Raw genomic sequence first — 41,289 nt, forward strand, 5'->3', positions numbered from 1 at the left:
TCCCGTCGCCGAGGCGGACCGCCCACTGGGCGGCGTGGTCGCGGTGGTAGGTCAGTTCGCTGACGCCCTTGCGGGCGACGGCGGCCAGCACCGGGTCGGGGTGTTCGGCGAGCCGGGTCAGCTGGGCGAGGCGCCAGCTGGAGAGCAGCAGCAGCTTGACCATGCTGTGCGCGAAGTCGCCGTTCGGCAGCTCCGCGAGCACGACGTTGCGGAACTGCGCCGGGTCGCGGAAGTACGCGAGCGCGTCCTCGTCGCGGCCGGCGCCCTCCGCCTGGCCGGCGCGGGCGTAGAGCAGACGGGCCTGGCCGAGCAGGTCGAGGCCGATGTTGGCGAGTGCGACCTCCTCCTCCAACTCCGGCGCCAGCGTGATCCACTGGGCCAGCCGCTGGGCCGCGACCAGCGCGTCGTCGGCCAGCGCCAGGCAGAGCGCGGTCAGCGCCCCGGCGTCCACACCGGCCGGCAGGGTCGTGTCGACGCCGTGCAGCGGGTCCTCGAAGCCGGTGCCGAACGCCCAGCGCGCGTCGTCGGCGTGCCCCTCGGCGAGCGAGAGGTAGACGTGGTCGTCGTCGCTGCTCGTGGAACTCATGGAAGTACCGGCTCCTACTAGATGTGCGGGACGTCGTCGGGGATGGCGTAGAACGTCGGGTGGCGGTAGACCTTGTCGCCACTCGGGGAGAAGAACGGATCCTTCTCGTCCGGCGTCGACGCGGTGATCGCGTCGGAGCGGACCACCCAGATGCTGACGCCCTCGTTGCGACGGGTGTACAGGTCACGGGCGTTGGTCAGCGCCATCCGCTCGTCCGCGGCGTGCAGCGAACCCACGTGCACGTGGTTGAGGCCGCGCTTGCCGCGCACGAACACCTCGTAGAGGGGCCAACTGCTGCTCATGCCGCCGTTCCTTCCTTGGTCTGCTCCCGCAGCGCCTGCTGCTTGGCCGCGTGCGCCGCGGCGGCCTCGCGGACCCAGGCGCCGTCCTGGTGCGCCTTGGTGCGGCGCGCCGTCCGCTCCGCGTTGCACGGACCGTCGCCCTTGATGACGCGCATCAGCTCGCTGAAGTCCGGGGTGCCGAAGTCGTGCCGACCACGCTCCTCGTTCCAGCGCAGCTCCGGGTCGGGCAGGGTGACGCCCAGGCGCTCGGCCTGCGGCACCGTCATGTCGACGAAGCGCTGCCGCAGTTCGTCGTTGCTGTGACGCTTGATCTTCCAGGCCATGGACTGCGCGCTGTTGGGCGAGTCGTCGTCCGGCGGACCGAACATCATCAGCGAGGGCCACCACCAGCGGTCCACCGCGTCCTGCACCTGGGCCTGCTGGGCCTCGGTGCCGCGCATCATGGTCAGCAGCAGCTCGTAGCCCTGGCGCTGGTGGAAGGACTCCTCCTTGCAGATCCGCACCATGGCGCGGGCGTAGGGCCCGTAGCTGGAGCGGCAGAGCGGCACCTGGTTGCAGATGGCCGCGCCGTCGACGAACCACCCGATGACGCCGACGTCGGCGAAGCTGAGGGTGGGGTAGTTGAAGATCGAGGAGTACTTCTGCCGCCCGGAGAGAAGCCGCTCGGTGAGCTCGTCCCGGTCGATGCCGAGTGTCTCGGCGGCGGAGTAGAGGTAGAGCCCGTGGCCGGCCTCGTCCTGCACCTTGGCGAAGAGGATCGCCTTGCGGCGCAGGGACGGGGCCTTGGTGATCCACTCCCCCTCCGGCTGCATGCCGATGATCTCGCTGTGCGCGTGCTGGGCGATCTGGCGCACCAGCGTGGCGCGGTAGCCGTCCGGCATCCAGTCGCGCGGCTCGATGCGCTGGTCGTGCGCGATGGTCGCGTCGAAGTGCGCGGAGAGGCGCGGAGCGCCTTCGGCACTGTCGGTACCGCTCATGGCAGCAACACCCTCCGGGTCCGTGGTGCTTTCACACTACCGAACGGTCGGTCGGGCAACAAGGGCCTGCTGTCGCTCCCACCTGTGGTTGCACCACCCAGGGGCGCGGGGCTAAACGCCGCGGGCGGCACCCGCGCGGCGGCGGAGGACGGTGGCGATGTCGGCGGCGAGGGGCTCGCAGTCCGGGAGGTCCAGGGTGGAGACGGTCAGGCGCAGGCCCGGGCTGGTATGGAGGCGGTAGCGCCCGCCCGGAGAGACGGCCCAGCCGCGCTGGAGGAGGCCGGCCACCGCCGAGGTCTCGTCGGCGACCGGGATCCACACGTACAAGCCGCTGCGGCCGTGCGCGGGGACTCCGTGACGGGCCAGGGCGGTGATGAGGGCGTCGCGGCGGGCACGGTACGACGCCGCCGTCGGGGCGGGCTCGTAGGCCTCCCACAGCGTCGCCACCGTGCGCTGCAGCAGGTGGCTGACCCAGCCCGCACCGAGGCGCTGCCGGCCGCGGACCCGGTCGACCGTGTCGCGGTCCCCCGCCACGACGGCGACCCGCAGATCGGGGCCGAGCGACTTCGCGACCGAGCGGACCACCGCCCAGCGGCGGACCGTCGCCGCGCCGTCCGGAGCCACGGACAACGTGCGGTAGGGCTGGTCGACGATGCCGTGACCGTGGTCGTCCTCGACGAGCAGCACCTCGGGATGCCCGGCCAGCAGCGCGCGCAGCTCCTCGGCGCGCTCCGCACCGAGGCACGCGCCGGTGGGGTTCTGGGCGCGGACCGTCACCACCACCGCGCGGACACCTGCGGCCAGCGCCGCGCGCAGGCCCTCGACGGTCATGCCGTCGTCGTCGACCGGCACCGGCTGCGGCTTCAGGCCGAGGGCGGGCAGCAGGTCGAACAGACTCCCCCAACCCGGGTCCTCCACGGCGACGGCGTCGCCGGGACGCAGCCACGACTGGAAGATCCGCTCCTGCGCGTCGAGCGCGCCGGAGGCGACGCCGATCGCGTCGGCGGGCAGGCCGTCACCGGCGAAGGAGTGCCGGGCGACGGCCAGCAGGCCCGGATCGACCTCCGGCCCCCCGTACCGACCGGCGCCGGGCGCCGTGCCACGCCCCGCCGCCGCGAGCGCGGCGGCGGGGTCGGGCAGCAGGCGGACGTCGGGGTTGCCGTCGGCGAGGTCGCGGACACCGACGGGGATCTCCAGCGCGGCGTAGTCGCGCGGGGTGAGGGCGGGGCGCGGCAGCACGCGACTGCCCCGGCGGCCGGCCGTCTCGATCACACCGCGTTCGCGCAGCAGCCGGTAGGCGGCCGCGACGGTGTTCGGGTTGACGCCGAGCTCGACCGCGAGGTCGCGCAGCGGCGGCAGCGCGGCTCCGGGCGCGAGCGCGCCGGAGGCGACAAGGCCCTCGACCTCGGCGGCGATCTCAGTGGCACGACGGGCCGTGATCCGATAATCTCCTAGCACAAAGCAGATTATGCACTAGTTCAAACGCGACCGCCAGCACCGTCAACACGAGGACCTCCATGCTGATTCATCCGTGGGACCAGGCCGACGAGGACACCTGGCGTCCGTGGCTCGCCGCCCGGGACTTCGGCACGCTGGCCGTCAACGGCACCGACGGCGCGTCGCCGGTTCTCGTCCCCACACACTTCCTGTACGAGGGCGGCGACGAGGTCGTGCTCCACCTCGCCCGCCCGAACCCGTTCTGGAAGGCTCTCGCGGCGAACCCGCGGCTGACCCTCGCCGTCACCGACGACTACGCGTTCATCCCGGGCACCTGGCGCGCCACGCCCGACATGGACCCGGACCACGGGGTGCCCACCAGCTACTACAGCTCGGTGCAGCTGATCGGCGCCGGCACGGTCGTCGACGACCCGGCGGAGAAGGGCGCGCTGCTCGCCCGCCAGTTCGCGCGCTTCCAGCCGGAGTCGAAGGCGGAGCCCATCATCCCGGGCGAAGGACCGTTCGGCCGTATGCTCTCCTCGATCCGACTGCTGCGCCTGCGGATCGAAGAGGTCCGGGCGAAGGCGAAGTACGACTTCCAGAAGGACGACGAGCTCGCCGCCCGCGTCCGCACGGGCCTCACCGAGCGCGCCCTCCCCGGCGACGCCGCCGTCGCCACCCGCCTCGCACGCTGAGGCCACCTCAGGGGCACCTCCCGCCGAAGGCAGCGTCAGTCGACGTCCTCCTTCCGGTCGCACCGCCGCTTCCACCGCCGCACCCCCGTCAGGGCCGACGCCATGACGGCCGCGGCCGTCGGGATGTCGAAGAGGTTGCGCGGCAGCGCGGCGGCCTCGCCCTGGGCGAGGGCGGCAGCCACCGTTCCGAGGGCCATCGCGGCCACCAGCAGCAACCAGATGACCGGAAGCTCCTGCCACCAGGGGTACGCGTTGATCCACAGCTCGAGGGCGGCCCGGCGGGTGGGGCGCGCGGCCGCACCGGGGGTCGAGCGTCCGGACATCCTGCGACTCCTGTTTCCTGGCCTCACGCGGCGGGGCCGACGGGAGTGTAACCCTCCGTCACGGCACGCGTCCCCACGGGGCTGACCGGGTGTTTGTCGTACCGGATTCGGTCGTGCCTCGCCGGAACCGCCGCGCGCGCTGCCTACGCTGCCCGGACGGACCATCCGCGCCGCGCACCCCGGGAGCAGCCCTGTCCAACACGAGAGCCTCCTCGACAGCCTCCGCTGAGGGCAACCTCGGGCACGTCGTCTTCATCGCGGCCGCCGCCGCGATGGGCGGCTTCCTGTTCGGCTACGACAGCGCCGTCATCAACGGTGCGGTGACCGGCATCCAGCACCACTTCCAGGTCGGCAACGGCGAGACCTCGCTCGTGGTCTCCGCCGCCCTCCTCGGCTCGGCCGTCGGCGCCGTCGGCGCCGGCTGGCTGGCCGACCACTTCGGGCGCATCAAGGTGATGCAGCTGGCCGCGATCCTCTTCTTCGCCAGCGGCCTGGGCACCATGTTCCCGCCCAACATCGTGATGCTCGGCGTGTGGCGCGTGATCGGCGGCATCGCCATCGGCATCGCGTCCGTCGTCGCACCCGCCTACATCGCGGAGGTCGCCCCACCCGCGGTCCGCGGACGGCTGGCGTCGTTCCAGCAGGCCGCGATCGTCCTCGGCATCTTCATCTCCCAGCTCATCAACTACGCCCTGAACCAGGCCGCCGGCGGCAACCCGAACGACCACCTGGCCGGCATCCAGGCGTGGCAGTGGATGCTGGGCGCGGAGACCGTCCCGGCGCTGCTCTACGGCCTGCTCTCGCTCGCCATCCCGGAGTCGCCGCGCTACCTGATCTCCTCCGGCGACCTGACGCGGGCCAAGAAGGTCCTCGCCGACGTGGAGGCGCCCGGCACCGACGTCGACGCGCGGATCGGCGAGATCCAGCACGTCATGGCCACCGAGCACAAGCCGAAGATGCGGGACCTGCTGGGCGGCCGCTTCGGCCTTCAGACGATCGTCTGGATCGGCATCGGCGCCTCGGTGTTCCAGCAGTTCGTCGGCATCAACGTGATCTTCTACTACTCGTCGCTGCTGTGGCAGTCCGTCGGCATCAACGCGAGCAACTCGCTGCTGATCTCCGTCTCCACCTCGCTGGTCAACATCGTCGGCACGGTGATCGCCGTCGTCCTGGTCGACCGCATCGGGCGCAGACCGCTCGCGCTGGTCGGCTCGGCCGGCATGGCGGTCACCCTCGGCATGGCGGCCTGGGCCTTCTCCTACCGGGTCGGCAAGGGCACCAACGCGCACCTGGCCGACACCCAGGCGACGGTCGCGCTCGTCGCGGCCCACGTCTACGTGCTCTGCTTCGCGTTCTCCTGGGGCGTGGTGGTCTGGGTGCTGCTGGGCGAGATGTTCCCGAACAAGATCCGGGCACTCGCGCTGTCCGTGGCCGCCTCGGCTCAGTGGATCGCCAACTGGCTGATCACGGTGAGCTTTCCGACCATGTCGGACTGGAACCTGTCGGCCACGTACGTGATCTACGCCTGCTTCGCCGTGCTGTCGATCCCGTTCGTCTACTTCTGCATCCGCGAGACCAAGGGCAAGTCCCTGGAGGAGATGGGCTGACACCCCCGCCCGGCCGTGGTGGCCCGGCTCAGGTGACCGTCTCGCCGAAACGGAGTGAGACGGCCTTGAGCCGGGCCACCTCCATGTCGTGGCACTCGTGCTCACAACCGTGCAGCTTGCCGCCGATCACCCGAACCCCGACGGTACAGGTGTGCGACTCGCCCGGATCCACTCCCTTGCAGCCGGGCGCGAGGTACTTCTCGGGCGGCGTCCACAGGCCGCCGTACGGTTTCCCCGGGTCCGGAGTCGTCTGCGCCATGAACCAAGTGTGCGTCAAATCGCGTGTGCGGAAAGGGTGAACGCCGAAGATCACCAGTCCGGTCGCGGGAGGTCCTAGGGTTGCGGCCATGACAGACGACGCCCCCGCGCACCGCAGCGACCACATCGAGCACCACGACACTCCCGAGGACGAGGCGCCGCTGCGCCGGCGCGTGCACCTCACCAACCTGGTCGCGGGCTCCAACTGGCTGCTGCTCAACACGAACCGGGAGACCATGGCCGCGAACGGGCCCGCCCTGCGGGCGATGAGCGGCGTCATCGAGGCGCTGCACGAGATCGGCTGGCACCTCAACGAGCCCGACCCGGCCCGCCTGGCCACCGCGCAGCGCAGTCTGGACGCGGCGCAACGGGAGCTCCGCGCCGCCCTGGAGGCCGGGAGCTAGATCGAAATGCGATTCAACTACCCTACAGATTAACGTATTTGCTGGTTTGCCATGATCGCGCGGATCGGTTCAACTGGAGGCGAGGACGCCTTCTCGATCCACACCCCAGGAGCAGACGCCGATGGCATACCAGTGGCCGATGGCCGCCTACGAGCTGTTCGACGAGCGGTACCCGCAGATGGTCAATCTCGGCCTGCCGGCGGCGGACGTCACCGCCGTGCGCGGCGCGGTCAAGGACATGTGGGCAGACGAGCCCGGCGGCTGGGTCCACGAGTGGACCCGTCTCGCCTCCGGGTACGCCGGCGCGGGCCGTCACGACCTGGCCTACCTCGCCTACGGGTGGGCCAAGTTCCCGGTCCTCGCGGACGAGGCCAAGCGCACCGCCCTGTCGCGGCAGATCGAGCAGTACCAGCGCGCCGCCGCCGGTTTCCCGGTGCCCTTCGAGCGCCGCGTGCTCGACCTCCCCTACGGGGGATCGACCACGCCCGTCCCCGTCCACCTGCTCGGCCCCTCGGGCCGCCCGGTCCTGGTCGCCAGCGGTGGGCTGGACTCGTGGAAGATGGACCTGCACCCGCTCTTCGTGCAGCTCGTGCTGCACGGCGGGGTCCAGGTCATGGCGTTCGACCTCCCCGGCACCGGCGAGTCGCGGGTCCCGCTGACCGCTTCCGGCGGGTTCGAGATCGTCCAGGGGCTGATCCGGCACGCCCGTGCGCTCGGCAACGGCAGGGTCGGCCACTTCGGCTTCTCCATGGGCGGCTACTTCGCCGCGCGCTCCGGCCTTTCCGGCGCCGTCGACGCGGCCGTCGACCAAGGCGGCCCGGTGCGCGACTCGTTCACCGAGAGCAACCTCCAGCGGCTGATGTTCGGCATGGCCGACATCTTCGAGAACACCCTCGGCTTCGAGCGCCGCCCCGAGCTGGAGGAGGTCCTGGCCCTGATGGTCGACTTCCCGCTCGACGCGCTGCTGGCCCAGGACCTCAACTGCCCGATGCTGGCCGTCAACGGCGCCGACGACGTGCACGTGACGCAGACCGACACCCTGCTCTTCGAGGGCCGCCGGGCCACCGACGTCCGGCTCGTCCCGGGCACCGGGCACGTGGCGGCCTCCAAGCTCCACGAGGTCATCCCGATGATCGCCGCCTGGCTGACCGACCACCTGACCTGACCCCGGCCGGTCGCGCCCCCGCCGCGCGGGTCAGGCCCCGGCCAGCTCTGCCGCCGCGGCGGCCAGGAGGAGGTCGAGGGCGGCCGGATACGCGCTCGCGTTCATGCGCTGCGCGAGCAGGCCCGCGGTGGCCGCGATGTTGGGGTGGGTGTCGGCGGGCAGGCGCGCGTAGGTCGCGCGCCAGACGGCCTCGTCCGTCTCGCGGGCCTCCGCCGGGAGCGCGAGCGAGGCCGCGTCCAGCGCCGCGAAGGCCAGGCTCTGGTCGATGAAGACGTGGTAGATCCGGACCGCCGCCGGATCGGGGAAGCCCGCGCCGCGCAGCACGCCCAGGACGGCCTCGTCGGCGGCGATCTCGTGCGCCCTGCCGCTGACGCGGCTCGCCGCCAGGACCGCCGCCTGGGGGTGGGCGAGGTAGGACGCGTGGATGCGCAGGCCGAGGTCGCGCAGGTCGGCGCGCCAGGCGCCGCCGGGGAGCCAGCCGCGGATCGCGCGGTGCATCAGCTCGTCCCCGATGGCGCGGGTGAGTTCGTCGAGCCCGGCGAAGTACCGGTAGACCGTGCTCGCGTCCGCGCCGAGCGCGAGGCCGAGGCGGCGTGCGGTGAATCCCTGCGCGCCGTGCTCGCGCAGCATCCGCAGGGCGGTGTCCACGATGAGCTCGTGGGTCAGCACCGTCCCCTGCTTGGTGGGACGGCGTCTGCGCCGCTGCTCCTCGGGGACCGCCGTCTTCGCCATGCGGCCAGCGTAGCCGCCACGCCCGGCCTTATGCCAACGCGGTTGACGTTCGTGTGCGCGGAGGCGTTTCATCAGGTCAGCGGCCGCTCAACCGCCCTGTTCCACCGCTCCCCGAACCCCAGGAGACCCTCATGCGCGTGCTGCTCGTCGGCGCCGGAGGCGTCGGCACCGCGATCACGCGGATCGCCGCCCGCCGTCCCTTCCTCACCCACATGGTCGTCGCGGACTACGACCTGGCCCGTGCCGAGGCGGCCGTCGCCGCCCTGGGCGAGGCACAGGCCGAGCGCTTCAGCGCGGCCCGCGTCGACGCGAGCGACCAGGAGGCCGTCGCCACCCTGCTGCGCGCCGAGCGCTGCGACGTGCTCGTGAACGCGACGGACCCGCGCTTCGTGATGCCGCTGTTCGAGGCCGCACTCGCCGCCGGAACCCACTACCTGGACATGGCGATGTCCCTGTCCCGGCCGCACCCGGAGCAGCCGCACGCGCTGACCGGCGTCAAGCTCGGCGACGAGCAGTTCGCCCGCGCCGGGGAGTGGGAGAAGTCCGGACGCCTCGCACTGGTCGGCATGGGCGTCGAGCCCGGCCTGTCCGACGTCTTCGCCCGCTACGCGGCGGACGAGCTCTTCGACGAGATCGAGGAGATCGGCATCCGCGACGGCGCCAACCTGACCGTCGACGGGTACGAGTTCGCGCCCTCGTTCAACATCTGGACCACGATCGAGGAGTGCCTGAACCCGCCGGTCGTCTACGAGGCCGACCGCGGCTGGTTCACCACGCCGCCGTTCAGCGAGCCCGAGGTCTTCGACTTCCCCGACGGCATCGGCCCGGTGGAGTGCGTCAACGTCGAGCACGAGGAGGTCCTGCTGGTCCCGCGCTGGGTGGACGCCAAGCGGGTCACCTTCAAGTACGGCCTCGGCGAGGACTTCATCTCGAAGCTGAAGACCCTGCACGCCCTCGGCCTGGACCGCACCGAGCCGCTGACCGTCCGCTCCGCCGACGGCCCCGTCCAGGTCTCCCCGCGCGACGTGGTCGCCGCGGCCCTGCCGGACCCGGCGACGCTGGGCGAGCTGATGCACGGCAAGACCTGCGCGGGCACCTGGGTCAAGGGCACCAAGGACGGCGCCGCGCGCGAGGTCTACCTCTACCACGTGGTGGACAACCAGTGGTCGATGCAGGAGTACGGCTCCCAGGCCGTGGTGTGGCAGACGGCGATCAACCCCGTCGTCGCGCTGGAACTGCTGGCCGGCGGCGCCTGGTCGGGCCAGGGCGTGCTGGGCCCGGAGGCCTTCGCACCCCGTCCGTTCCTGGACCTGCTGAACGAGTACGGCTCCCCCTGGGGTCTGCGCGAGCAGTGAGCCGCCGGCTGACGGCGTGCGGCGGTGGGGCGCGCGGGCCCTCGGTTCCGGTTCGGCCGGCGATTTCGCCGGCCGATCCCGGACGGGTCAGAACCGGGGCTCGCCCGCCCACCAGTTCCCCGGCGCGGCCGGGTCGGTGCTGGTCCAGAACTCCACGATGGCGGAGGCGAACTCGCCCGCGCGTCCGGCTGGTCGGCGAGCGAGCCGGTCGATCCGACGAACTGCTCCCGTGTGATCGCGTCCAACCGCGTCTCCGGCGGTGGCGGCTCTGCCGTGACGACGTCCACTGTGACGAAAGTTATTTGACGGAGCATCAACACGTTGGTGTGGGAACAGGACACTCGCGCGTAGTTCTCCGTCTGTTCGCCTCCTGCCGCTTCTCGGGGTTGACCGCCACACGTCAGACTGCGGGCGCCAGCACCCCTCCGGCGGAGAGGAAGCCATGTCCACGCAGCCACGGTCCACCCCATCCAGCGGCCCGCGCCGTCGCCTCAGCCCCACCGCGCTCGTGCTCGCCCTGCTCGCCGCCCTGCTCGGTCTCGCCGGCGCCGCGCCCGCCGCCCACGCCGCGACCGGCACCAATCTGGTCCTCGACGGCAGCGGCCAGAACGCGAGTTGCTCCGGCTCCGGCTACGACGAGACCACCGACCCCGGCTGGACCGTCACCGCGGGCGACCCCAACGTCGTCTGCTACACCAACAACGGCGGCTTCCCCGGCGCCTCGACGCCGGGCGCGCAGGCCGGCACCGGCTACTTCACCGGTGGCACCCGCGGGAACGGCACGCTGACCCAGACCGCCGACGTCTCGGCCGCGGCAACCACGATCGACGCCGGCACCGCCACCTACGACCTCTCCGGCTGGCTCGGCGGCTTCGGCAAGCAGAACGACACGGCCGCGCTCGTCGCCACCTTCCAGTCGGCGACCGGCGCCTCCCTCGGCACCAGCCAGATCGGCCCCGTCACCGCCACAGACCGCAAGAGCCGCACGGAGTTCCTCCAGCGCACCGCGACCGGCACCCTCCCGGCCGGCACCCGCTCCATCCGCCTCGACCTCCAGTTCACCTGGACCAGCGGCGGCACCACGGACGGCTACGCACAGGGCCTCTCACTGACCGTCAGCCCGTCGCTCCCCGCCCCGGTCCTGGCCGCGCCCGCCTCGACCGTGCCCGGGTTCGACCACGTGTTCGTCGTCTACATGGAGAACGAGAACTACTCCGCGACCAGCAACACCGTCGACGGCGGCGCGGGCATCATCGGCAACGCCGCCGCACCCTACCTGAACGGGCTCGCCTCGAGCGCCGCGCTGCTGACGAACTACCACGCCGTGGTGCACAACTCCGACCCCAACTACCTCGCGCTGGCGGGCGGCAGCACCTTCGGCCAGAGCGCGGGCAACGGCGGCACCAGCAACTGCATCGCCACCTGCACCTACACCACCCCGAGTCTGGCCGACCGGGTCGACCAGGCCGGCAGGACGTGGAAGCAGTACACGGACGGCGCCACCGGCAACTGCGACCAGACGACGCACGGGTACTACTACCCGGACGACGCGCCCTTCGGCTACTTCTCCGACGTCAAGAACAACGCGGCCTACTGCCAGGCCCACTGGCGGCCGCTCACGCAGCTGTCGAAAGACCTCGCGTCCACGGCCACCACGCCGAACTTCGCCTGGCTCGCCGCCGACGACTGCAACGACATGGAGTCCTGCGGCGTCTCCGCCGGTGACACCTGGCTGAAGAACACCCTGCCGGCCATCCTGAGCTCCCCGGCCTGGACCAGCCAGCGCTCACTGCTGGTGATCACCTGGGACGAGGACGGCAACAACCTCCCCGGCGGCTTCGGCCCCGGCCAGACCAACCAGGTCGCCACCTTCGTGCTCGGCTCCCCCGGCACGGTCAAGGCCGGCGCCCGGATCGCCACCCGCTACGACCACTACAGCACCGCCCGCACCGTCGAGGCGGCGCTCGGGCTCGCGTCGATGACCCAGAACGACGCCTACGCCACGCCGATGAACGACGTCTTCAACTGATCCCCCGGGTGATCCCCCCGGTGATCCCCCGAGCCCGGCGGGGCCGTTACTCGCCGGGCCACTCCCCCGGGCGGTCGGTCCAGGTCACCAGCTCGCTGTCGTAGGGATCCTCGCCCGGGTAGTCCTCACCCATCCGCTCCTCGAACTGCGGCCGGGACATTGGCACGTGGTGCGCTCCACAGAAGGAGATCAGCCGGTACTGATGGTCGTCCGCATACGGTCCGACCTGCACCGGAGGCTCGGTTTCGCTCATGCGCCCAGCGTGCGTCCGGCCTGTGTGCCCCGCCACCCGAGTGGCGGGGCACGACCGTGCGGCGCAAGGTGGGAGGACCGCTATCCGGGAGGAGCGTTTCCGACATGAGCGTTCTCGACAAGGTCAAAGGCATGCTCAAGGGCCACGAGAGCCAGGCTTCGCAGGCCGTGGACAAGGCCGGAGACATGATCGACGAGAAGACCGGCGGCAAGTACGCGAGCCAGGTCGACAAGGCCCAGAGCCAGGCCAAGCAGCAGCTCGGCGTCGACGACCAGGCACCCCCGCCCGTCGACGGCGGCCAGTCGGCATAACTATCTGTTCGCGCGACACAGCCAGTCGCAGAACCTCAGGGGCGCGGGGAACTGCGCGACAACCCACCGATGAGCGGATGGTCCCGATCGAACAGGGCCATCCGCCTCGGTGGGTTGCTCGCGCCCACGCAGGGGGCACCTCTGGTGCACCTCCCGGCCGAAGGCTGGGGAGGAGCCGCACATCGGCAGAGCCCCGCGCCCCTGAGTGGTGCACCTACGTGCAGGAGAGGTGGTGCACCTACCTGCGGGAGCGATGGTGCGGCTACGCCGCCCGGCAGCGCTGGACCACCGCCGCCGGGTCGATGCCCGCGCCGCGGAGGATCTCCGACGCCCGCGAGTCCGAGACCGTCGCCAGCTCGCGCAGCAGATCGAGGACCGTCCCGCCTCCCCCACGCCCCGCGCGGGCCAGCGCGCCCGCCGCGGTCGTGCTCCAGGCCAGACCCGCCGAGCGTTCCCGCTCGCGATCAGTGACGCCCTCGCCGAACCGCCACAGCCTCCCGAAGCCGATACTGCGCTGGACCAGGTAGCCCATCAGTCGCGTGGCCTGCACTGGCAGCGGCGCGGCGACACCGAGCGCGGAGTCGTCGCTCTCCAGCAGCGCGTGCAGCAGGTGGCCGGTGTCGACTTCGGCGTCACCGGCGCGCAGGGCGCGCCGTCGGGCGCGGGCGGCCACGACCGCCAGCGTTCCGGCGGTGACGGGTTCGTCCCGGCGCGCGGCGGTCCGGAGGGGCTCAGGGGGCAACGGGTCTCCACCGTGAGGGTCGTGCGAGAGGGCGACACAGGCCGAGGGCCTCGAACGGTACGGACGACGACACGCCGTCCGGCCGTTGCTGCAGTTGGTCAGTGTGCTCGAACGGGGTCAAGCGCTGCTTGAGGGTCGGTCGAGAGGCAACCGGTCGTCCGCTCTGGGCGCACGAGGGCTGCCCGGGCAGTCTGCTGCGCAGGGTGACCATTCGTCAACCCACAGATACGATCTTCCCATGGTCCGGCGCCGGTATCGCGCCGGCATCGCGCCGCCCTCGGCCACCCGTGCGCGGCTGACCTGCGCCGACGCTCGGGGCGCGCGAGGCGTGTGCCACGGGCGCGCAGGGGTGTCCACAGGCGCGCGCCGCGCGCCGGCACCCCCATTCGGCTGCAACCACACCGGCCGCTCGGCCGTCGAACACCACGTGGAACTCACCCGTTCCGCGTAGTGTCCCGCCTCTCCGCCCCTTCCGCCCTCTCCGCCTTCCCCGTCCGGCACAGGAGCACCCAGCTGACCACCCTGGTCCCACCACCCGCGAAGCCGCTGCTCTACCTCGACGTGGACGGGGTCCTCAACCCCGTGTGCCCGCGGCCGGGGAGCGGCTACACCCGGCACCTGCTGCTGCGCAGCGAGGTGCTGCTCAGCGCGGCGCACGGGGAGTGGCTGCGGGAGCTGGCCGAGGTCTACGAGCTCGCCTGGGCGAGCACCTGGGAGGCGTGGGCCAACCACTGCATCGCGCCGCTGCTGGGCCTGCCGGCCCTGCCGTGGGTCGCCTGCGGAGGCCCCAACTCCGGGGCACCGGACGGGGATTTCGCACCGATCGTGCGGCACGCGGCGGGACGGCCGTTCGCCTGGGTGGACGACCTGATCCCGCCGCGCCTGCTGCGCCGCTACGCGGAGCGCAGCGATGTGCTGTTGCTGCCGGTCGAGCCGGGGCAGGGGCTGCGCCGCCGCCACGTGGACCGGCTGCTGTCACGGCCACCACGGGCCGCGCACCTCAGCCCCGGTCCTCCGGGGTGGCGTCCGCCGGAGCCGGCTCCGCGTCCGCGTCGGCCAGGATGAGGTAGAGCCGCTTGCGCGTGTCCGCGAGCACGGCGAGCGCCTTGGCCCGCTGCTCGGGGGTGCCGGTCATCACGACCTGGCGCAGCGCGTCCTTGACGGCGCCACCGGCCCGGCCGAACTCCCGGACGACCTCCCAGTGCTCGCCCTGCTCGGCCTCCTCCCACGGCGCGTCCGGACCCTGCTCGGCCTCGGCGCGGCCCGCCTCGGTGAGCGAGAACAGCTTCTTGCCGCTGTCCTCGGCGCTGGTGATGAGGCCTTCCTCGTCCAGCATCTGCAGAGTCGGGTAGACCGAGCCGGGGCTGGGGCGCCAGCTGCCGCCGGAGCGCTCCGCGATCTCGCGGATCATCTCGTAGCCGTGCATCGGGCGCTCCTTGAGCAGTGCGAGCAGCGACGCCCGCACGTCCCCACGCCGCGCCCGCCCACCGGGACGGCCCCGGCCGCCACGGCCCTTGTGGCCCCACGGCCCGAACCCGGGCCCGCCGGGCCCGAACGGCCCCGGCCCCCCGAACCCGGGCGGCCCGAACTCCCCGAACGCGGGCCGACCAGGGCCCCTTCCATTGCTGTTCCTCGGATCGAAGTGGTGTCGGGTTCGCATGATCGAACTCCTTCTCTTGCTTGGGACATGAATGATTGATCTCGACGACAGTCCAGCGACTGTCTCGATGCATCAACGATATATCGGTAACTGTCGTTCGACAACCCCTATCGACAACTCCCCGAGAGAGAGGCCCGGCGGAGCACCCTGTGTTGCCGTGCTGTGACAGCAGGCACACGGCGCCAGGACCTTCGGCCGCCAGACTTCTCTCATCGCGGGGATCGACGACCAGTCGAACGGGCGTCTGGCGCAGGTGCCTGAACGCGGCCGAGCGGCTCCAGCGACGTCCTGAGCCAGTCGTCTTTGGGGGGTACCGCCACCATGTCCGCTCCACGAAGCCACCGCGCGGCCCTCGCCGCCGCCATCGCCGTCGCCGCCGCGCTGGTGCCCGGCATCGCGGCCGCCGCACCGATATCCGCCGCGCCCGCATCCACCCCGCGCGCCGCCCACGGGGGCGTACTGACCATCAGCAACGGCAGCCCGTGGGTCGACATGAACGGCAAGTGGGTCGACTTCCACACCGATGTCCGTGACCTCGCCTGGAACCCGTCCGGCACCAGGGCCGTCTTCGTCGACGGCAACGGCAACCTGGAGACGGCCAACGCCAACGGCACCGGCCGCGTGATCGCCGTCAGGCATCCGGCCGGCACCGTCTTCTCCCACCCCACGTGGGAGACCTCGCCGACCAAACCGGCTGGCTACTACCCCGGCAACAACATCGTTTTCACTGCCGCCACCAGGACCTCCAGCCAGTTGGAGTGGGTCGGGGTCACGGCGGTGAACGCCAAGCCGAGCGTGTTCATCGCCTGGAACGGCTCCAACTGGGCCTATGCGGGTGGCAACGTGTCGAAGGACCCCGAGAAGAAGGGCTCCTTCGCCTACGACAACACCCGCACCGGGGACGTCTACATCGAGGACGTCTACCTGCGGGGACAGGTGACGTCGCTCGGTCGCGGCTCCGAGCCCAGCCTCTCCCCCAACGGTGAGGAGGTCGTCTTCGTCCGCTCCGTCAGGGGGCACGACCACCTGTTCGAAGAGAACGTCACCACCGGCGCCGCCAGGGACCTGACCCCGAACACCACCACCAACTACACCGAGCCGACCTTCTCGCCCGACGGAACCACCATCGCCTTCCGGGCTCCGAACGGCACCTACACCATCCCAGCCACCGGCAACCACACCCCCACCCGGGTGAGCGCCGCCACCGGCCTGCCCGCGTACCGCGGCTGAACAGCGCTCCCACGGAGGACGACGGCGACCGTGCGGCCGGTACGCGTTCGCGTTCCGGCCGCACGGTCGCGGGTAGCCGCATGCTCCGGCGGCCAGGAGATCGACCCGCGGGCAACTGTGACCCTGGGGTGAGGGGGCTTTTACACGTCCACGGAGGATCGGCCGGCGCGCTGCGCCCAGCGGACGGTCGGGCCCATGGCGAGACCGGACGCCGCGAAGAGCGCGCCCAGCAGAGTCCAGCCCAGCAGGCCGTGGCCGACCAGGAGCCAGGCGACGACCGCCGGACCGAGCATCATCGCCGCCGACTGGCCCGTGTTGAACACGCCCTGGTAGGCGCCGTGGTGGCCCTCGGCCGCGAGGTCGTAGCTGAGCGCCCAGCCGCCCGCCTGGCTGAGCACCTCACCGAGGGCCTGCAAGCCGATGCCCGCCGCCAGCACCAGGGCGGCCGCCGCCGCCGGCAGGCCGTGGGCCAGCCCGAGGACCGCGCACGAGCCCGTCAGCAGCAGCCCACCACGCCTGCAGACCCGAATCGCCACGTCCGGCCGGTCGGTTCCGCGCGTGGCCCGTACCTGAAGCAGGACCACCAGGACGGTGTTGACGAGCAGTCCGCCGGAGACCATCCACCGGGGCGCGCTGGTCTCGCGGACGATCCACAGCGGGACGCCCACCTCGATCATCGCGAACTGCAGGCAGAGCAGGCCGTTGAGCGCGGTGACGGCCAGGTAGGGCACGTTCCGCAACGCGGGGTTCGGCTCGCGCCGGCCGGCCGCCGCAAGGTCCGATCGGCGCGCCGGGGCCGGGAGCACGACGGCGAACAGGACGACCACGACCAGGAACGTGACCGCGTCGGCCAGGATGGCGACGGAGTAGGCGGTCCGGGTGTCGGCCTGCAGGGCCAGCCCGGCGAGGCACGTGCCGACACCGATACCGATGTTGGTGACGGACCGCAGATAGGCGCGGCCCTCGACCCGGCGGTCCGACGGCAGGATCTCGGCGTACATGGCGTTGCGTACGGCCGACGAGCCGCGGTCGACCGTGGTCACCAGACAGGCCAGCAGCAGGAAGACCGGAAAGCTGTGCACCGTGGCGTAGGCGGCGGTCCCGACGCCCTGGACCGCGACCAGCGTCAGCAGCACGGGCTTGGCCCCGTAACGGTCCGCCAACCGCCCGGCCGGCACGCCTGCGAGTACCCCGCACAGGCCCGCAGCCGTCAGCGCGAGTCCCACCTGGGCCGCGCCGAAGCCGAGCACCCGCGTGAAGAAGAGCACCGCCAGCGTCATGGAGAGCCCGTTGCCGAGCGTGTTCACGAGGGTGATCCCGGCGAGTCGGCGGACCATCCGGTCGTCGTGGAGGACGCGGGTCAGAAGCGGCGGGCGAGTGTGCGGCGGGGCGGTGGTGGCGGTCATGCGCCGATCAGACCGTGCACCGAGTACTCGTCGGTATTCATTTAGGGTGGGCCTCAAAGATGGGGGGCCAAATGCACCGATTCCGGCTCGGCCTGCGGGATCTGGCCACCGCCTCGTTCGCCTGCTCGCCGATTCACGAGGCCGCGCTCAGCCTCCGGATGTGGACCCACCCCGGCGTGTACGTCCACCAGACGCACTGGTTCGAGCGGATCCGGCCCGAGTTCGAGCGGCTGGACACGGCCGTCCTGCGGGCGCTCGTCTCGGGCAACCGCTACGTCCCCGACTTCCTCACCCCGCGCCCCACGACGCCGTTCCCCGACTTCCACACCGAACTCGCGGTCGTACGCGCGTTTCCTCCGGAGCGGCTCCACGCCGAGCTCGCGGCCACCTACCTTCCGCACGATCGGGAGATCCCCGCAGTCCTCGCCGCCGGACTGGACGACCCGGCGTCGCTGCTGGCCCGGATCGTCGACGCCGTCGAGGCGTACTGGGAGCGCTGCCTGGCGCCCGAGTGGTGGCCGCGCGCCCGCTCGGTGCTGCACGCCGACATGGTGCACCGCTCCCGCGCCCTCGCCGAGCGCGGCGCTGCCGCGGTCTTCGCCGATCTGGACGGCCGGATGAGCTGGTCGGACGGCGATCTGACGATCCGCCGCGACTGGGGATCGGGCGACGCCGACGTCGTCGTGGACGGGCGCGGTCTGGTCTTCGTGCCGACGTTCTTCGCCCGCGGCGCGATCACGAGCATCGACGAGAGCCTGCCTCCGATGATCAGCTATCCGGCGCGCGGCCAGGGCACGATGGCCGCCTCCGCGCTGCCACCGCCGACCCCCCGGGCCCTGGAACTCCTCCTCGGCGTGCCGAAGGCCCGGCTGCTCGCGCTGCTGTCGGAACCGACCTCCACCACGGAGCTCGCCCGCCGCCTCGACGTCACCCCGGGCGCGGTCAGCCAGCACCTCGCCGTGCTCACGGCGACCCGCCTGGTCACCCGCGCGCGCCACGGCCGGATGGTCCTCTACGCCCGCAGTCCGCTCGCCGAGCAGCTGTGGGGTGGCGGCTGAGCACCACTGCGCCGGGTGGACATCAGCTCGGGAGGGGCCGAGCAGGAAAGACTGAGCGGGAGAAGCCCAGCGGGTGGCTGGAACAGGTGCACCCCGGGCATCCTTGGCCGGACGCACTGGGCGGGAGACAGGCCGGTCGGGGGGACCATGGGGAAGAGACTGCGGCGGATCACGCCGGCACATCGTCGTCAGCTCCAGTGCCTGTGGGCGGCTTGCCCGTGGACGCTGTTCGCCGCGCTCGCAGCGGCCGGACTGGCAGAGACGCCGCAGAGCGCCGGGGACCTGGCCATCGACGGCGCGGCCTCGCTCGGCCTCGGGCTGATCGCGGTCTTGATGATCCGGCTCTACCGCGCCGGCCTCTACCTCGGCCCACAGCATGTGCGGGTCCGCTCGGCCTGGCGCACCCACACGCTCCCGCGCGCCGAACTGGTCGCGGTCACCACGGCCCCGTACCGGCGGATCAGCCGCCCCGACGACCCCAGCCGCAGCGACGCGATCGTGCTGCACCTGGCCTCCGGGCGGCAGTTGGTCACACCCGTCCGGGTGCTCAACCCCGGCTGGACTCCCCATCCGCTCGGGCCCGCCTACGACCTCGCCGAGATCCGGCGCGCGCTCGCCCTTCTCCGCGACGGCCTGGCCGCTCCGAAGTGAGTACGCGTACTCATGGCCGGTGGGCGATTGCGCGGGAGGATCGACCCATGACGATGATCATGCGGGCGGCCCGGCGCAGGACAGCACCGCTGGCCGTGGGCGCCGTCCTGCTGGTGGCGGGCTGTGGGACGCAGCGCGGGACGGACGTGGTGACCGCGGGGGCGTCGGGCACCGCGGTGGCCAGGACCGGACCGACGAGTGCGCCGTCGAACTTCCTCTGCCCTGGTGAGCATCCGTCAGCGACGGCGTCACCGAAGTCGACGGTGTCCCCGGTCGAGACCCCACCCGGGCCGCCGGACGACCACTACGCCGAGAACCACGGCTTCGACGACCCGTTCCCGCTCTACGGCCAGAGCCGCTGCGACGGGCTCGCCGCGGTCACGCGCATCCGGCTCGCACTGGAACCGCTGCGCAAGCACGGCGACTTCGACCCCGGCAGCATCCGCAGCGCACTCGTCGCCCTCGGCTACCCCGCCGGCGCCGTCGAGGTGTACGGGAACGACTTCCTCGTCACCGTCGACAAGTCCCCTGTCTGCGTGGAGGGGACGCTGGACCGCGACACGACCCGCGCGGACGCCTTCGGCGGCTACCCCGACCACGCCAGCTGCGACCGCCCCACCGGCGGCCACTGAGCACCCTCACGGGCCGGGCACTCCGCAGCCCGGCCAGGCGTTCCTGAGGCGACGGGTGCGCCGGCCGCACGACCACGCGCTCGCCGGGGCAACACCGTTCCTCCTCCTCGCTGTCGCCACGACGGCCCTCTCGGTCCGGCGGGCCCGGCGGCGGGGACTGCGATGGCGGGCCGGGGTGACGCCGCTCGCGCTGGGGACTGCGCTGCTGGGTGTCACCGTGTTCGTCGCCGTCGTGGTGCTGTCCGCGGGCGGGGCCGGATGCGGGTGCCCGGGTGGCTGACCTGGGCAGCGGGAACGCCGAGCCGGAGGGACGATGGCGTGGCGGGCGGCGATACGCTCGCGGCATGAGGATGAGGATCATCGACGCGTTCACCGACGAGCCCTTCGCCGGAAATCCGGCGGCCGTGTGCCTGCTCCCCGAGGGGCCCTGGCCGGACGAGGGGTGGATGGCCAAGGTAGGGGCGGAGATGAACCTCTCCGAGACCGCGTTCCTCCGCCCGCTGGGCGAGCGGCGGTGGGCGATCCGCTGGTTCACCCCCGCCGTCGAGGTGGACCTGTGCGGGCACGCCACGCTCGCGGCCACCCACGCGCTGGCGAGTGACGGGCTGGTCGGGCCGGGTGGCGAGGTCGTGTTCGAATCGAACAGCGGGGAGCTGCGGGCCACGGTCGCCGAGGACGGCGCGATCACGCTCGATTTCCCCGCCAACCAGCCGAAGCCCGGCGTCGCGCCCGCCGAGCTCGCGAAGGCGCTCGGCTCGGACGCGTGGATCGGCGTGTGGCAGACCGGCGCGCTCGGCGACCTGATGCTTGAGTTCGTCGACGAGGCGTCCGTCCGGGCGCTGCGCCCCGACCACACCAGGCTGGCCGCGCTCGTGGACGTCGGCATCCCGCGCGGGGTGATCGTCACCGCGCGCGCCGACGAGCCCGAGGCGAGCGGGTACGACTTCGTCTCCCGCTGGTTCGGCACGGGCGTCGACGTGGGCGAGGACCCGGTGACGGGCAGCGCGCACACCGCGCTGCTGCCGCTGTGGGTCGCGCACCTGAACCGGGACACTCTGGTCGCCCGTCAGGTCTCCCGGCGGGGCGGGACGATCCGGCTCCACCTGGAGGGCGAGCGGGTCCTGCTCAAGGGCACCGCCGTCACCATGCTGGACGGGTCGCTGGCTCAGAGCGCCCGCCCCTGACGGAGCGGAAGGCTCAAAGCGGGCGGCTCAAAGCGGGCGGCTCAGAGCGGAAGGCTCAAAGCGGGCGGCTCAGAGCGGGCGGCTCAGGTCGGAAGGCTCAGGTCGGCAGCCAGCTGACGTGACCGGCCAGCAGCACGAAGCCGACGAAGGCGACCGTGTCGATCAGCGTGTGCGCGATCGCGAGCGGGGCGACACGGCGCCAACGCCGGTACAGGTAGCAGAAGATCACACCCATCACCACGTTGCCGACGAACCCGCCGACGCCCTGGTAGAGGTGGTAGGACCCGCGCAGCAGCGCGCTCGCCGCGACCGTCGCCGGCCAGGACCAGCCCAGCTGGTTCAGGCGCCGCAGCATGTAGCCGACGACGATGACCTCCTCCACCACGGCGTTCTGCGCCGCGGAGAGGATCAGCACGGGGATGCGCCACCAGACGTCCGGCAGGCCGCTCGGCACCACGGTCAGGTTCGCGCCGGAGGCGCGCGCGCCGAGGTAGAGGGCGAGGCCCGAACCGCCGATGACGGCGGCCACCACGACGCCCTTGGCAAGGTCGCTCCAGCGCCGCGTCAAGTCGAACCCAAGCGCCCGCAGCGATGATCCCTCGCGGACCAGCAGGTAGGCGACGAGTGCGACGGGCACCAACGCGGTGGCGATGTCGAAGAGGTGCCAGGTGAGGTCGAGCCAGGGGCGGCCGGGGGTGATCGACCCGTTCAGGGTCGCGGTCTGCGACTTGAGCGACTTCTGCGCGGTCAGCGAGCCCACGAAGCTGATCAGCGCCGAGACGCCGCTGGCGCCGAGCGAGAGGCCCAGCACGATCAGCAGTTCCTGCCCCAGCAGGCGACGGGTCAGCCGGATCGGCTGCGGGAGCGCGGGGAGCGTCTGGGTCGTGCTCACAGGATTACTCCGACGGCGATGACGGGACGATCACGCGCGACAGGAGCACTACCGGCGATGATCGGGCGGGTTCGCCCGATCATCGCACAGCGGTCTGTGACCGCGACCCCACCCGAACGGGCGTGCCCCGCCCGAGGCGGCTCAGCGCAGCGGCCAGGTGTGGACCGGGTCGCCGGCCCGCGAGAGCTCCATGTAGCGGCGGGTCATCGCCGCGAGCGCGGGACCGCGGTCCAGGCCCTGGCGTTCCATGCCGTCGTGGAAGACCGCGCTCTGCCACGCCGCGCCGTTGACCCCGGTGCGACAGCGGCCCTCGATGATGCCGAGGTAGAGGTCCCGGTCCACCGGGTCGACGCCCCACGCGTCAAGGCCCTGATGAGCCATCGGCAGCAGTTCCCGCTGCACCAGTTCCCTGGCCGGCACGCGTGCCACCCCGCCGCCCCGGCGGCCGCCCGGGCGCGGCCACCACAGCTCGGCGTCGATGCCGAGCCGGGCGGCGGTGTGGAAGTTCTCCGCGGCCAGCTCGAAGGGCATCCGCTGCCAGACGGGCTTCGGCTGGTCGGCGAGGGTGCGCACGAGACCGTAGTAGAAGGCGGCGTTGGCCAGGGTGTCCACGACGGTAGGACCGGCCGGCAGCGCCCTGTTCTCCACCCGCAGGTGCGGCACGCCGTCGGCGACGTCGTAGACGGGACGGTTCCAGCGGTAGATGGTGCCGTTGTGCAGACGCAGCTCACGCAGGGCGGGCACGCCGCCCGCCGCGAGGGTCTTGAGCGGGTCCTCCTCGTCGCAGATCGGCAGCAGCGAGGGGAAGTAGCGCAGGTTCTCCTCGAACAGGTCGGTCACCGAGTCGATCCAGCGCTCGCCGAACCAGGTGATCGGCCGCACCCCCTGGGCCTTGAGCTCGGCCGGACGGGTGTCGCACGCCTGCTCGAACAGAACCGGACGGGTCTCGCGCCACAGCTCCCGCCCGAACAGGAACGGCGCGTTGGCACCCAGCGCGAGCTGCGCGCCGGTCAGCGCCTGGGCGGCGTTCCACACGCCGGCGAAGCGACGCGGGGTGACCTGCAGGTGCAGTTGCAACGAGGTGCAGGCGGCCTCCGCGACGATCGACACCGCGTCCACCCGCAGCCGCTCGACGCCCTCGATGTCGAGGGTGATGTCCTCCCCACGGGCGGCGAGGATGCGGTCGTTGAGCAACCGGTAACGGTCGCCGGCGGAGATGTTGTCCAGGACGGCGTGGTCGACGGTCAGCGTCGGCAGGATGCCGACGGTGACGATGCGCGCCCCGGCACGCTGGGCACGGCGGTCGGCGTAGGCGAGGCCGACGGCGAGCTCCTCGCGCAGTTCCTCCAGGACCCGGCCGCCGAGGCGGTGCGGGGCGATGTTGACCTCGATGTTGAACTGCCCCAGCTCGGTCTGGAAGTCCCCGCTGGCGATCTGCTCCAGGACCGCCTCGTTGCGCATCGCCGGGAGCCCCGCCTCGTCGGCGAGGTTGATCTCGATCTCCAGGCCCATCATGGCCCGGGCCCGGTCGAAGCGCTCCTCGGCGAGCAGTCTCTCCAACGCGTCCACGCACTGCCGCAGTTTGTGCCGGTAGAGCTGACGGTCAGCGAGATCCGCGCTGCCGGCGACGACCTTCTCCCCCATGGGCGACGGCCCCTCCCTCGATTGGCGGTACCGGGGAGCATGCCCCGAAGGGGTGATCGACACTCCGACCACGTGCGCGAGAAGGCATGTGCCAAAACGGCCCCAGGTATACGAACTGCCCGAAATCTCCCTTGCGACCATGCACGGACAGTAGTAGAAGAGTCACGCCGTGCACCCGTTCGTATAGACTCGTCAGTTACAGGTACGCATGGCCCGACGCCGCCGGAACACCCGGCCCCTTGGGCCTGCCCTGCACCACGATCTGATGTCGACCCGCACCGCGCGGGCCATCGGCCTGCGCCCTGCGGCAGCTCCACACACGCTTTTTCCTCAGCTCAGCTCTCTCCAGCCCCGCCTGTCTCTGCTGCCACGAGAGGCGAACCGACATGTCCATGCAGCTGCCCCAGCCGCCCGCCGCCGCCCTGCGCGCCGTCCTCGACGCCCTCGGCGCCTTCGGCGATCCGGACGCCCCCGGCGCTCTGCCCGTCCGCTCCCCGGCGATGCGACGCTGCATCGGACCGCTCACCACCGCTCATCCACTGCCCGTGCACCTCCTGGATCCGGCGCTGCCACCGCTCCCCGGCATGGCGCCGGGCGACGGCACCGCACAGTTGTCCGGCGCGCGCCGGACCGGCTGGCGCTTCCTGGTCAAGGACGGCGAGGAGGTCGTCGCCGCGGCGGACACGCGGGAGCTGGAGGCCGAGCCCGGGGAGCTGGCACCCAGCGAGGCCCACGTCTTCTCGCACTTCGCCGAGGGCCCGTATCCCCTGGCGACACTGCGCGCGCTGCAGCAGGCCCGGCTGCACACGGCCGGGACGCCCACGACCTACCTGCCGCGCCTGCTGTCGGTGCCGGCCCACTACATGACCGCGCTCTGGCTGCACCCCGTGCTGACGGCCGCGCCGACGCCGGACCTGCTGATCCCGCTGGCCCCGGCCCCCCTCGGGGTCACCGCGCACATCCCGCACCACGCGGAGGAGCTGCTGGCGCTCCTGGCGCTGACCAGCGGGGCACTGCTCACCAGCACGGCCTGAACACCCTGAACGGCCTGACCCGATAGCACCCCCTGGCACCACCCGTTGTGACCACTTGGCACATGGTCACAACGGGTGGTTTCTGCTGCTCCGGCCAGTTCTCACGTGACGCATGTCACCAAATGGCTGCGGTTCGGCCTCAGGAGGATGAGACTGAGAACCAGCGGAACAAGCCCATCGTCCTACCCGGCGAGAAAGCACTTCACACCTCCGCGTCCGCAGATCCGCGGCTGGTTTTCGAAACGAGGGTACGAGCTATGTGCCAGCACCGTCCTGAGTGCCCGTCCTCCGACTCGCCGGACCGCGAAGCGGCCGTGATCGTCGCGAGCCACCCGGAGCAGGGGTGGAACCTCCTGTGCAACGGTGTCCTCGTCTTCGAGGACACCGGGGAGATTCTCCCCGACGGCCGGGCTGTGGCCCCCCGACGCGCCCTCGCCGGTGCGGCCTAGTTCTGGGTTCGTTGCATCTGGGTTCATTGCAACACCTAGGGGCGCGGGGAACCGCGCGACAAGCCACCCAAGGCGGATGGTCCCGATTCAACAGGGCCATCCGCACGCCGGTGGGTTGCTCGCGCGGTTCCCCGCGCCCCTTGAGGTGCTACGCGCCTACGCTCAGCCCTCGTACTCGTCCATGGGCGGGCAGCTGCAGACGAGGTTGCGGTCGCCGAAGGCGCCGTCGATGCGGCGGACCGGGGGCCAGTACTTCGTCGTCGGGTTCACGCCCGCCGGGAAGACGGCCTCGGCGCGGGTGTAGGCGTGGTCCCACTCGCCCGCCAGCGCGGCAGCGGTGTGCGGGGCGTTGTGCAGCGGGTTGTCCTCCACCGGCCACTCCCCGGAGCCAACCTTGTCAATTTCCGCACGGATAGCGATCATCGCCGCGCAGAAGCGATCGATTTCGGTCAGATCCTCGCTCTCCGTCGGCTCGATCATCAGCGTCCCGGCCACCGGGAACGACATCGTCGGGGCGTGGAAGCCGTAGTCGATCAGGCGCTTGGCCACGTCGTCCACGGAGACACCCGCCGACTTGGCCAGCGGCCGCAGGTCGATGATGCACTCGTGCGCGACGAGGCCGCCGGGACCGGTGAAGAGCACCGGGAAGTACGGGGCCAGACGCTTCGCGATGTAGTTCGCGTTCAGCACGGCCACCTGCGTGGCGCGCTTGAGGCCCTCGCCGCCCATCAGGCGGACGTACGACCAGGAGATCGGCAGGATCGCCGCCGAGCCCCACGGCGCGGCCGAGATCGGGCCGACGCCCGTCTCCGGGCCGGCGGTCGGCTGGAGCGGGTGGTTCGGCAGGAACGGCGCCAGGTGCGCGCGGACCGCGACCGGGCCGACGCCCGGGCCGCCACCGCCGTGCGGGATGCAGAAGGTCTTGTGCAGGTTCAGGTGCGAGACGTCCGCGCCGAACTTGCCCGGCTTGGCGAGGCCGACGAGCGCGTTGAGGTTGGCGCCGTCGACGTAGACCTGGCCGCCCGCCTCGTGGATCGCGGCGCAGATGTCGCCGATGTTCTCCTCGAACACGCCGTGCGTGGACGGGTAGGTGACCATCAGCACGGCGAGCGAGTCGCGGTGCTGCTCGATCTTCGCGCGCAGGTCCTCGACGTCCACGTCACCGTCGGCCAGCGTCTTGACGACCACGACGCGCATGCCCGCCATCACGGCGGAGGCGGCGTTGGTGCCGTGCGCCGAGGAGGGGATCAGGCAGACGTCACGGCCGCTGTCGCCGTTGGACAGGTGGTAGGCACGGACGGCCAGCAGGCCGGCCAGCTCGCCCTGGGAACCGGCGTTGGGCTGGATGGAGACCTTGTCGTAGCCGGTGACCTCGGCCAGACGGTCCTCCAGCTCGTTGATCAGCTGGAGGTAGCCGGCGGCCTGCTCGACCGGGGCGAACGGGTGCACGTTCGCGAACTCCGGCCAGGTGATCGCCTCCATCTCGGTGGTGGCGTTCAGCTTCATGGTGCAGGAGCCGAGCGGGATCATGCCGCGGTCCAGCGCGTAGTCCTTGTCCGCGAGCGAGCGCAGGTAGCGCAGCATGGCGGTCTCGGAGCGGTGCGCGTGGAAGGTGGGGTGGGTCAGGTACTCGTCGGTGCGCAGCAGCGCGTCCGGCAGGGCGGCGCCCGCCTCGGCGTCCAGCGCGTCGATGTCCAGCTCCGCGGCCTTGACGTCGAAGGCGCCCCAGACGGCGACCAGGTCGGCGCGGGTGGTGGTCTCGTCGCAGGCGATGCCGACCAGGTCGGCGCCGTGCTGACGCAGGTTGACACCGGCGGCGGCAGCCGACGCGACGATCTCGGCGCCGCGGCCGGCGACCCGGGCGGTGACGGTGTCGAAGAACGAACCGGAGACGACCTCGACGCCGCCGCGGCGCAGGCCCTCGGCCAGGACGGCGGCGTAGCGGTGGGTACGCGAGGCGATCTTCGCCAGGCCGTCGGGGCCGTGGTAGACGGCGTACATGGAGGCCATGACGGCCAGCAGCACCTGGGCGGTGCAGATGTTCGACGTGGCCTTCTCGCGGCGGATGTGCTGCTCGCGGGTCTGCAGGGCCAGGCGGTAGGCGCGGTTGCCGTCGGCGTCGACGGAGACGCCGACCAGGCGGCCCGGCAGGCTGCGGGCGAACTCGGCACGCACGGACATGTAGCCGGCGTGCGGGCCGCCGAAGCCCATCGGGACGCCGAAGCGCTGGGTGGTGCCGACGGCGATGTCCGCGCCGAGCTCGCCGGGGGACTTCAGCAGGGTCAGCGCCAGCAGGTCGGCGGCGACGGTGACGACCGCGCCCAGCTCCTTGGCCTGCGCGACGACCGGGGCCAGGTCGCGCACGGCGCCGGAGGCGCCCGGGTACTGGAGCAGCACGCCGAAGACGCCACGCTCGGCGATCTCGGCCGGGATGCCCTCGCTCAGGTCCGCGACGACGGTCTCGATGCCCGTCGGCACGGTCCGGGTCTCGATGACGGCGATGGTCTGCGGCAGGGTGTCGGCGTCGATGACGAAGACGCCGCCCTTGACCTTGCCCATGCGACGCGCGAGCGCCACGGCCTCGGCGGCGGCGGTGCCCTCGTCCAGCAGCGAGGCACCGGCGGTCGGCAGGCCGGTCAGGTCGGTGACGACGGTCTGGAAGTTGAGCAGGGCCTCCAGGCGGCCCTGGGAGATCTCCGGCTGGTAGGGCGTGTACGCCGTGTACCAGGAGGGGTTCTCCAGCACGTTGCGCAGGATCACCGGCGGGGTGAAGGTGCCGTAGTAGCCCAGGCCGATCATGGAGCGGAGCACCTGGTTGCGGCCGGCCAGCTCGCGCAGCTCGTCCAGCACCTGGGCCTCGGAGCGGGCGGCGGGCAGGTCCAGCGCGGTCAGGCTGCGGATCGCGTCCGGCACGGCCGCGGCGGTCAGCTCGTCCAGGGAGCCGTAGCCCACCTGCGCCAGCATCTTGGCCTGCGCCTCTGCCGCCGGGCCGATGTGGCGGTTCTCGAACGGGCTGGACTGCTCCAGCTCGGAAAGCGACGACGTCATGGGGAGTCTGGCCTCCTGGTCGGACCGGGTGGACGCTGTGGAGCGCCCGGACGACCTCCCCCTCTGTCATGGAACCTGAGAGCTTCACCGGCCCCGGGTGAGGGAGCCGACTTTCACCGTCGGTGAGGACCCTGCCGGAGGTGCCCGGCACAGTCCTGCTTTCCAGAGTCGACCTCGCCTGCGCGGTACTTCGGCCTGAGAGATTCCGGGGAGGAGTTGCTCCTTCGGCGCCGGCCCCCCATTCGGGTGCCGGACTCTCCCGCGCGTGCTCGACGGTCAACCGCCAGGGTACCAGCGCGGATCATCCGATCGACGGGCACCGGCCCACCTGCGGCAACCCATACGGCGCAGCGACACACCGATGCGGTCGCATGCGTTCGACAAAGGGATCATTGTGCCTTTTCGTATGAGTTGAGCACGTTCGTCTTTTGAGCAGACCGGCGCGGCCGATGGAGGAGTGGGAAGCGTGCAGACCGAGATCGACCCCAGGGATCTGATCGGGCACAAGGCCGTCGACAAGAACGGCGACAAGATCGGCACGGTTGACGAGGTCTACCTCGACGACGCGACCGGTCAGCCCGAGTGGGCCGCCGTGCGGACCGGCCTGTTCGGCCGCGACGCCTTCGTGCCGCTCACGACGAGCGAGTTCGTCTCCGACGAGCTGCGCGTGCCCTACGACAAGGCGCTGGTGAAGGACTCCCCCGACTTCGGCGTCGGCCAGCATCTCTCCCCGGCGCAGGAGCTGCAGCTCTACCGCTACTACGGCCTGGAGGTGCCGACCGGCACCGGCCAGCACGCGGCCCAGCCGGGCATGAAGGCCGGCGAGAAGCCGTCGACCCCGGCCACCCCCGCGGCCGCGGCCGCGGGCTCCGGGTCCGGGCCGATCGCGAAAGCGCAGGACCGTGAGAAGACCGAGATGCACGAGAAGCCCGTGGAGCAGACCCTGACCACCCCGACCGTCCAGCCGCTCGCGACTGCGGGCCGCACGTCCGCGTTCATGACCGGCACCGCGCCGGCGGCGGCCGCGACGGGGCAGCAGCCCACCGTCGCGGGCGCCGGCGCCGCCGCTGCGGCGGCTGCGGCTCCGGCCGCGGCCGCGATGTCCGCACCGGCCACCGCGCCGACCACGCCGAGCGCCCCGACCGTGCAGACGCCTCCGGCCGCGCCCTTCCCCGGAAGCGGCGCGGGCATGGGCACCGGCATGAGCACCGGCGCGGGCATGAGCACCGGCGCGGGCATGGGCACCGGCGCGGGCATGGGCACCGGCATGGGCATGGGGGCCGGCGCGGGCATCGCGGCGGGCACGGCCGCGGGGACGCAGCGCCGTCCTGACCCCCTGACCGACCCGCTGCCGGGTCTGGGCATTCCGGCGACGTCGACCAGCGCGAAGGACCCGGTTCCGGACCCGGTCGAGTTCGTGTGCCGCGAGGAGCGCCTGGACATCTCCACCGAGTGGCGGGTCCTCGGCCGCGCGCGGCTGCGCAAGTACGTGACGAGCGAGCAGGTCGAGCGCCGCGTCCCGGTCGTGCGTGAGCGCATCCGCGTCGAGCGGGTGCCGGTGAGCGCGGAGGAGCGGGCACAGCTCACCGAGGCCGAGATCGCCGAGAGCGTGGAGGAGGTGACCCTCCACGAGGAGCGGCTGGTGGTGAAGAAGACCATCGTCCCGGTCGAGCGGATCCGCCTGGTGACCGAGCGGATCACCGAGGAGGAGATCGTCCGCGAGCAGCTCCACCGCGAGCACATCCAGGTCCAGGACGGCAGCAAGCCGGCGGGTACGCCGGTCAGTGCGACGCCTCCGGCGACCGCGAACGGCGGCAACGGCGCGGGCACCTACGGCGCGCCGAGCGCGCCCCTCCGCCCGGCCACCCCGATGGGCACCACCCCCCGCAACCCGGACCTGCCCGGACACGCGATGGGCGCGTAGCTGGACCAGCCGGGGGCGCGGGGCTCTGCCGATGTGCGGCTCCTCCCCCCGCCTTCGGCCGGGAGGTGCCCCCTGCGTGAGCGCAACAATCCCCCAGCCTTCGGCCGGGAGGTGCCCCAGAGGTGCCCCAGAGGTGCCCCCTCCGGCGTGCGGATGGTCCTCAGCGAGCAGGGCCATCCGCACACGCCGGTGGTGGCTCGCGCCCGCTCGGCGGAGCCGCATATCGGCCGAGCCCCGCGCCCCTTCAAGTGCTGCTAGGCGCTCCCGAGCAAGGGAAGTGCATCTGCTGAGCTGAGTTCCGGGGCGTCGACCGGGAAGGTCTTGACGCGGCCGACCCCCGAGACGGGAGTCTCGAAGCGGACCGTGACCCGGCCGACCCCGCTGCCCTGGACCCAGCCGTGCCCGAACTCCGTGTGCTCCACGTCCTGCCCGGGTGCCCAGCGCCGAGCTGAGAGCTCGCCGCCCGGGTGGAAGGCCCGGACCGCGCCCGGGCCGCCGTAGGCGGGTTCCTGCTCCTCCTCCGCCTCCTCGGCTTCCTCCTCCATGCCCTCCCGCAGGGCCTGCGCGAAGAGGTCCTCCTGGGTCCAGTCCGCCAGACCGGTCACGCCCACCCCCAGCAGCCGGATACCGCCCAGCAGCTCGACGGAGTCGAGAAGGCGCCGCGCCATCTGGGCTATGACGAGCGGATCGTCCGTCGGCGCGGGAAGCGTCTCACTGCGGGTCAGCGTGCTGAAGTCGAAGCGGCGGATCTTGACCACCACCGTCCGGCCCGAGCGGCCCGCCGCGCGGAGCCGGCGGACGCAGCGGTCGGCCAGGCGCTCCAGCTCGCCGACGATGTGGTCGCGGTCGAGCAGGTCCACCTCGAAGGTGTCCTCCACGGAGACGGACTTCGCGTCCCGCTCGGCGACGACGGGCCGGTTGTCCCGGCCCAGGGCGAGTTCGTGGACGCCCGCGCCGTGGGCGCGGCCCAGCAGATGCACCAGCTCCTCCTGCGGGAGGGCCGCCACGTCCGAAACCATCGCCAGCCCGGCGCGGCGCAGCGTCTCCTCCGTGGCGGGGCCGACGCCCGGCAGCGCACGGACGGGGAGCGCGTCCAGCACCTCGCGCTCGCGTCCGGCGTCGATCATCACCAGCCCGTCCGGCTTGGCCTGCTCGGAGGCGATCTTGGCGAGGAACTTGGTGGTGGACAGACCCACCGAGCCGGTCAGACCGACCTTGTCGCGGATGTCGGCCCGCAGGTCCTCACCGAGCGCGCGGGCCAGCTCCGCGCCCTCCGCCTCCAGCGCCTGCCCGTACGGACCCGCCGCGAGGTCGACGAAGGCCTCGTCCAGGCTGAGCGGCTCGACCAGCGGCGAGAGCTCCCGCAGCAGCGCCATCACCGCGTCGCTGACCTGCCGGTAGACCTCGAAGCGCGGGATCAGGTAGGCCGCGTTGGGCGCCAGGCGGCGCGCGTGCGCCATGGCCATCGCCGAGTGGACCCCGAAACGCCGGGCCTCGTAGGAGGCCGTGGCGACGACACCACGAGCGCCGAGGCCGCCGACGATCACCGGCTTTCCGCGCAGGCTCGGCTTGGACGCCTGCTCCACCGAGGCAAAGAAGGCGTCCATGTCGAGGTGCAGGATCGTCGGCATGGCGCGCACACCCCGATCATCGCGCACAGGTACGACAACACGGTCACACCAGCGGCTCAGGGCGCGGCGGCCTCCGCCGACGCCAGCGACGAGGCCTCGTCGGGACCGAGCAGGTGCGGGTTCGGGTCGAACAGCTCGTCCAGCAGGACGGCCTTGTCCATCGACGCGATCTCGCGCGCGACTCCGGCCTGCCAGGTCCGGTCGTGCGGTTCATCGACGCCGATGCCGTAGGAGTCGATGCCCGCCGCCTCGCACAGCGCGACCGCGCGCCGGATCGCATAGCCCTGGTTGACCAGCAGCGCGCTGGTCACGCCGAAGATGCGGCGGGCCCGCGCGCACGAGTCCCAGGTGTTGAAGCCGGCGTAGTCGCGCACGATGCGGTCCTGGGGGACACCGTGCCCGACGAGGTAGGTGCGCATGGCGTCCGGCTCGTCGTAGCTCGCCCTGCTGTTGTCACCGGTCACCAGCACCGCGCGGACCCGACCGGCCCGGTAGAGCGCGATGGCGGCGTCGAGCCGGTGGGCCAGGTAGGGGGAGGGCTTTCCGCCGTCCAGCCCGGCGCCGAAGACCAGCACGACGGGCTCGGCGGGCGCGTCGGCGACCGTCCGCAGCCGGGGGCCGCCCTGGTACCAGACCACCGCCGTCGGCAACAGCACGGCGAGCGCCGCCGCGCACAGCAGCTGGAACCCCCGCCGCTGCGTTCTCCGCTCCCGCCAGCGCACCCGCACCCGTGGCAGCCCGAACCGCATGAATCCCCACCCGTCGTCGATCGTCTTCGTCTACGACCGACGGACGCGCGGTTCAGACCGCGCGGTTGCGGCGCCGGGCCAGTTCGTCGGACGGATCGAAGCCGAGGACGTTCTCACCGGTGTCGGCGCGCTCGCCGTGCAGGCGGCTCAGCGAGGCCTCGACCTCGCGCGCCACCGCGCCCACGGCGATGCCGAAGATGCCCTGGCCGCCTTGGAGGAGCTCGACGACCTGGTGCGCCGAGCTGCACTCGTAGACCGTCGCGCCGTCGCTCATCAGCGTGATGCCGGGCAGCGCCTCCTCCGGACGCTGCGCCAGATGGTCGACGGCCGCCCGGATGCTCTGCAGCGAGACGCCCGCGTCCAGCAGCCGCTTGACGACCTTCAGCACCAGGATGTCGCGGAACGCGTACAGCCGCTGGGTGCCGGAGCCCTGGGCCGGCCGCACGCTCGGCTCGACGAGCCCGGTACGAGCCCAGTAGTCGAGCTGGCGGTAGGTGATCCCGGCGGCGGCGCAGGCGGTGGGCCCGCGGTAGCCGAGGACCTCCGTCGCGCTGGGCAGCAGGTCGTCCTGCGGGTCCGCCGGGAGCGGCACCATCGGCATCCCCTCCCACCCGGACCGCGCCGCACGCGGCAGCGTCCGGACCGGGGTATGGATGGGGCAGGAGCCGCCCGTGGCCGTTCTGTCACCCGTGCTGCTCAACACGACCCTCCGTCCTGTCGACTCCGGAACCGCCTGCGCGGGGGTGCGGGGTGGCACACCCGGGACGTTCACAGTCGAAGGTAGGCAGTAGCCAAGAGCGCGTCAACGATCGCCACGCTCGGCATGGCGGGTGGCGTCAGTCTCGCGGGTGGTTTTGCGTGTCCTGAGCGGGGGTATCTCCGCGCGAATGGAACCGCTCAAACCACCCGTTCACCCCGGCCTACTGGGCGCCTGAGCTGCCGAAATCCTCCGGGGAGATCTGGTCGAGGAACTCGCGGAAGCGCTCGACCTCGTCCTCCTGCTCGTCCGGGATCGCGATGCCGGCCTCGTCGAGCACGTCCTCGGCGCCGTAGATCGGCGTACCGGTGCGCAGCGCCAGCGCTATCGCGTCCGACGGACGCGCGCTGACCTCGACGCCGCTGGCGAACACCAGCTCGGCATAGAACACGCCCTCCCGCAGATCGGTGATCCGCACGGCGGTCAGCCGCTGTCCGACCGCCTCCAGCACGTTGCGGAAGAGGTCGTGCGTGAGCGGCCGCACGGGAGTCATGCCCTGTTGCGCGAAGGCGATGGCCGTTGCCTCGCCGGGCCCGATCCAGATGGGCAGGTACCGGTCCCCACCGACCTCGCGCAGCAGCACGATCGGCTGGTTCGACGGCATCTCCACCCGCACGCCCACGACGTCTAGCTCGTTCACAATGCAACCCTAGGGCGCAGGCGCCGGATAGGCCAGTTGCTCCAGTCGCGCTGTCCTCAAGCGCCGCGCGCCTCAGGGCCGTGCGCGGAGCCCGGCCTGCACGAGCGCGGCATGCAGCCGGACAGAGAGATTGGCGAGCTCACGAGCCATCGCCGCAGCGTGAGCGCGGGTCTGCGGGTTCCGGTGCCGTCGCAGCGGAGCGACGATCTGCTCCACCAACCCGATCTCCCGGTCCGCCGCGGCCTTGACGGATCGCAGGTGCCTGGGCTCCAGCCCGAAGCGCCCCAACTCGGCGACCAAGCGCGCCACTTGCAGCATCTCGGCGTCGAAGCCGCCGTCCGGGTCCGAGCTGACCAGTCCGTAGGACTCCCAGTCGCTCAGCTGCGCGTCGGTGATCCCGGCGGCCGCCAGCATCTCGGAGCGTCCCAGCCGGGGGCCGGACGGCGCCAGCGGGCCGGGGGTGATCACGGCATCCGGCGCGGACTCCTCAGCGGCCCCGCCGGGCCCCGGCAGCGCCGGAGGGTTCTCGCCCCGGTCGAGGGCGGCGAGGTGTTCGCGGATGACGCGCAGCGGCAGGTAGTGGTCGCGCTGCATGCGCAGCACGTACGCCAGCCGCTCCACGTCGGCCTCGCTGAACTTGCGGTACCCCGAGGGCGTCCGCTGCGGCTCGACCAGCCGCTCCGCCTCCAGGAAGCGGATCTTGGAGATGGTGACCTCGGGGAACTCCGCCTGGAGCTCGGTCAGGACCGCACCGATGCTCAGCAGTTGCGGCCGGCCGAGGACGACTCCGGCCCGACGGCCGGGAGGAACGAAGGGCGCCACCGCCCCCGGGGTACCGCTGTCGGCTTGCACGACGGTTGACTCACTCCTCCCAGGGGCGGGGCACCGCGTATCAGTACCCCGGGCGGGCGGCGAAGAAGACCAGCCGGTACTTCCCGATCTGCACCTCGTCGCCGGTGTTCAGCGGCACCTCGTCGATCCGCTCGCGGTTGACGTAGGTGCCGTTCAGGCTGCCCACGTCGGCGACGGTGAACGCCCCGCCCTGGTGGCGCCGGAACTCCACGTGGCGCCGCGAGACGGTGATGTCGTCGAGGAAGATGTCGCTCTCCGGGTGGCGACCGGCCGTGGTCAGGTCCGTGTCCAGCAGGAACCGGCTGCCCGAGTTCGGGCCGCGGCGCACCACCAGCAGGGCCGAGCCGGGCGGCAGCGCGTCGACGGCCGCCTGGGCCTCCGGCGAGAGACCCGGGACCTGCGTCTGGGCCTCAGGCTCGTAAGCCTCCAGCCCGGAGATCGAGATCGTGGACGTCGTCTCCGACGGACGCTCGACCCCGCCCACACGGGCCCGCAGCGGGGCACCGCAGTTGGAACAGAAGCGGGCGGACTCGGGGTTGTTGTATCCGCATCGGGTGCACAACGTCACGCCTGCGGCCTCCTGTCGCGGATCGCCTGACTGGCCTTGGGAATACGGATCTGCCGCAAACCCTCCACCTGAGCTTGAGGGTACCGGCTGAGGGGCTATAGGACCGCTACTCGGCACGCCCGCGTGTCGGCCGTCCTCGTCGCGGAAGAGCGGCCGCTCACCGGCCGGGGCGTAGCTGTCGGTCTCCGGGTTGCGCATGCCGGGCACACCGGCGCCGAACTCGGCGTCCGCCCGGCGGTGCCGGGCGGTGGGTGCCTCGACCGCAGCGCCCTCGCGGGACTTCCGGCCGAACAGCTTCGAGAACAGACTCACGGGCGATACCCCTTGCGTGACACGGACCCGCCCGTGGGGCGAGGTGGAGCCATCGTGGACAGGACTGGTGCGTGCGGAACTTGAGGACCTGCTGAGGTGTACGGCGTCATGGATGCGTCGTGTGAGCGTAGTCGGGCGTGCTCAAAGGGATCAAGGCAGTCACGGCCAGGGACTGCGAGCGCTTCACCGTCGCGGTCCCGTTCTCACGGGCCACCGACTGCACCACACCCCCCGGAATGTTCAGCGCGGTGTCGAGATCCTGTGGATTGCCGATGACCGTGAACACGTAGGGCTGGGCGACGTTCGTACCGCTGATCGCCACCACCCCCCGGCTGGCATCCGAGAACCAGGTGTTCGCCACCACCCGGACGTTGTTGATCTGTACCGCCTCCGCCCCTGCCGCGCGCAGCTCCTCCAGCGTGTTGAGCAGCATAGCCGCCTGGACGTTTCCGCCCGGGTCCTTGATGGTCAGCGTCACCCCGGGGCCGGTCGCGGCGACCGTCCCGGCGAGCACGCCGAGCTGCTGCTCCTTCAGCTTGGTCTGGGCCTGCGCCTCCTTCGCCTGGTTCGAACTCGTCTGCAACTGGCTCAACGAGGTCTGCAGCTGCTGGCGTTCCTGGTCCAGCCGCTGCTGCCGGGCGTCGACCTCGTCGAGGATGCGGACGAGGTCGTCCTCGCGGGCACCGCGCAGCTGGTTCTCGGTGGTGTTGGACCGCACCTGGAACGCCACGCCGAGGCCGAGGGCGAAGAGGAGCAGCGCGACGACGAGCTGGGCGCGGTTGACACGCGGCGGCCACAGCGCGGCACCGAGGCGCTGACGGCCGGTGAGCGGCGGCCCGGGCTCTGCCTCGGGCGCGGGCTCGACCGACTCCTCGTCGCTGCTCACGGTGCCACTCCCACGTCTCCCACGTCTCCCACGTAACCCACGCCTGTCCGCCGACCCTCCCGCATCATCCTGCCACCCGTACTACCCCGGTTTTCGTTCACTGCACTCCGGTTCTGTCACAGAACGTCACGGCTAGGCCCTGAACAGATGGCGGCGGATGGCTGCCACGTTCGAGAAGATCCGGATGCCGAGGACGACGATCACACCGGTCGACAGCTGCGAACCGACGCCGAGCTGGTCGCCGAGAAAGACGATCAGCGCGGCCACGACCACGTTGGAGAGGAACGAGACGACGAACACCTTGTCGGAGAAGATCCCGTCCAGCATCGCCCGGACCCCGCCGAAGACCGCGTCCAGGGCGGCGACGATGGCGATCGGCAGATACGCAACCAGCGAGGCGGGGATGTCCGGCTGCACGAACAGCCCGACGACGACTCCGAGCGCCAGCCCGATGACGGCGATCACGGTCCCTTGGTCCCTTCCGACGGAGACGGGTGTGCGTTGATGAGAGAACCGACGCTCGCCGCCGGCAGCGCGAGGCTGCTCTCAGCGGAGACGCCGTAGCGGATCTGGTAGTTCTGCTTGAGCTGCGCCAGATACAGCCCGCCGTAGGCGTTGTTCTGGAAGGACTGCTGCAGGCCCGGCCCGCCGACGGCCTGGAGGGTGTAGGGCAGCGTCAGCGGGTGGTCGTTGACCAGTATCGCGTCACCCGCGGCCCGAATCGCCGACAGGTTCGTCAGCCGCTCCCCGTTGATCGCGACCGCCTCGGCGCCGGACTGCCACAACGCGTTCACCACCAGCTGCAGGTCGCTGTCGCGCACCCGCCCGGTGTTCCCGAATCCCGCGTTCGCGCGGGGGCTCGCGTTGTTCAGGTCCGTCCCGGCCGAGGCCGCGTCGTCCACCGTCACCTGCACACCGGGCCCGCCGACCGGCGTCTCGCCGATGACCAGCTCCAGCGCGTCGAGCTGGGCGGTCCCCTGCGTACCGACGGCACTGGTGCGGGCCTGGTTCAGTTCCGTCTGGATCTGGTCGACCTGCTGCTGGAGGCCGTCGGCCGTGACGGTGGACTGGTTGATCCTGTCGATCAGCGCCTGCCGCTGCTTGGCCGCGACGGGCGCGCTCTGGTGCACCTGATCGGCGCCCATGGTGAGGATCGTCGCCACCATGGCGAGCCCGAGCCCGAGGATCAGACGCCCCTTGAGCGTGGTCGGGAGCCGGCTGCTGCCGTAGCGACCCGTCCGGCGCGCCTCGTCGGCGTAGCCGTCGTCGAGGCTGTGCTCCATCACGTTCGTGAGCAGCGACATCGACGCGTCCGGCCGCGCGTAGCGCGCGTCCGCGCGCTCGTCGGGTCGGGGGGCGGTCGTCGACATGGGGGTTATCGTCCCACGTCGCTCCGGTTGCCCCCACCCAGGGGCGCGGGGCCGTGCCGATATGCGGCTCCGCGTCGCGGGCGCGACAAGCCACCGGCGTGCGGATGGTCCTCAATGTTCAGGGCCATCCGCACAGGGTGGTGGTTGGCGCCCGCAGTTGATCAAGCAGAGCCCCGCGCCCCTGGATAGTGCAACTAATCTCGGCCGGCAGACTCCACGACCGCGGCCCACTCGTCCAGCAGCGCCAGCGTGGAGGTCTCGTCCGGGCCTTCGGCCCAGAGGTGGGTGACCGCCTCGGCCGGGTCCGGGAGGACCATGGTCCATCGGCCGTCCGGCTCGACGACGCGGACGCCGTCGGTCGTGTCGACCTCGCGCTCGCCCGCCGCCTCCACGACCTTCCGCATGACCATGCCCTTCGCCGCCCAGGGGGTGGCGAGGTCGCGGCGGTGCACGTGGGCCCGCGGGATGCGCGCGTCGATCTGGCTGAGGGTCAGCTGCGTCCGGGCGACCAGCCCCAGCAGGCGCACGAACGCCGCCGTGCCGTCGAAGACCCCGCTGAACTCGGGCACCACGAATCCGCCGATGCCGTCGCCGCCGAAGACCGTGCCCTCGGCGGACGCCGCCCGCGTCAGGTCGTCGGGCGAGGTCGTCGTCCAGGACACCTGCGTGCCGTGGTACGCCGCGACCTGCTCGGCGATGCGGGTCGTGGTCACCGGCAGCGCCACGCGCCCACTGCGGCCCTCCGCAGCGATCAGGTCCAGCAGGACCAGCAGCGAACGGTCGTCCTCGATGATGCGGCCGCGCTCGTCGACGAAGGAGACCCGCTCCCCCACCGGATCGAACCGCACCCCGAACGCCGCCCGCGAGGACGCGACCAGCTCGCCGAGCCGAACCATGCCGGCCCGCCGCTCCTCGATCGTCTCCGTCGGCCGCGCCTCGTCCATGCCGGGGTTGACGGTCAGCGCCTCGATGCCGAGCTTGCCCAGGATGCTGGGCAGCAGCAGCGACGCGCTGCCGTTGGCGACGTCCGCGACGACCTTGAGCTTGGCGTCCCGCACCCCGCTCGTGTCGATCGCACGCAGCAGGCTGCCCGCGTAGGAGTCGAAGACCGTCGCCGGGAAGGTCAGGTCGCCGATCTCGCCCGGGAACGCGCGGCGGTACTCCTGGCGCGCGTAGACACGGTCGAGCTTGCGCTGGCCGGCCTGCGAGAGGTCCGCGCCGCGCTCGTCGAAGAAGAGGATGTCGAGCGAGTCCGGCACGCCCGGCGTGGTCCGCAGGAAGATGCCGCCCGCGCTGCCGCGCGCGGTCTGCTGCCGCGCGACGGGCATCGGCACGTTCTCCAGGTCGCGCACCTCGATCGCGCTCGCCTGGAGCGCGGAGATCATCGCGCGCTTGAGCGCACGCGCGCCACGGGAGTGGTCACGGGCGATGGTGACCGTCGCGCCCTTCTTCAGCGTCGTCGCGTAGGCCCCGGCGAGCCGCACGGCCAGCTCGGGCGTGATCTCGACGTTGATGATCCCGGAGACACCGCGAGCCCCGAAGAGGTGCTCCTGGCCGCGGGACTCCCAGATGACTGAGGTGTTGACGAAGGCGCCGGCCTCGATCGTCTTGAAGGGGTAGACGCGGACGTTGCCCGCGATGATCGACTCCTCCTCGATCAGGCACTCGTCCCCGATGACCGCGCCGTCCTCGATCCGCGCGGCGCGCATCACGTCGGTGTTCTTGCCGATGACGCAGCCGCGCAGGTTGGTCTGCGGGCCGATATAGACGTTGTCGTGGATGACGGCCTTGTGCAGGAACGCCCCGCGCTTGACGACGACGTTGCTGCCGAGCACGGTGTGCTCGCGGATCTCGACGCCGCCCTCGACCTTCGCGTAGTCGCCGATGTAGAGGGGCCCGCGCAGCACCGCCTCGCGGTCCACCTCCGCGCCCTCCGCGACCCAGACACCGGGGGCCATCTCGAAGCCCTCGATCTCGACGTCGACCTTGCCCTCCAGGACGTCCGCCTGGGCCTTCACGTAGCTCTCGTGCGTGCCCACGTCCTCCCAGTAGCCCTCGGCGACGAAGCCGTAGATCGGCTTGCCCTCCTTGAGCAGCTGCGGGAAGACGTCACCCGACCAGTCGACGGAGGTGTCGGCCGCGACGTAGTCGAAGACCTCGGGCTCCATGACGTAGATGCCGGTGTTCACGGTGTCCGAGAAGACCTGCCCCCAGGTCGGCTTCTCCAGGAAGCGCTCGACCCGGCCCTCCTCGTCCAGGATGGTGATCCCGAATTCCAGGGGGTTGGGCACGCGGGTCAGACAGACGGTGACCATCGCTCCCTTGGAGCGGTGGAATTCCATCAGCTCGGTCAGGTCGAAATCGGTGAGCGCGTCACCCGAGATCACCAGGAACGAGTCGTCCTTGAGTGCGTCCTCGGCGTTCTTGACGCTGCCGGCCGTACCGAGGGGTTTCTCCTCGTTGGCATAGGTCAGGCTCATGCCGAGTTCCTCGCCGTCACCGAAATAGTTCCGGACGAGTGACGCGAGGAACTGCACTGTCACGACCGTGTCGGTCAGGCCGTGTCGTTTGAGCAGCCTGAGCACATGCTCCATGATCGGCCGGTTCACCACCGGCAGGAGTGGCTTGGGCATACTCGCGGTCATCGGGCGGAGACGAGTTCCCTCGCCTCCGGCCATCACAACGGCCTTCATCTCGGCTGGCTCCTCCTCATTCGGACAGGGTGCCCGCCCCCGTCTGCTTCACGAGACGGCGAGTCTGTACCGCGTACAGAATTCCTGCCCACCAGTAGAGCGTCGTACCCCACCAGACGAACGCCCAACCGATGATGCTCGCCACAGTCCCGACCCAGTTGGTGTAGGTCGTGAGCAGCAGCAAAGGGAATGCGTACATCAGATTGAACGTAGCCGCCTTCCCGATGAAGTTCACCTCGGGTGGTCCGTATCCGTGACGCCGGAGGATCGGAAGGAGGCATGCGATGAAGACTTCGCGGCTGAGCAGGATCACCGTCAGCCACCACGGCATGATGCGGCGAGCGGTCAGGCCGACGATCGTCGAGAGAACGAAGAGTCGGTCAGCGAGGGGGTCAAGGAGCTGACCCAGCCGGCTGATCTGGCCCCATCGGCGGGCCAGCTTGCCGTCGAGGTAGTCACTGACCCCGCTCAGCATCAGGATGGCGATGGCCCAGCCGTCGTTCTTGGGCCCGCCGAAGACCGGCCACAGGACCAGCCAGAGGAAGACCGGCACGCCGACGAGCCGCGCCATGCTCAGCACGTTGGGGATGGTGAACACGCGGTCGGTCTGGACGCGCGTCTCCTGTACCTCCACTCGGGAGCCTCCTGTTGAACCACTTCGAACGTCGTACGGTGCGTACGGGTGAGGCCGACTTTACGGCATGACGCAGCAGGCCCCTGACCGATGGTCAGGGGCCTGCTGTGAAAGGTTGTTCGGCGGCGTCCTACTCTCCCACAGGGTCCCCCCTGCAGTACCATCGGCGCTGTGAGGCTTAGCTTCCGGGTTCGGAATGTAACCGGGCG

Annotated in this window: 42 protein-coding genes, 1 rRNA gene and 1 riboswitch (1 of these 44 running past the window's edge); of the genes, 17 read left to right on the top strand and 26 right to left on the bottom strand. The window is 71.5% G+C overall.

The features are described from left to right. From paaC to ABH931_RS32565, 4 genes are all read right to left on the bottom strand, one after another. Positions 1-586 carry the 5' portion of a 1,2-phenylacetyl-CoA epoxidase subunit PaaC gene (paaC, locus tag ABH931_RS32550; RefSeq protein WP_370121415.1) on the bottom strand. It extends 263 nt beyond the left edge of the window, so only the first 586 of its 849 coding nucleotides appear in the window; it begins with the start codon at positions 584-586; its stop codon lies off the left edge, out of view. Positions 587-603: 17 nt separating this feature from the next. Next, complete coding sequence (paaB, locus tag ABH931_RS32555) at positions 604-888, bottom strand: 1,2-phenylacetyl-CoA epoxidase subunit PaaB (protein WP_042455915.1); 285 nt, start codon at positions 886-888, stop codon at positions 604-606. Continuing rightward, the gene (paaA, locus tag ABH931_RS32560; protein WP_370121418.1) at positions 885-1,865 is read right to left on the bottom strand and encodes a 1,2-phenylacetyl-CoA epoxidase subunit PaaA; all 981 of its coding nucleotides are present in this window, start codon (positions 1,863-1,865) and stop codon (positions 885-887) included. Before paaA ends, paaB begins: the two co-directional genes overlap by 4 nt. Before the next feature lie 111 nt (positions 1,866-1,976). Then, entirely contained in the window at positions 1,977-3,323 is a 1,347-nt protein-coding gene (locus ABH931_RS32565) for an aminotransferase class I/II-fold pyridoxal phosphate-dependent enzyme (protein ID WP_370121421.1), read from the bottom strand. 59 nt (positions 3,324-3,382) lie between these two features. Between ABH931_RS32565 and ABH931_RS32570 the strand changes: the two genes are divergently transcribed. Next, positions 3,383-3,997: an FMN-binding negative transcriptional regulator gene (locus ABH931_RS32570; RefSeq protein ID WP_370121424.1), complete on the top strand. Its 615-nt coding sequence runs from the start codon at positions 3,383-3,385 to the stop codon at positions 3,995-3,997. 35 nt (positions 3,998-4,032) lie between these two features. On the opposite strand, the gene ABH931_RS32575 is transcribed toward ABH931_RS32570, so the two are convergent. Further along, entirely contained in the window at positions 4,033-4,320 is a 288-nt protein-coding gene (locus ABH931_RS32575) for a hypothetical protein (protein WP_370121427.1), read from the bottom strand. Between the two features lie 191 nt (positions 4,321-4,511). Here ABH931_RS32575 and ABH931_RS32580 point away from each other — a divergent pair, with 191 nt between their 5' ends. Beyond that, on the top strand, positions 4,512-5,927 hold the full coding sequence (locus tag ABH931_RS32580) for a sugar porter family MFS transporter (protein ID WP_370121533.1): 1,416 nt from the start codon (positions 4,512-4,514) through the stop codon (positions 5,925-5,927). A 28-nt stretch (positions 5,928-5,955) separates the two neighbouring features. On the opposite strand, the gene ABH931_RS32585 is transcribed toward ABH931_RS32580, so the two are convergent. Then, complete coding sequence (locus ABH931_RS32585) at positions 5,956-6,186, bottom strand: hypothetical protein (RefSeq protein WP_370121430.1); 231 nt, start codon at positions 6,184-6,186, stop codon at positions 5,956-5,958. An 88-nt stretch (positions 6,187-6,274) separates the two neighbouring features. Between ABH931_RS32585 and ABH931_RS32590 the strand changes: the two genes are divergently transcribed. Beyond that, on the top strand, positions 6,275-6,589 hold the full coding sequence (locus ABH931_RS32590) for a hypothetical protein (protein WP_370121433.1): 315 nt from the start codon (positions 6,275-6,277) through the stop codon (positions 6,587-6,589). Positions 6,590-6,710: 121 nt separating this feature from the next. Continuing rightward, the gene (locus ABH931_RS32595) at positions 6,711-7,754 is read left to right on the top strand and encodes an alpha/beta fold hydrolase (protein WP_370121436.1); all 1,044 of its coding nucleotides are present in this window, start codon (positions 6,711-6,713) and stop codon (positions 7,752-7,754) included. Positions 7,755-7,784: 30 nt separating this feature from the next. Here ABH931_RS32595 and ABH931_RS32600 read toward each other — a convergent pair whose 3' ends face one another. Then, positions 7,785-8,486, bottom strand: a complete 702-nt coding sequence (locus ABH931_RS32600) for a TetR/AcrR family transcriptional regulator (RefSeq protein ID WP_370121439.1) — start codon at positions 8,484-8,486, stop codon at positions 7,785-7,787. A 131-nt stretch (positions 8,487-8,617) separates the two neighbouring features. Between ABH931_RS32600 and ABH931_RS32605 the strand changes: the two genes are divergently transcribed. Next, complete coding sequence (locus ABH931_RS32605; RefSeq protein ID WP_370121442.1) at positions 8,618-9,841, top strand: saccharopine dehydrogenase family protein; 1,224 nt, start codon at positions 8,618-8,620, stop codon at positions 9,839-9,841. 442 nt (positions 9,842-10,283) lie between these two features. Then, positions 10,284-11,870, top strand: a complete 1,587-nt coding sequence (locus ABH931_RS32610; protein WP_370121445.1) for an alkaline phosphatase family protein — start codon at positions 10,284-10,286, stop codon at positions 11,868-11,870. Between the two features lie 46 nt (positions 11,871-11,916). Here ABH931_RS32610 and ABH931_RS32615 read toward each other — a convergent pair whose 3' ends face one another. After that, the gene (locus ABH931_RS32615; protein WP_370121447.1) at positions 11,917-12,123 is read right to left on the bottom strand and encodes a hypothetical protein; all 207 of its coding nucleotides are present in this window, start codon (positions 12,121-12,123) and stop codon (positions 11,917-11,919) included. 104 nt (positions 12,124-12,227) lie between these two features. On the opposite strand from ABH931_RS32615, the gene ABH931_RS32620 reads away from it, so the two are divergent. Next, positions 12,228-12,434, top strand: a complete 207-nt coding sequence (locus ABH931_RS32620; RefSeq protein WP_370121450.1) for an antitoxin — start codon at positions 12,228-12,230, stop codon at positions 12,432-12,434. 262 nt (positions 12,435-12,696) lie between these two features. Here ABH931_RS32620 and ABH931_RS32625 read toward each other — a convergent pair whose 3' ends face one another. Beyond that, positions 12,697-13,176, bottom strand: coding sequence for a Clp protease N-terminal domain-containing protein (locus ABH931_RS32625; RefSeq protein ID WP_370121453.1), 480 nt, complete (start codon positions 13,174-13,176; stop codon positions 12,697-12,699). Between the two features lie 450 nt (positions 13,177-13,626). On the opposite strand from ABH931_RS32625, the gene ABH931_RS32630 reads away from it, so the two are divergent. Further along, on the top strand, positions 13,627-14,241 hold the full coding sequence (locus tag ABH931_RS32630; RefSeq protein WP_370121456.1) for an HAD domain-containing protein: 615 nt from the start codon (positions 13,627-13,629) through the stop codon (positions 14,239-14,241). Here the strand turns inward: ABH931_RS32630 and ABH931_RS32635 are convergent. Next, entirely contained in the window at positions 14,177-14,836 is a 660-nt protein-coding gene (locus ABH931_RS32635) for a PadR family transcriptional regulator (protein ID WP_370121459.1), read from the bottom strand. The genes ABH931_RS32630 and ABH931_RS32635 overlap by 65 nt on opposite strands. Positions 14,837-15,157: 321 nt before the next feature. Here ABH931_RS32635 and ABH931_RS32640 point away from each other — a divergent pair, with 321 nt between their 5' ends. Further along, on the top strand, positions 15,158-16,066 hold the full coding sequence (locus ABH931_RS32640) for a TolB family protein (protein ID WP_370121462.1): 909 nt from the start codon (positions 15,158-15,160) through the stop codon (positions 16,064-16,066). A gap of 140 nt (positions 16,067-16,206) precedes the next feature. Here the strand turns inward: ABH931_RS32640 and ABH931_RS32645 are convergent, their stop codons facing one another. Continuing rightward, positions 16,207-17,472, bottom strand: coding sequence for an MFS transporter (locus ABH931_RS32645; protein ID WP_370121465.1), 1,266 nt, complete (start codon positions 17,470-17,472; stop codon positions 16,207-16,209). 71 nt (positions 17,473-17,543) lie between these two features. On the opposite strand from ABH931_RS32645, the gene ABH931_RS32650 reads away from it, so the two are divergent. From ABH931_RS32650 to ABH931_RS32670, 5 genes are all read left to right on the top strand, one after another. Next, the gene (locus tag ABH931_RS32650; protein ID WP_370121468.1) at positions 17,544-18,530 is read left to right on the top strand and encodes a DUF5937 family protein; all 987 of its coding nucleotides are present in this window, start codon (positions 17,544-17,546) and stop codon (positions 18,528-18,530) included. 147 nt (positions 18,531-18,677) lie between these two features. Next, the gene (locus ABH931_RS32655) at positions 18,678-19,181 is read left to right on the top strand and encodes a hypothetical protein (protein ID WP_370121470.1); all 504 of its coding nucleotides are present in this window, start codon (positions 18,678-18,680) and stop codon (positions 19,179-19,181) included. A gap of 47 nt (positions 19,182-19,228) precedes the next feature. Further along, positions 19,229-19,813 carry a hypothetical protein gene (locus tag ABH931_RS32660; protein ID WP_370121472.1) on the top strand — a complete coding sequence of 195 codons (585 nt, stop codon included), beginning with the start codon at positions 19,229-19,231 and terminating at the stop codon, positions 19,811-19,813. 55 nt (positions 19,814-19,868) lie between these two features. Further along, a complete protein-coding gene (locus tag ABH931_RS32665) occupies positions 19,869-20,093 on the top strand; it encodes a hypothetical protein (protein WP_370121474.1) in 225 nt (74 codons plus the stop codon). 64 nt (positions 20,094-20,157) lie between these two features. Next, positions 20,158-20,997 carry a PhzF family phenazine biosynthesis protein gene (locus ABH931_RS32670; protein ID WP_370121477.1) on the top strand — a complete coding sequence of 280 codons (840 nt, stop codon included), beginning with the start codon at positions 20,158-20,160 and terminating at the stop codon, positions 20,995-20,997. A 97-nt stretch (positions 20,998-21,094) separates the two neighbouring features. Here the strand turns inward: ABH931_RS32670 and ABH931_RS32675 are convergent, their stop codons facing one another. Both ABH931_RS32675 and ABH931_RS32680 read right to left on the bottom strand, forming a co-directional pair. After that, entirely contained in the window at positions 21,095-21,850 is a 756-nt protein-coding gene (locus tag ABH931_RS32675) for a CPBP family intramembrane glutamic endopeptidase (protein WP_370121536.1), read from the bottom strand. Positions 21,851-22,030: 180 nt separating this feature from the next. Then, positions 22,031-23,533 (bottom strand): glutamate--cysteine ligase, encoded by a 1,503-nt coding sequence (locus ABH931_RS32680; RefSeq protein ID WP_370121479.1) that lies wholly within the window; start codon positions 23,531-23,533, stop codon positions 22,031-22,033. Between the two features lie 386 nt (positions 23,534-23,919). On the opposite strand from ABH931_RS32680, the gene ABH931_RS32685 reads away from it, so the two are divergent. Beyond that, positions 23,920-24,567, top strand: a complete 648-nt coding sequence (locus ABH931_RS32685; RefSeq protein ID WP_370121482.1) for a hypothetical protein — start codon at positions 23,920-23,922, stop codon at positions 24,565-24,567. Positions 24,568-24,824: 257 nt separating this feature from the next. Continuing rightward, positions 24,825-25,016, top strand: coding sequence for a DUF5999 family protein (locus ABH931_RS32690; protein ID WP_370121485.1), 192 nt, complete (start codon positions 24,825-24,827; stop codon positions 25,014-25,016). Between the two features lie 162 nt (positions 25,017-25,178). On the opposite strand, the gene gcvP is transcribed toward ABH931_RS32690, so the two are convergent. Continuing rightward, complete coding sequence (gene gcvP, locus ABH931_RS32695) at positions 25,179-28,064, bottom strand: aminomethyl-transferring glycine dehydrogenase (RefSeq protein WP_370121488.1); 2,886 nt, start codon at positions 28,062-28,064, stop codon at positions 25,179-25,181. Positions 28,065-28,237: 173 nt separating this feature from the next. Continuing rightward, a riboswitch (glycine riboswitch) is annotated at positions 28,238-28,336 on the bottom strand. Between the two features lie 194 nt (positions 28,337-28,530). On the opposite strand from gcvP, the gene ABH931_RS32700 reads away from it, so the two are divergent. After that, on the top strand, positions 28,531-29,988 hold the full coding sequence (locus tag ABH931_RS32700; protein WP_370121490.1) for a PRC and DUF2382 domain-containing protein: 1,458 nt from the start codon (positions 28,531-28,533) through the stop codon (positions 29,986-29,988). A 254-nt stretch (positions 29,989-30,242) separates the two neighbouring features. Here ABH931_RS32700 and ABH931_RS32705 read toward each other — a convergent pair whose 3' ends face one another. The 12 genes from ABH931_RS32705 to rrf all read right to left on the bottom strand — a co-directional run. Further along, positions 30,243-31,628: a DNA polymerase IV gene (locus tag ABH931_RS32705; protein ID WP_370121492.1), complete on the bottom strand. Its 1,386-nt coding sequence runs from the start codon at positions 31,626-31,628 to the stop codon at positions 30,243-30,245. Positions 31,629-31,675: 47 nt separating this feature from the next. Continuing rightward, a complete protein-coding gene (locus ABH931_RS32710) occupies positions 31,676-32,368 on the bottom strand; it encodes a vancomycin high temperature exclusion protein (protein ID WP_370121495.1) in 693 nt (230 codons plus the stop codon). Between the two features lie 52 nt (positions 32,369-32,420). Then, positions 32,421-32,963, bottom strand: coding sequence for a MerR family transcriptional regulator (locus ABH931_RS32715; protein WP_370121498.1), 543 nt, complete (start codon positions 32,961-32,963; stop codon positions 32,421-32,423). Between the two features lie 325 nt (positions 32,964-33,288). Continuing rightward, complete coding sequence (locus tag ABH931_RS32720) at positions 33,289-33,765, bottom strand: bifunctional nuclease family protein (protein ID WP_370121501.1); 477 nt, start codon at positions 33,763-33,765, stop codon at positions 33,289-33,291. A 72-nt stretch (positions 33,766-33,837) separates the two neighbouring features. After that, positions 33,838-34,587, bottom strand: coding sequence for a MerR family transcriptional regulator (locus ABH931_RS32725; protein WP_370121539.1), 750 nt, complete (start codon positions 34,585-34,587; stop codon positions 33,838-33,840). A gap of 70 nt (positions 34,588-34,657) precedes the next feature. After that, a complete protein-coding gene (locus ABH931_RS32730; protein WP_370121543.1) occupies positions 34,658-35,611 on the bottom strand; it encodes an FHA domain-containing protein in 954 nt (317 codons plus the stop codon). Further along, entirely contained in the window at positions 35,604-36,383 is a 780-nt protein-coding gene (locus ABH931_RS32735) for a DUF881 domain-containing protein (RefSeq protein ID WP_370121504.1), read from the bottom strand. The genes ABH931_RS32730 and ABH931_RS32735 overlap by 8 nt, the downstream gene beginning before the upstream one ends. Positions 36,384-36,515: 132 nt before the next feature. After that, positions 36,516-36,848 (bottom strand): small basic family protein, encoded by a 333-nt coding sequence (locus tag ABH931_RS32740; protein WP_370121507.1) that lies wholly within the window; start codon positions 36,846-36,848, stop codon positions 36,516-36,518. Then, on the bottom strand, positions 36,845-37,753 hold the full coding sequence (locus ABH931_RS32745) for a DUF881 domain-containing protein (RefSeq protein ID WP_370121508.1): 909 nt from the start codon (positions 37,751-37,753) through the stop codon (positions 36,845-36,847). Before ABH931_RS32745 ends, ABH931_RS32740 begins: the two co-directional genes overlap by 4 nt. Before the next feature lie 194 nt (positions 37,754-37,947). Further along, complete coding sequence (locus ABH931_RS32750; protein WP_370121511.1) at positions 37,948-40,446, bottom strand: sugar phosphate nucleotidyltransferase; 2,499 nt, start codon at positions 40,444-40,446, stop codon at positions 37,948-37,950. Between the two features lie 16 nt (positions 40,447-40,462). Continuing rightward, positions 40,463-41,080 (bottom strand): CDP-diacylglycerol--glycerol-3-phosphate 3-phosphatidyltransferase, encoded by a 618-nt coding sequence (pgsA, locus tag ABH931_RS32755; protein WP_370121514.1) that lies wholly within the window; start codon positions 41,078-41,080, stop codon positions 40,463-40,465. Between the two features lie 117 nt (positions 41,081-41,197). Further along, positions 41,198-41,289 (bottom strand): 5S ribosomal RNA (gene rrf, locus ABH931_RS32760); the annotation flags it as partial.

The organism is Streptacidiphilus sp. MAP12-33 (assembly GCF_041261265.1).
Classification (GTDB): Bacteria; Actinomycetota; Actinomycetes; order Streptomycetales; family Streptomycetaceae; genus Streptacidiphilus.

Coding starts and splice junctions, on each gene's coding strand:
- paaB (WP_042455915.1), bottom strand. CDS start 888: ATGAGCAGCAGTTGGCCCCTCTACGAGGTGTTCGTGCGCGGCAAGCGC.
- paaA (WP_370121418.1), bottom strand. CDS start 1,865: ATGAGCGGTACCGACAGTGCCGAAGGCGCTCCGCGCCTCTCCGCGCAC.
- ABH931_RS32570 (WP_370121424.1), top strand. CDS start 3,383: ATGCTGATTCATCCGTGGGACCAGGCCGACGAGGACACCTGGCGTCCG.
- ABH931_RS32575 (WP_370121427.1), bottom strand. CDS start 4,320: ATGTCCGGACGCTCGACCCCCGGTGCGGCCGCGCGCCCCACCCGCCGG.
- ABH931_RS32585 (WP_370121430.1), bottom strand. CDS start 6,186: ATGGCGCAGACGACTCCGGACCCGGGGAAACCGTACGGCGGCCTGTGG.
- ABH931_RS32590 (WP_370121433.1), top strand. CDS start 6,275: ATGACAGACGACGCCCCCGCGCACCGCAGCGACCACATCGAGCACCAC.
- ABH931_RS32595 (WP_370121436.1), top strand. CDS start 6,711: ATGGCATACCAGTGGCCGATGGCCGCCTACGAGCTGTTCGACGAGCGG.
- ABH931_RS32600 (WP_370121439.1), bottom strand. CDS start 8,486: ATGGCGAAGACGGCGGTCCCCGAGGAGCAGCGGCGCAGACGCCGTCCC.
- ABH931_RS32605 (WP_370121442.1), top strand. CDS start 8,618: ATGCGCGTGCTGCTCGTCGGCGCCGGAGGCGTCGGCACCGCGATCACG.
- ABH931_RS32610 (WP_370121445.1), top strand. CDS start 10,284: ATGTCCACGCAGCCACGGTCCACCCCATCCAGCGGCCCGCGCCGTCGC.
- ABH931_RS32615 (WP_370121447.1), bottom strand. CDS start 12,123: ATGAGCGAAACCGAGCCTCCGGTGCAGGTCGGACCGTATGCGGACGAC.
- ABH931_RS32620 (WP_370121450.1), top strand. CDS start 12,228: ATGAGCGTTCTCGACAAGGTCAAAGGCATGCTCAAGGGCCACGAGAGC.
- ABH931_RS32635 (WP_370121459.1), bottom strand. CDS start 14,836: ATGCGAACCCGACACCACTTCGATCCGAGGAACAGCAATGGAAGGGGC.
- ABH931_RS32640 (WP_370121462.1), top strand. CDS start 15,158: ATGTCCGCTCCACGAAGCCACCGCGCGGCCCTCGCCGCCGCCATCGCC.
- ABH931_RS32645 (WP_370121465.1), bottom strand. CDS start 17,472: ATGACCGCCACCACCGCCCCGCCGCACACTCGCCCGCCGCTTCTGACC.
- ABH931_RS32650 (WP_370121468.1), top strand. CDS start 17,544: ATGCACCGATTCCGGCTCGGCCTGCGGGATCTGGCCACCGCCTCGTTC.
- ABH931_RS32655 (WP_370121470.1), top strand. CDS start 18,678: ATGGGGAAGAGACTGCGGCGGATCACGCCGGCACATCGTCGTCAGCTC.
- ABH931_RS32660 (WP_370121472.1), top strand. CDS start 19,229: ATGACGATGATCATGCGGGCGGCCCGGCGCAGGACAGCACCGCTGGCC.
- ABH931_RS32670 (WP_370121477.1), top strand. CDS start 20,158: ATGAGGATGAGGATCATCGACGCGTTCACCGACGAGCCCTTCGCCGGA.
- ABH931_RS32680 (WP_370121479.1), bottom strand. CDS start 23,533: ATGGGGGAGAAGGTCGTCGCCGGCAGCGCGGATCTCGCTGACCGTCAG.
- ABH931_RS32685 (WP_370121482.1), top strand. CDS start 23,920: ATGTCCATGCAGCTGCCCCAGCCGCCCGCCGCCGCCCTGCGCGCCGTC.
- ABH931_RS32690 (WP_370121485.1), top strand. CDS start 24,825: ATGTGCCAGCACCGTCCTGAGTGCCCGTCCTCCGACTCGCCGGACCGC.
- gcvP (WP_370121488.1), bottom strand. CDS start 28,064: ATGACGTCGTCGCTTTCCGAGCTGGAGCAGTCCAGCCCGTTCGAGAAC.
- ABH931_RS32710 (WP_370121495.1), bottom strand. CDS start 32,368: ATGCGGTTCGGGCTGCCACGGGTGCGGGTGCGCTGGCGGGAGCGGAGA.
- ABH931_RS32715 (WP_370121498.1), bottom strand. CDS start 32,963: ATGGTGCCGCTCCCGGCGGACCCGCAGGACGACCTGCTGCCCAGCGCG.
- ABH931_RS32745 (WP_370121508.1), bottom strand. CDS start 37,753: ATGTCGACGACCGCCCCCCGACCCGACGAGCGCGCGGACGCGCGCTAC.
- ABH931_RS32750 (WP_370121511.1), bottom strand. CDS start 40,446: ATGAAGGCCGTTGTGATGGCCGGAGGCGAGGGAACTCGTCTCCGCCCG.